The organism is Cupriavidus metallidurans CH34, from assembly GCF_000196015.1.
GTDB lineage: Bacteria > Pseudomonadota > Gammaproteobacteria > Burkholderiales > Burkholderiaceae > Cupriavidus > Cupriavidus metallidurans.
The window spans coordinates 2,229,305-2,286,975 of the sequence record NC_007973.1; the positions used below are offsets into that span (position 1 = coordinate 2,229,305).

The window sequence follows — 57,671 nt, forward strand, 5'->3', positions numbered from 1 at the left end:
GTCGGCCATGCTTGTGCGTCAACTGAAGGCCTCCGATGGCACCACGATCAACTTCTGGGTTGAAGGGTCGGAGAACGATGCATCCAAGGTAAGTCCGGACATCGTTGCCCGCCTCGCAGACAGCTTCGCCTCGGAAGGAAAAATCTACGACATGCTGAAGTCGGTGGGCGGCCCGTTCTGGGGGCCACACGCCTACTTCGACGTGATCCCCGCCACCGGACAGCCGATCGATATCGTCATCCTGAACTTCGACCACAATGACCAGCCGTTTGGTGGGATCGGCTACTTCTATGGACGAAACGCCATCAAGAAGGCGGCGAAAACCAATCCATTCAGCAACGAATCCGTATCCCTGTATCTGGATGCCGAGACGCTCTATCTGGGTGGTGAAGATGGCATGAGGACAATGCTGCTGACCATGGCGCACGAGGCCGTGCACGCGCAGAACTTCTACCGTCGCGGGATGCTCATGGGGCCGAAGTACAGCTTCGACGAGTGGCTGGAAGAGGCTTCGGCCATGATGATGGAGGACCTCGCAAGCCTCTCGATCGACGCAAACTACAACGCAATCCGCGACGTTCGCTTCCGGGACTACATTGGCTACAAGGCCGGCTCTTACAACTGCAGCCTGACAACGTGGACACCGTTCGCCGCGTCATGCGACAGCTACTCGGTCTCCGGCTCGCTCGGCGGATTCCTGAACCGACAACTCGGACTCGATTTCTACAAGAACTTGCTGACGGATACCAGCAGCAACTCCGTGGCCGTACTCGACTCCGCCATTCGCTCGGTGCAGCCGGAATCGAGCCTCGGAGAACAACTACGTCGGTTCGGCGCGACTTCGGGCGCACTAATGAAGTCCCCCAGCCCTGCCGGTTTTGGGTTCCCGGAACGACAGGACGGCCCGTTCACGCTTCCGCTGATCGATCCGCAAGCGCTCCTGCCCGTCCGGACACTGACGCAATCGATACCTGCCACTCTCGAGGCATACGCCAACCTGCCGGTGGTCCGTTCCGCCGTGAGCGGCACATACAGCGAGACCGTGAAGGTTCCTGCCGGCTCCACGCTGTCTGTCGTGATTCAATAGTGAATGCAGGGGCTGCGCAGCGGCCCCGCATTTCCGGAGACACCGCATGAGAGCAAGCCTCGGCGCGCTACTTGCCGCAATCAGCATCGCGGCATGTGCGACAAACTCGCCGGCAGACGCCCGTCAGACATTGGTGGGTGAAATCTACGTCAAGGGGAACGACCCCTTTCCGACCGTCATGCTCGAAACCAGTGACATGACTTTCTGGGAGCTGAGCGGCGTTGCCATCGCGGACGCTCGCGCGCTGACGGGCAAACGCGTAACGGCGCGGGGGAGAATCGAGCGGCCGCCGGGTCCCGATGTCTGGCTCCCATCGCTGCGCGTCGACAGCGTGCCAGAGCCGGTTAGTCCCTGAGTGGAAACCATCAAATAAGAGAGGCCCCGCGAGCGCGAGGCCTCTCGATCCAGGTCCACAAACCTACGAGTCTGCGATCAGTCGAACCCAAGCTCCTGCAGCTTGCGAGTAATGGTGTTCCGACCGATGCCGAGCCGCGTCGCGGCCTCCACGCGACGTCCGCGCGTGACACCGAGCGCGGCTTCCAGCACCGCTTTCTCGAATCGCCGCGTCAGCGCATCCATGACTTCGGGCTGCCCCGATTCGAGCATCGACTTTGCCTCGCCAGCCAGCAGCGTTTCCCAGCTTGCCGAAACGGCGCTCGCCGCAAATGCCGACGCCGACGACGTAGCCGAAGAGGCCATGGGTGGTCTTGTGGCGACCATCGTGTCGCCCTCGCCCGTGGCATGCGTGCCGTAGTCAGAAACTTCCGCAGCCTCGTACTCTCCCGACGACCTCGACTCGCCCGGCGAACGCATCGGCGACACACTGCTTTCGCCGTACCCCACCTCGATCATTTCGCGCGGGAAATCCTTTACTTCGATGGTCTGCGCCGGCGCCATGACGGTCAGCCAGTTGCAGAGGTTCTCGAGCTGGCGCACATTGCCGGGGAACGGCAGCGTGCTGACGTAGGCCAGTGCGTCATCGGACATGCGCTTGGTTTCGACGCCAAGCTCCTTCGCGCTCTTCTGCAGGAAATGGCGGGCCAGCAGCGTGATGTCCTCCGGACGCTCGCGCAGCGGCGGCAGGCGCAGGCGAATCACGTTGAGACGGTGGAACAAATCCTCGCGGAACAGCCCTTCCTTGACGCGCGTCTCGAGGTTCTGGTGCGTGGCGGCGATGACGCGCACGTTCGCGCGCAACGGATTATGCCCCCCCACCCGATAGAAATTTCCATCCGAAAGTACACGCAGCAGGCGCGTCTGCAAATCAAATGGCATATCGCCGATTTCGTCGAGGAACAGCGTGCCACCTTCGGCCTGTTCGAAGCGACCGCGACGCATGGTCTGCGCGCCGGTGAACGCGCCACGCTCATGGCCGAACAGTTCCGATTCGAGCAGATCCTTGGGAATTGCCGCCGTATTCAGCGCAATGAACGGACCATTTGCGCGCGGGCTGTGCTTGTGCAACGCACGCGCCACCAGTTCCTTGCCGGTACCGGACTCGCCGGTGATCATTACGGTGACGTTCGATTGCGAGAGGCGACCGATCGCGCGGAACACGTCCTGCATCGCCGGAGCCTGGCCGAGGATTTCCGGCGCATCGACCAGGCGATCGTCCATTTCCTCCTCGCGCAGGCTTTCCTCGAGCGCCCGGCGAATCAACTCGACCGCCTTGTCGACATCGAACGGCTTGGCCAGGTACTCGAACGCGCCCCCCTGGAACGCGGCCACGGCGCTATCCAGGTCCGAGTAGGCCGTCATCACGATAACGGGCAGGCCCGGATGCCGCGCCTTGATGGCCTGCAGCAAATCCAGGCCGGAACCGCCGGGCATTCGGATATCCGAAATCAGGACCTGCGGCTCGTCCTCTTCCAGCGCCGCGAGCACGTCGCGCACGTTGGTAAAACTGCGGGAGAGCAGGCTTTCACGGGCAAGGGCCTTTTCCAGGACCCAGCGGATTGATTGATCGTCGTCGACTATCCAGATCGGCTTCATGTGCGTCGCTTGTCTGCTCGGTGTCATGTGGTCTCCCGTATTCCCTGCTGATGGCAGGGCCCCGCGCCGCTCGCACCGTCTCGCCGATCGGGCGGTTAGTGCAATGGCAACAGGATACGGAAGTCGGTACAGCCCGGCTTGCTCTCGCATTCGATCAAGCCCTCGTGTTGCTGCACGAAGGTTTGAGCGAGTGTGAGACCGAGCCCGCTACCGCCATCCCTGCCCGAAACCAACGGATAGAAGATGCGCTCGCGAATGTCCTCGGGGATTCCCGGGCCGTTGTCAATCACATGCAAATCCAATGCCAGCTTGAAGAGCCGCTTGGCGATCGTGACCTGCCGGGCCACCCGGGTCCGCAGGATGATCTGCGCATCGCCGCGCGCAACACGCTCGTGCAGCGCCTGGGCGGCGTTATGGACGATGTTCAGCACGGCCTGGATCAGTTGCTCCATATCGCCGCGCAATTCTGGCAAGCTGGCATCGTAGTCGCGCACGATTTCCAGCCCGTTGGGAAACTCGGCCAGCACCACCGAGCGCACACGCTCCAGCACCTCGTGGATATTGAGGTCCGAGACGATGTGCGGATGGCGATGCGGCTCCAGCAGGCGGTCCACCAGCGTTTGCAGGCGGTCCGACTCCTTGATGATGACCTGCGTGTACTCCCGGAGTGCACGCTCGGGCAGCTCGAATTCGAGCAACTGGGCCGCGCCGCGAATCCCGCCCAGCGGGTTCTTGATCTCGTGAGCCAGATTGCGGATCAGTTCCTTGTTCGCCGAGGTCAGGTCAAGAATGCGCTCCTCGCGGTCACTGCGCACCTTCTGCTCGTTGAGCAGCACCTCGACCACCGCTGTGTTCGCGTAGCCTTCCACGCCACCGATTACCACGTGCGCGTGCATCGGTTCCTGCAATGGCGGCCGCAGGACCAGATCCTGCCTGCGCACGTCCACCTGCCGGGCCATCACCGTCTCGAACATGCTGTCGAGTTCTTCCGACGCCCCGAACAGGTCCGGCAGGGACAGTTCCACCATGGCCTTGCGCGACACGGCAAAGCTGGCCTCCGCCGCCGGATTCGCGTAAATCACCCGCAGGCCCGGCTGGCGCACCAGCAGCACAGGGTTGGCCACTACATCCAGGCCCGGATGCAGGGCCGCGCCGCCCAGCGGCAGGATGTCCGCATCACGATCGGCCGGCTCGCCGGCGTCCGGCTTGCGGTCCGTTCCTGCTACCTTGCGGGACACTTCACGAATCAGGCGGCGCATTCAACTCAATCCTTCAAGCCGGAAAGCTCCCGGCGCAACGATGCCACATTGGCTTCGCTGCGGGTGATGTCGTCACGAAGCCGCGCGACGCGATCCAGGTACTTCTGATAATTGCGCTCGCCGCCCTGGCGCTCCGGCTCGCCGTTGTTGTACTCGGCGCGCAGGCCGGCCAACCTGGCCTCCTCGGTCTGCAGCTCGGTTTCCAGCACTGTGCGACGCTCGCTATCACGGCTCTTTTGCGTAGCGCTATCCACGCGCGGGAAGCTGGTCGGCGACGTAGCTGCCGCCGACTTGCCACCCGAAGGCGCGCCACCAGCGCGCGAGCCGGGTACGGTGACCACATCCGGCAGGTTCAGCCGCTTGCAGTCCTTGCTGTTGCCAGGATTGCCATTGCGGTACTCGGGCACGCCATCGGCGCCCTTACACATGTACACGTCGGACGACTGCGCGGCGGCAGGCCGGGCCCATGGCAACGCCATGGCCGCGACCATCACCAAAATGGGGAAGCCCACACGCATCTGGTGCGGCAACGCGCCGCTGGCATTGCTGAAGACCCTGCTCGAGATCGCTTCCATGAACATCGACATGTAGGTTAGGAAAAGAGCCCCATTCTAGCGATCAACGTGGCCGCAAAACAAAAAGGGACAGCCGAAGCCGCCCCTTCCTGGTGCAACTGTTGCCCGGCCACAACCCGGCAACTCACTCGGCTTACAGCGAGTAGTACATGTCGAACTCAATCGGGTGAGTCGTCATGCGGAAACGCGTGACTTCTTCCATCTTCAGTTCGATGTAGGCGTCGAGCATCGAGTTCGAGAACACACCACCGCGGGTCAGGAACTCACGGTCGTTGTCCAGGTACTCCAAGGCCTGATCCAGGCTCGAGCAGACGGTCGGGATCTTCGCGTCTTCTTCGGGCGGCAGATCGTACAGGTTCTTGTCGGCAGCTTCGCCCGGGTGGATCTTGTTCATCACGCCATCCAGACCGGCCATCATCAGTGCCGAGAAGCCCAGGTACGGGTTCATCAGCGGATCCGGGAAGCGCGTTTCGATACGGCGACCCTTCGGGTTGGACACGTACGGAATACGGATCGAAGCCGAACGGTTGCGAGCCGAGTAGGCCAGCTTCACCGGTGCCTCGAAGCCCGGCACCAGACGCTTGTACGAGTTCGTACCCGGATTGGTGATGGCGTTCAGCGCGCGAGCGTGCTTGATGATGCCGCCGATGTAGTACAGCGCGAATTCCGACAGGCCGGCGTAGCCGTTGCCCGCGAACAGGTTCTGACCGTCCTTCCAGATCGACTGGTGAACGTGCATGCCCGAACCGTTATCGCCCACGATCGGCTTCGGCATGAACGTGGCCGTCTTGCCGTAGGTGTGCGCGACGTTCTGAATCACGTACTTCTGCAGCTGGGTCCAGTCGGCGCGTTGCACCAGCGTGCTGAAGCGCGTGCCGATTTCGTTCTGGCCCTGGCCAGCCACTTCGTGGTGGTGCACTTCAACGGGGATGCCCAGCGATTCCAGAATCAGGCACATTTCCGAACGCATGTCCTGGAACGTGTCGATCGGGGCAACCGGGAAATAGCCGCCCTTCTTGCCCGGACGGTGACCGCTGTTGCCGTGCTCGAATTCCTTGCCCGACGACCACGGTGCTTCTTCCGACTGGATCTTCACCGAGCAGCCTTGCATGTCGATGTTCCAGGTCACGCCGTCGAAGATGAAGAACTCGGGTTCCGGACCGAAGAAGGCGGTGTCGCCCAGGCCGGTGCTCTTCAGGTAGGCTTCAGCGCGCTTGGCGATCGAGCGCGGATCGCGGTCGTAGCCCTTGCCGTCCGACGGCTCGATCACGTCGCAGCTCAGCACCAGCGTCGGCTCTTCGTAGAACGGGTCGATGTAGGCGGTACCCGAATCCGGCATGAGCAGCATGTCGGAGGCCTCGATACCCTTCCAGCCGGCGATGGACGAACCATCAAAGGCGTGGCCGCTCTCGAACTTGTCTTCGTCGAAGTGCGACACCGGCACCGAGACGTGCTGTTCTTTGCCCTTGGTATCCGTGAAACGGAAATCGACGAACTTCACGTCGTTTTCGTTCACGAGCTTCATCACATCTGCAACGCTCTGCGCCATGCCTATCTCCTGGAAATTCGGGCTGTAACTGGGAAAGTGGGTAAGCCAAAGTTGGTGCGGTCATCTGCCTGGACCGCCCCAAAAGGGACGTCGAATGTTAGCAGAAAGCGTGCCAGCCGAAGCCACCTTTCCGCCTGCCAGACTCCCGACTTCCCGAAAAACGTGCACTGGCTTGGATTGGCGCGCACCGGAGCGAAAACACCGGATTGCATGCAATCCAGCCAATCAACTTGATGCCTTGGCGAAGTGCACTGCCCGCGCACGCCGCTCACCCCAATCAAACACCATAACGGTGCGCAATCCAAGGATTTGCACTGTTTATGTGCTCACCACGAAATTAGGCACCATATAGGTGCAACCCCATGGCACCACCACCGCGCCTTGCGTGGACATTTTTCGGGCCTGCCACAATGGCCGCGCTAGAATAACGCCGATTCAGCCGGCTTCCCAGTGCCGCGTTGGCCTTGTTGCCCTTGCGCGGGCCAGCCCCCGCATTCCCTCCATTCTTATTGACTCCGTCACAGAAGATGACTACCCGAGACGAACTCCTCCAGGCCGCCCAGACGCGCAAGCAGCAAGACGAACTCGCCTATTACGGCGCCCTCACTCCGCAAGAGGCCTATGCGCTGCTGCAGGCCGAGCCGAAGGCCGTGCTGGTCGACGTGCGCACGCAGGCGGAACTGGATTGGGTGGGCGGCGTGGATCTGCCCGACGAGCAGTTCGCCCATATCGAATGGATGTCGTATCCCGGCGGCGCCCAGAACGCCAACTTCGTGGCTGAACTGAAGGCGCGGGTACCGGCCGACGCGCCGGTGCTGTTCCTGTGCCGCAGCGCCGCCCGCTCGAAACACGCGGCGCGCGTGGCGACGGAAAACGGTTACCTGCTGGCGATGGATGTGCTCGAAGGCTTCGAAGGCAACCGCGACGACCATCATCACCGCAAGACGGTGGAGGGCTGGTGCGTGCGCGGCCTGCCGTGGCATGGCGCCTGAGCAGCGCCACGAATCATCGATACGCCGCTTACTGCTCGACGATCTCGAAGCCCATCGCCCGGACCCCGTCGAGCAGCATCGCGTAAGCCGGCCCGACCATGTCGGCCGGCCCTTTTACGCCGAGGTCGATATGGCGCCGCACAAATTTGTCGCCACGCGCGGCATCCCCGACTGATGGCAGGCTGAATACGCGAATACCGGCGAACGACGCCTCCACCTGCTCCATCAACGGCGTCAGCGTCGATTCGGGTGCCTCGAACACGTAGAAGGCGCGCGACACCTCGGTATCCTGATGGAACAGGTGCGCGTACCGGTTGTCCAGCACCCACTCCATCATCGGCCACGCCATGACCGGGAAGCCCGGCATGAAATGGTGATCGGCCACCGAGAAACCCGGAATGCGGTTGTAGCTGTTCGGAATGATCCGGGCACCGACCGGAAACTCCCCCATCTTGAAACGATGCTGGTTCTCTGGCTGATTCAGATCCGCCTTGACCGGATCGCCATTGGCCGTTTCCGCAATACGCAATGCGATCAGTTCGCGCGCCTCGGGGTGCAAGGCCAGATCCACGCCCAGCGCCGCGGCCACGCATTGGCGCGTGTGGTCGTCAGGCGTGGCACCGATGCCACCCGTGCAGAAGACGATATCCGGGCCCGCCAGCGTGCGGCGTAGCGTGGCCGTGATGCGCTCGCGGTCGTCGCCGATGTACTCGGCCCAGTCCAGCGCCAGCCCGCGCGCGCCAAGTAGCTCGATGGCACGGCGCATGTGCTTGTCCTCGCGTCGACCGGAGAGAATCTCGTCGCCGATGACAATCAAACCAAAACCCATGATGCGCTCGCTCAGAATTGTTTTCAGGAAGGCTCGATGCGGCGCACGTCAGAGGGCGCCAACTCGATCACGTCGGTAGCCAAGGGCGGTGGCGGCGCGGCAGCCGCGCGCTCCGCACGCAGATCCGCCAGCGCGCGCAGGCAGAAGTGGCCGAACCACAGCGCCGAGAAAATGAAGATCAGCACGTAAAGCCACAGCGTGCCGGCCAGCACCAGCGGGAACAGGAAGATGATGACAGCGGACCAGACCCACAGCAACGTCGGCGCGGAGCCGAGCAAGCCAACCGCCACACCGATCATCAGCAGCGGCACCCGATGGCGCTTCATGAGCGTCTTGCGTTCTTCGGCCGTGGCATGTTCCGCCAGCGCGTCGTAGGTCATTACGCGGTACGTCAGCCAGCCCCACAGCACCGGCGGAATCAGCGCGAAGAACGGCGGAATCAGCCATAACGGCAGCGTGATGAGGATCAGCACCAGGAAGATCAGGGTGCTACCGAGCGTCTGGAAGACGCTGCCGACGATGCTGCCCCCGTGAGACTTGGCCAGGTCCGGATAGCTGCGTTCGAGCTGCCTGACCACCACCGGCACCGAGAACAGGCTAATGAAGATCAGCATCGACGCAATGACCAGCGGGATCGCCAGGGTCAGCACGAAGAGCGGCGCCACCACGCTGCGCAGCGACTGCAGGCCAAGCCAGTCGAGCATCGAGTAGATCCAGCTCGTGAACACCGAGCCTTCGAGGATGGCGCGGGCCGTCCCCATGATCGGTTCCCAGCCCCACCAGATCAGGCCGCCCCAGAGGACGGTAGCGAGAACGAATGGCACGATGGTCAGCATCAGCATCCGTGGATGCATCTGGCTGACCAGTGCGCGGCCAAACGAGCGGAAGATATCGTTCATGCGGCAAAGAGGTGAAAGAAGCCCTCGGAGCCTAGCACAGCCCGGCGATCGTGTTTCCGGAAACCCTCGGAAATGCGCGCGAAGTGGCGCTGGAGCCGACCAGAAAGGAACCTACCCCAGGCGCAGCAACCGCTTGATGCCAAGCCATTGCTGCGACAGGAAGCCATCGCCGTAGCTACGCGCACGCCCGGCAGGTGGCGGCATCTGGTCGCGGATGCCGGTTGGATGATAGACGTCGGTGAAGTCCGCGGTGCCAAAAAGCATGTCCCACCAAGGGAAGATCACGCCATAGTTGCACCCGCCGAGCCGCGCGGGCTTTTCCGCCGTGGCGCGTTTTTCATGACCAAGCCCCACCGCGTGGTGCGTGCGATGGAAGCGCGGAGAAATCAGCAGGCGCTCGCCCAGCCAGCCGAAGTGCAGCCGCAGATTGGCGTGCTGCAGGCTCTGCAGCAATTGCGACAGCGCTACAAGCAGGACGTACTGCGACGGCTCGACCCCTACCGCCAGCGCAACAGCCGCGAAAACGAAATCGCGCAGAATATCGTCGAGCAGATGATTGCGGTTGTCGCTCCAGAGCGTCATTTGGCGCTGGCTGTGGTGCACCGCGTGCAGGCTCCACCACCAGCGGTACGTATGCGACAGCCGGTGATACCAGTAGTCGAGCAGGTCGAACAGCGCCAGATAGAGGGAAAAGCTGATCAGCGGGATCGACGTCACGCCGGGCCACCAGTCCTCGACGTTGACACGCTGCCAGCCCAGCAATCGCAGATGGCCTTCGATGCCATCCATCAACGGTGCCAGCAGGAAGAACATCGCTAGCCGGAACAGCCCCAGTCGATGGATGAGCGTGTAGAGGATATCGGTGCGAATGGCCGCGCGGTCGGTCACGACCTCAACCGGCCGCAGTCTCTCGAGCGGTCCGAGGATCAGGACCATCACGGCGATCTGGACCAACCCGACCAGCAGCCACTCCGTGCCGGTGAACGCGTCTTCGGCATAGCCACCGAAGCCGAGGTTATAAACCACGGGCAACACCACGTTCTGAAAGACCGTGGCTTCGATCTGGCCCACCCACAGGTTAAGCCAGTTGGTGAGCGCGTCCCACATTACCGTTTGGCTCCCGATACTGACGATGTTTGAGGTTGTTCCCCCGCCTGCTCCACTCGCACCGGACCACGTTGCGCAATCCAGTGCTTGTACTGCGGATGCTCACGCAGCGTGGCGAAGCAGAAGCCCTTCTGCTCGAGCCCGCTGATCAGCGGCTCCAGCACGCCCGGCGCCCAGGGGTCCTTGCGCGACCAGATACCCAGGTGGGCCATCGTGATATCGCCATCGCGCAGATCGCGCAGCGCACGTTCGAGCAACATCTGGTTAGGGTAGCGTTCTGAGGACAGTTCGTCGCCGAGAAAACCGGCCGGCGCCCAGCCCACATGCTTGAAGCCGCATTGCTCGGCCCATGCCAGCGTCTTCGGCGACGTATGGCCACCCGGGGCGCGCCACAGCGGCACCATCGGCTGACCGGTCATCGACTGGAAGGCTTGCGCGCTCCGGCGCAGTTCCGTGCAGAACGATTCCTCGGTCATCGCCACGTCCTTGCCACCCTGCGCCCCGAACTGCGGCCGCATGACGACCTTGCCGCCCTCGCCACCCTTCGCGCTGCGAAGGTAGACATGGTCAAACGTGTGGGTGCCAAAGGCATGACCGTCGGCAGCCAGCGATTTCCAGTAAGCCGCCCAAGTTGGATCCAGCGAATTGTCGTGGTTGACCGTGGGCTCGTTGGCCAGGAAGAACGTGGCGCGGATATGGTGCTTGCGCAACGTGCGAGCGATCAGTTCCGCCTGGCTCATGCTGCCAGTATCAAACGTCAGATAGAGCGTGCCGGCTCGGCAGGCTCCGGGGCTGGCGTCGGACGCCAGAGCAAGCGAGGCGCTCGCCAGCAACCCCGCCGCAGCCACCCCGATCCGGATCATCCAGTTGCGCATGGCGCTGACCTTCTTAATAGAGCGGGGCGCGCGTGCGGAAGTAGATGCCATGCGGCGATTTGCCGACACGGATCGTCTTGATCATCTTGCGGCTGGCCACATCGATCAGGCCAACCGAGCGCGCCCAGCGGAACGTCACCCAGAGCGTCTTGCCATCGGCGGTCAGTTCCATGTCGTCCGGGCCCGGCAGCAGACCCGTGATCTCGCCGACCTTCGACAGCGTCTGCTGGTCGATGATGCTTATCGAGCCAGACACCCGGTTGCTCAGGAACAGGTGCCGCTTGTCGCCCACGGCGCGGAAGTTGTGCGCGCCCTTGCCAGTCTGGATCTGCTTGACCACTGTCCGGGTACGCCAGTCGATCACGGCGACGTAGTCAGCCCCCGTCATACCCACCAGCAAGTACTTCTGGTCAGGCGTGACCCAGATACCGGCCGGCGCGGAGCCAGCCTCCATGGTCCAGAGCACGGTCAGCGTGGTCAGATCGATTGCGGCGATCTGGTTCGAGTCCTGCAGCGTGATGAATGCAATCTTGCTGTCGGCCGTGAACGCGATGTGGCTCGGCGTCTTGGCCAGCGGGAACTGCTTGGCGATCTTGAGCTGGCGGCCGTCCCAACGATAGACGTCGACGCGGTCCAGCCGGTTGCCGGTGGCGATGAACCACTTCTGGTCGGGCGAGAAGCCGATCTGGTACGGGTCGTCGATGTTCGGCACGCGCTGCTGCACCTTGCCGGTCACCGGGTCGAGGAAAACGAGGTCGTTGCCAACCGCATTGGCGACGATCAGCGATTTGTCGTCGGGGGTGGCGATCAGGTGATGGGGTTCCTTCCCGATCGGGAAAGTCTCCAACACCTTCTGCGTGTCCTTGTCGATCAAAGTAACGCTTGCGTCACCTGAATTCAGGATTACTACAACTTCCGCGCGGGCGGGTGCGGACACCAATGCCAATGCCAGGGCGCCGACCGAAACAGCGCCAGCCACAACACGACGCAATGCGAGCATAAGACCGTTAAATCATGACGAATCGCGCATTCTAACGTTTCAATCGACCAGTACGATGACGTGAATCATCAAACTTGAGGGTCTATCACAATTAGATACAAATAACCTGGACAGCCCCCCTTGGACACCGGCCTATCGCTGCATGGACTCCCAGACTTTCTGAAGCCGCTTGACCGACATTGGCTGTGGCGTGCGCAGTTCCTGCGCGAACAAGGCCACCCGCAATTCCTCGAGCATCCAGCGGAACTCGTCGAGACGGGCATCGGCAGCGCCTCGGCCCTGCGACCGTAGCTGCTTCTCCGCACGCTGCCACTGTTGCACCAGCGGAGTCATTTCCTGGATGCGCTGGCTGTCACGGACCGGATCGCCCTTGAGCTTGTCCACCCGCATCGCCATGCCCTTCAGGTAACGCGGAAAGTGCGTCAACTGGACATATGGCGTATCGATCACGAACGACTTCATCATCAGGCGCGCCAGCTGGCCTTCCAGATCCTGATAGGCCGAGCCGAACGGCTTGGCCTGGAGCATCTTGCGCGGCAGCCCCGCAAACTCGGCGAGGATTGTGCCCACCAGCCGCGCGATTTCCTGGGCCAGCAGCGACAGCCGCGCCCGCCCTTCTTCCTTGCGGGTATTGAACTCGGCTTCGTTGCGCGGCAGGGGCGCCTGCAGGCAGGCGCGTTCCAGCGCCATCATGACGATCTGGTTGCGCAACTCCTCCTGCGTGCCCAGCGTCATGTACTGCATCGCCATCTGCTGCAGGTTCGGGATGTTCTTCTCGATGAACTTGACCTGCTCTCGCAGTTGCAGCGCGAACAACCGGCGCAGTCCGGCATGATGGATGCGCGCAGCCTCCTGCGGATCGTCGAAGACTTCCACGTCACAGTGATCGCCGTGGTCAACCAGCGCCGGATAGCCAAACAGCGTCTGATTGCCCTTGCGGATCTCAAGCAGTTCGGGCAACTCACCGAACGACCACGAGGTCAGGCTCTCGAATTGACCGGCTTCGGCCGCAGGCACATCGCGCGCGGCAATGTTCTGGAACGACTGCTGCGCCTGACCGCCGAACTCCGCACGCAACTGGGCCAGGTTGCGGCCCATGTCCAGTTGGCGACCGTGCTCGTCGATCACCTTGAAATTCATCGCGTGGTGGGCAGGCAGCGTCTCGAGCTTGAAGTCCGCACGCTTGATCATCGTGCCGGTCTGCTCGCGGATGTCGGCGATCAACACATCGAGCAGATCTCCCTCCCCGAACGGCTGGCGGTCGACAAACCCGGCTGCGTAGTCGGGCAGCGGCACGCAATGGCGGCGCAGCTTCTGTGGCAGCGATTTCAGCAGCAGATGCACTTTCTCCTTGATCATGCCAGGCACGAGCCACTCGGTGCGCTCGGGTCGCACCTGGTTGAGCGCATACAGCGGCACCGTCAGCGTCACGCCGTCGCGATGGCTGCCCGGTTCGAAGTGGTACGTCAGCGCCATATCGATCCCGGCGATCGGCAGGATCTTCGGGAACAGGTCCGTCGTGATACCCGCGGCTTCGTGCCGCATCAACTCGTCGCGATTCAGGTACAGGAGTTTGCGATCCTTCGCGGACTCCGCCTGATACCACTTTTCAAACGCCACCTGATTGTGGATGTCGGCGGGAATCGCGCGATCGTAGAACGCGAAAATGAGCGCGTCGTCCACCAGCACGTCCTGACGGCGCGACTTGTGCTCCAGGTTCTCGATCTCGCGTACCAGACGCTGGTTGTGGGCGAAGAACGGCAGCCGCGTGTCGAACTCGCCTTCCACCAGTGCGTGGCGGATGAACAGCTCGCGCGCCTCGGCCGGGTTCATCGGCCCAAAGTGCACCCGACGATGCTGGTACACGGGCAAGCCGTACAGCGTGCCGCGCTCGAGCGCCAGCACTTGCCCAGCCTTCTTCTCCCAGTGCGGCTCGCTCCAGCTCACCTTGAGCAGATGGCTGCCGACCTGCTCGACCCATTCCGGCTCGATACGGGCCAGCGTGCGCGCGTACAGGCGGCTGGTTTCCACCAATTCGGCCGCGATGATCCAGCGCCCCACCTTGCGCGCGATGAGCGAGCCCGGCCAGAGGTGGAACTTGATGCCCCGCGCGCCCAGGTACTCGCGCCCCTTGCCGTCGGATTCATCCAGCTTCAGGCCAACGTTGCCGAGCAGGCCGGTCAGCAGCGCCTTGTGCACCTGCTCGAAGGTCGGCTCGCTCTCGTTCAGGCGCCAGCCCTGCTCCGTCACCGTGGTCAGCAACTGCGAATGCACATCGCGCCATTCGCGCAGGCGAACATGCGACAGGAAGTTGGCACGGCACTGCTCCTGCAACTGCCGGTTGGTCTTCTTGTGCGCGACGGCGTCTTCGAACCATTTCCACAGCTTGACCCAGCCCAGGAACTCGGACTTCTCGTCCATGAACTTGCGATGCGCCTGGTCGGCGGCCTCCTGGGCCTCCTGCGGGCGGTCTCGCGGGTCCTGCACGGACAACGCGCTGGCGATGATCAGCACCTCGCGCAGACATTGCTGGTCGCGCGCGGCCAGGATCATCCGCGCCACGCGGGGGTCGAGCGGCAGCTTGGACAACTGGCGGCCAACGCCGGTGAGCTGGTTGGCCTCGTCGAACGCGCCCAGTTCCTGCAGCAACTGATAGCCGTCGGCGATGGCACGGCCCAGCGGCGGCTCGATAAACGGAAACGCCTCGATATTGGTCAGGCGCAGCGCCTTCATGCGCAGGATGACCGCTGCCAGCGACGAGCGCAGGATTTCCGGATCGGTGAAGCGCACGCGGCCCAGGAAATCACTTTCCTCGTACAGGCGGATGCAGACACCGTTCGCCACCCGGCCACATCGGCCGGCACGCTGGTTGGCCGCCGCCTGCGAGATCGATTCGATCTGGAGTTGCTCGACCTTGTTGCGGTACGAGTAGCGCTTGACGCGCGCCAGCCCCGTATCTACCACGTAGCGGATGCCAGGCACCGTCAGCGACGTCTCCGCCACGTTGGTGGCCAGCACGATGCGCCGCGCGTTCGACGGTTTGAACACACGCTCCTGCTCCTGCACGGACAGCCGCGCAAACAGTGGCAGGATTTCCGTATGCGGCGGATGATGCTTGCGCAGCGCCTCGGCAGCCTCGCGGATCTCCCGCTCGCCCGGCAGGAACACCAGCACGTCGCCGGGCCCGACCCGGCAGAGTTCGTCCACGGCGTCGACGATACCGTCGTACAGATCGCGCTCCCGGGCCTTCTCGGTGCGCGGGGCGCCGTCGGCCGGCGCATCCGCCTGTATCGGCCGGTAGCGCACCTCCACCGGATAGAGCCGGCCACTGACCTCGATCACGGGCGCCGGCTTGCCGTTGCGCGCGAAATGCTCGGCAAAGCGCTTGGCGTCGATGGTTGCCGACGTGATGATCACCTTCAGATCCGGCCGCTTCGGCAGGATCTGGCGCAGGTAGCCGATCAGGAAGTCGATGTTGAGGCTGCGCTCGTGCGCCTCGTCGATGATGATCGTGTCGTAGGCGCGCAGCAGCGGGTCATTCTGCGTCTCGGCCAGCAGGATGCCGTCGGTCATCAGCTTGACCGACGCCCCGGCCGACATCGTGTCGTTGAACCGGACCTGATACCCGACCGTCTCGCCCAGCGGCGTGCCCAGCTCCTGTGCGATCCGCTTGGCCGTGGAGGTGGCCGCAATCCGGCGGGGCTGGGTGTGGCCGATCAGCCCGCCGCCGGGCTTGCCCTCGCGTGCCGGGCCCCGCCCGATCGACAACGCGATCTTCGGCAACTGGGTGGTCTTGCCCGAGCCGGTTTCGCCGGAAACGATAATGACCTGGTTGGCCTGCAGTGCCCGGGCGATCTCTTCGCGCCGTGCCGAGACGGGCAAGGCCTCCGGAAACGTGATTTCCGGTATCGGATTGGCAAGCCGTGCCGGCTGCGGCGCACGGGGCTGGCGAGGCCCGCCGGGCGAGCGAGGCGCGCGTGCAGCGGCCTCCGCCGGCCGCTTGGCGGGATTCGGAGGGACCGGGGAAGTCTTGGCCTCGGCGGGCCGGGACGGAACAGGTTTGGCGGGGCGTTGTGCTGACATTGGCCGGGATTATAATCCGCCGCATGAACGCCAGAACCGACTCCCCGCAGCAGGACCCCGATCCTGCCTCCGCCCCGCTCCCGCTGCCCGTAAAGGCCGCGCCCGACACCCAGAATCCGCCCGTCGCCACGGAGCTTGCCGAGCCCGCCGGCCCGGACCAGCAGCAGTTCGTCGACTGGCTGCGATCGGTCGCGCCCTATATCCATGCCTTCCGCGGCAAGACGTTCGTAATCGCCTTCAGCGGCGAACTGGTCAAGGCCGGGGTGCTCAACGGACTGGTCAATGACGTGGCGCTGCTGCACGCGATGGGCATGCAGATCGTGCTGGTGTTCGGATCCCGACCGCAGGTGGAAGAACAGCTCGCGCTGCGCAATGTCCAGTCGCAGTACGCGGAAGGCATCCGAATCACCGACAATGCCGCGCTGGAATGCGCCAAGGAAGCCGCCGGCGAGTTGCGCCTCGACATTGAGGCCGCGTTCAGCCAGGGACTGCCGAACACGCCGATGGCTGGCGCCCAGCTTTCCGTGGTGTCGGGCAACTTCATCACCGCGCGCCCGGTGGGCATCGTCAATGGCGTGGACTATCAGCACACCGGTCTGGTCCGCAAGATCGACGGCGACTCGATGCGCATGTCGCTATCGCACGGCAAGGTGGTGCTGCTGTCGCCGCTCGGCTTCTCGCCGACCGGCCAGGCATTCAACCTGTCAATGGAGGACGTGGCCAGCGCCACGGCCAGCGCGCTCAAGGCGGACAAGCTGATCTTCATCACCGAGGTACCCGGCGTGCCCGACCAGGTGGGCAAGCTGATGAAGGAAATGTCGCTGCGCACCGCCGTGGAACGGCTGCAGAACAACCACCTGCCACCCGACGTCGCGTACTACCTCCAGCATCTGGTCAAAGCGCTCAAGGGCGGCGTGCCGCGCGCGCACCTGATCCCGTTCTCGCTGGACGGTTCGGTGCTGCTGGAGCTGTTCCTGCACGACGGCGTGGGCACCATGCTGTCCGACAGCGATCTGGAAAGCCTGCGTGAAGCCACGCTTGACGACGTTGGCGGCATTCTGCAGCTCATCGCCCCGCTTGAGGCCGATGGCACGCTGGTTCCCCGTGGCCGCCATCTGATCGAGCGCGACATCGACAAGTTCTCGGTGATCGAGCACGATGGCGTGCTGTTCGGCTGCGCCGCGCTCTACGAATTTCCACGCGAGAACATGGGCGAGATGGCCTGCCTGACCGTATCGCAGGAAGCCCAGGGCACCGGCGACGGCGAACGGCTGCTCAAGCGGATCGAGCGCCGCGCCCGCGCGCTGGGCCTGGAACGCCTGTTCGTGCTCACCACGCGTACCGAACACTGGTTCCTCAAGCGTGGGTTCGTCCACGCCACGGTCGACGATCTGCCCGAAGACAAGCGCAAGCTCTACAACTGGCAGCGCAAGTCGATGGTCCTGATGAAGAAGCTCTGACGCGGCAGTAACAACAAGGTCGGCAGGGGCATGGGCGGATACTCCCGCCCGGCCGGCCAGCTTGGCTACAATAGCGGCCAAACGAACAAGGAGTCCCTCATGGCCCGCATGGTCCATTGCATCAAGCTGAACAAGGAAGCCGAAGGCCTCGACTTCCCCCCGCTGCCGGGCGATCTCGGCAAGAAGATCTGGCAAAACGTGTCCAAGGAAGCCTGGGCCGGCTGGCTCAAGCATCAGACCATGCTGATCAACGAGAACCGCCTGAACATGGCCGACCCGCGGGCGCGCCAGTACCTGATCAAGCAGACCGAGAAGTACTTCTTCGGCGACGGCGCCGACCAGGCCGCGGGCTACGTGCCCCCGCCGGCGGCTTAAGCACTACTGCCGCTCGCTCCTTTCCCGCCCGCGGGAGAGGAGCCCGGGGGAAACGGCCGCCACATCGAATCCCGCCTTGCCGGGATTCGCCGACCGCACGGTCCGGAATTGGCCGACTCCCCCATTACTTCCCGCCGTCCATATGCCGATCGGACTAGTCCGTCCCGCATAGCCCCTCCCCCGCCTACCTCTACGCCCGGCGAATAGTCGGCCAATCGCCACAGGCCTAATCTGACGTCACTCCCCAAAGTGACTTCGGAACCCGGCCATGGCCACCCCAAACCTCCCCTCCAGCAAGCCAGAACCCGTCTCTTCCGGTGCTTGGACGACGCTCTGGTCCAGCACCTTTGCCTTCACGATCTGTTTCGCCGTCTGGATGCTGTTTGCCGTGCTCGGCATTCCGCTCAAGAAGGAACTCGGCCTGAATGACACCGAGTTCGGCCTGCTGGCAGCCACGCCGGTGCTGAGCGGCTCCCTGATCCGCGTGCCGCTCGGCATCTGGACGGACCGTTACGGCGGCCGCATCGTGTTCTTTGTGCTGATGCTGCTGACGGTGATCCCCATCTGGCTGATCTCGTACGCGCATACGCTGTGGCAATTGCTGGTGCTCGGGCTGTTCGTCGGCCTGGCGGGCGGCTCGTTCTCGGTGGGCACGCCATACGTGGCCCGCTGGTTCCCGCGCTCGCGCCAGGGCCTGGCCATGGGCATCTTCGGTGCCGGCAACTCGGGCGCCGCCTTGACCAAGTTCGTCGCGCCCGCTCTGATCCTGGCCGCCGGCACCTGGGAAATCGTGCCGAGGGTGTACTCGGTGGCGATGCTGATCACCGCCATCGTGTTCTGGCTGTTCTCGCGCAGCAATCCCGCGCACCGCGTTTCGTCGGCCACCAGCTGGCGTGCGCAACTTGCCGTCATGCGTGATCCGCGTGTCTGGCGCTATTCGCAGTACTACTCGGTCGTGTTCGGCGGCTACGTTGGCCTCTCGCTGTGGATGACCAAGTACTACATCGGTGAGTACGGCTTCGACATGAAGACGGCCGCGTTCCTCGCTGCCTGCTTCTCGCTGCCGGGTGGCGTGCTCCGGGCGATCGGCGGCTGGATCTCGGACCGCTACGGCGCGCACCGCACCACGTGGTGGGTCATGTGGGTCAGCTGGGTCACGTTCTTCCTGCTCAGCTACCCGAGGAGCGACTTCACGATCCACACCGCCAACGGCCCGGAGAGCTTCCATATCGCGCTCTCGCCAACGGTGTTCACCATCCTGATGTTCGTGGTCGGTATCGCGTTCGCGGTCGGCAAGGCCTCGGTCTTCAAATTCATCTCGAACGATTTCACACACAACATCGGCGCGGTCTCCGGCGTGGTCGGTCTGGCCGGCGGCCTCGGTGGATTCATCCTCCCGATCCTGTTCGGCGCACTGGCTGACCTGACCGGCATCCGCACCAGCTGTTTCATGCTGATGTACGGCGCGGTCTGCGTGAGTCTGGTGTGGATGCACTACAGCCAGCGCGCGGCAAACGCCAGGCCGACGCCCGAAACCCTGCAAGCCGCCTGAGTTCCGTCTCCTCCCAAACCAACCTAACTGCATATCATGTCAAGTTCCATACTGACCCGCTGGGAGCCCGAGAACGTGGCCTTCTGGCGCGACCAGGGCGAGCGAATCGCCTATCGCAACCTCTGGATTTCGATCCCCGCGCTGATGCTGGCGTTCGTGATCTGGATGCTCTGGAGCGTGGTGGCGGTCAACCTCGACCGCGCCGGCTTTCAGTTCACCAAGAACCAGCTCTTCTGGCTGACCGCGCTGCCCGCGCTGTCCGGTGCCACACTGCGTATCTTCTACTCGTTCCTGGTGCCGATCTTTGGCGGCCGCCGCTTCACGGCCATCTCCACGGCGCTGCTGCTGATTCCGGCGGTGGGCATGGGCTTCGCGCTACGCGACCCGTCGACCAGCTACCCCACGCTGCTGATCTTGGCGCTGCTGTGCGGCCTGGGCGGCGCGAACTTCAGTTCGTCGATGGCCAACATCAGCTTCTTCTTCCCGAAAGAAAAGAAGGGCCTGGCCACTGGCCTGAACGCCGGTATCGGCAACCTGGGCGTCTCCGTGGTGCAGTTCGTCACGCCACTGGTGGTTTCGGTGGCCGTGTTCGGCGCGCTCGGCGGTGAACCGCAGACCTACAAGGCGGCCGACGCCACGCAACAACTCTGGCTGCAGAACGCCGGTTTCATCTGGGTGCCGTTTATCATCGTCGCCTCGCTGGCGGCATGGTTCGGCATGCACGACATCGCCGACGCGCGCGCATCGTTCGCCGAACAGGCCGTGATCTTCACACGCAAGCACAACTGGCTGATGTGCTGGCTCTATATCGGCACGTTCGGCTCGTTCATCGGCTTCTCGGCCGGCCTGGCGCTGCTGACCAAGTCGCAGTTCCCCGGCGTCAACCCGACGGCCTACGCCTTCCTCGGACCGCTCGTTGGCGCACTGACCCGCCCGGTTGGTGGCTGGATCTCGGACAGACTCGGCGGTGCCCGCGTCACGCTCTGGACCTTCATCGGCATGATCCTCGCGGTCTTCGCCGTGCTGGCCGCCCTGCCCGCCGATGGCGGCGCGGGCAGCTTCCCCGCCTTCCTCGGCGCCTTCATCGTGCTGTTCGCCCTGACCGGCATCGGCAACGGCTCGACGTTCCGCATGATCCCCGTGATCTTCCTGACAGAGCGCCAGCGCGCGGCCGGCAAGGACGCCGCCTCGCAGCGGCAGGCCGTGCAGGACGCCGGCAAGGAATCGGCCGCCGTGCTCGGCTTCTCGGGTGCGATCGGCGCCTACGGCGGCTTCTTCATCCCCAAGAGCTTCGGCACCTCGCTGGACCTGACTGGTTCGCCCCTCGCCGCGCTCTACTGCTTCATCGTCTTCTACGTGACCTGTGTGCTCGTGACGTGGTGGTTCTACGCCCGCCGCAACGCCGCAATGCCGTGCTGACAGAACGAACCCCACAGGAGAACCCTACAAAATGAGTCACTTTCTCGATCGACTGAAGTTCCTGTCGCGCGTGAAGTCCACCTACTCGGACGGACACGGCGCTGTGGTCAACGAGGACCGCAAGTGGGAGAACACGTACCGCAGCCGCTGGCAGCACGACAAGATCGTGCGCTCGACGCACGGCGTCAACTGCACCGGCTCCTGCTCGTGGAAGGTCTACGTCAAGAACGGCCTGATTACCTGGGAAACCCAGCAGACCGACTATCCGCGCACGCGCCCCGATCTGCCCAACCATGAACCGCGCGGCTGCCCGCGTGGCGCGTCGTACAGCTGGTACGTCTACTCCGCGCAGCGGGTGAAGTACCCCATGATTCGCGGCCGCCTGATGGAAATGTGGCGCGAGGCCCGCAAGACGATGGATCCGATTTCCGCCTGGGAATCGATCAGCCAGAACCCGGAGAAGGCCCGCCGCTACAAGAGCGTGCGCGGCCAGGGCGGCTTCGTCCGCGCGGACTGGCAGACTGCCACCGAGATCATCGCGGCGGCCAATGCCTACACGATCAAGCAGTACGGCCCCGACCGCGTGATCGGCTTCTCGCCGATTCCAGCCATGTCGATGGTGTCGTACGCCGCTGGCGCGCGCTACCTGAGCCTGATCGGCGGCGCCTGCCTGTCCTTCTACGACTGGTACTGCGATCTGCCGCCGGCCAGCCCGCAGATCTGGGGCGAGCAGACGGACGTGCCGGAATCGGCCGACTGGTACAACAGCACCTACCTGATGGTGTGGGGCTCGAACGTGCCGCAGACGCGCACGCCTGACGCCCACTTCTACACCGAGGTGCGGTACAAGGGCACCAAGACCGTGGCCGTGTCTTCGGACTTCGGCGAAATGGTCAAGTTTGGTGACATCTGGCTCGCGCCGAAGCAAGGTACCGATGCCGCCCTGGCAATGGCCATGGGCCACGTGGTGCTCAAGGAGTTCCACGCCACCGGCAAGTCGGCCTACTTCCGCGACTATGTGAAGCAGTACACCGACATGCCGCTGCTGGTGCTGCTGCGCGAGCAGGACGGCACGCTGGTGCCCGATCACTTCCTCCGCGCTTCGCATCTGGACGGCAATCTCGACCAGGCGAACCATCCCGAATGGAAAACGCTGGCCATTGACGACGCCACGGGCGAAATCGTCGCGCCGAATGGCTCGATCGGCTTCCGCTGGGGCGAAGCCGCCCACGACAACGGCGCGAAGGTCGGCCGCTGGAACCTCGAGATGAAGGATGGCGGCAGCGGCCGCGAGATCGACCAGCGTCTGTCACTGATCGGTCATGAGGATGAAGTGGTCGAAGTCGGCTTCCCGTACTTCGGCGGCGAGCACGATGCCCTGCTCAAGCGCCGCGTGCCCACGCGCCGCCTGACGCTGGCCGACGGCACCACGGTCCACGTGGCCACCGTCTATGACCTGCAGATGGCCAACTACGGCGTCGACCAGGGCCTTGGTGGCCCGAACGTCGCCACGTCGTACGACGACGATGTGCCCTACACCCCTGCCTGGCAGGAAAAGCACACGTCCGTGCCGCGTAACCTCGTCATCCAGGTCGCCCGCGAGTTCGCCGACAACGCCGACCGCACGCAGGGCAAGAGCATGGTCATCGTTGGCGCCGCGCTGAATCACTGGTACCACAACGACATGATTTACCGCGGCATCATCAACCTGTTGATGATGTGCGGCTGCATCGGCAAGAGCGGTGGCGGCTGGGCGCACTACGTCGGCCAGGAAAAGCTGCGGCCGCAGTTCGGCTGGGCGCCGCTGGCGTTCGGGCTGGACTGGTCGCGCCCGCCGCGCCATATGAACGGCACGTCGTTCTTCTACAACCACACCAGCCAGTGGCGTCACGAGAAGCTCGGTGTCGACGAAATCCTCGCGCCGACCGCCGACCGCGCGCGCTACGACAAGCTGTCGCTGCTCGACCTCAACGCCAAGTCCGAACGGATGGGCTGGTTACCATCCGCGCCGCAACTGGGCCGGAACCCGCTCGACGTGGTGGCCGAGGCCCGCGCCGCCGGCAAGGACCCGATCGCGGATACCGTGGAGCAACTAAAGTCCGGCAAGCTGCAGTTCGCCTGCGACGACCCCGACAATCCCGCCAACTTCCCGCGCAACATGTTCGTGTGGCGCTCGAACATTCTCGGCAGCTCCGGCAAGGGCCACGAGTACTTCCTCAAGTACCTGCTCGGCACGCAGAACGCCGTGTTCGGCGATGAGAACGATGCGATCAAGCCCAGCGAAGTCACGGTTCGGCCAGCCGCCGAAGGCAAGCTCGACCTGCTGACCGTGCTCGACTTCCGCATGAGCACCACCTGCCTCTACGGCGACATCGTGCTGCCGACGGCCACGTGGTACGAAAAGGACGATCTGAACACGTCCGACATGCACCCGTTCATCCACCCGCTCTCGGAAGCCGTGCAGCCGCTCTGGGAAAGCAAGACGGACTGGGAAATCTACAAGGCGATCGCGAAGACGTTCAGCGAGATTGCCGGCCCGTACCTTGGCACACGCGAGGACCTGGTCTGCACCCCGCTGCTGCACGACACCCCGGGTGAACTGGGCCAGCCGTTCGAGCCGAAGGACTGGAAGCACGGCGAGTGCGACCTGATCCCGGGCAAGACCGCGCCGTCGATGACCGTGGTGGAACGCAACTATCACGACATCTACAAGAAGTTCACGTCGATCGGCCCGCTGCTCGACAAGCTTGGCAACGGCGGCAAGGGCATCAACTGGAACACCGAGCACGAAGTGCACGAGATCGGCCACCTGAGCAAGACGGTGACCGAGCCTGGCGTCAGCCAGGGCCGTCCGCGCCTGGAAACCGCGATCGACGCCGCGGAGATGATCCTGACGTTCGCGCCCGAAACCAACGGCCACGTGGCCGTCAAGGCCTGGGACGCGCTGTCGAAGATCACCGGCCGCGACCACACGCATCTGGCCGTCGGCCGCGAGCACGACAAGATCCGCTTCCGCGACGTGCAGGCCCAGCCGCGCAAGATCATCTCGGCGCCGACGTGGTCAGGACTCGAGTCCGAGGAAGTCAGCTACAACGCCGGCTACACCAACGTGCACGAGCTGATTCCATGGCGCACGCTGACGGGCCGTCAGCAGTTCTACCAGGATCACCGCTGGATGCTCGACTTCGGCGAAGGCGCGTGCGTGTACAAACCGGCGATCGACACCAAGACGATCAGCCCGATGCTCGGCAAGAAGCCGAACGGCAACCCCGAACTGGTGCTGAACTGGATCACCCCGCACCAGAAGTGGGGCATCCACTCCACGTACTCCGACAACCTGCGGATGCTGACGCTGTCCCGCGGCGGCCCGCACGTATGGATCTCGGAAGTGGAAGCCAAGGCCAACGGCATTCGCGACAACGACTGGGTCGAGGTCTTCAACGTCAACGGCACGCTGACGGCGCGGGTGGTCGTATCGCAGCGCGTTCCGCAAGGGATGTGCCTGATGTACCACGCCCAGGAAAAGATTGTGAACGTGCCTGGGGCCGAGACCAGCGGTATGCGCGGCGGCATCCATAACTCGGTCACCCGCGCGGTGACCAAGCCCACGCACATGATCGGCGGCTATGCGCAACTGGCCTACGGCTTCAACTACTACGGCACCGTCGGTAGCAACCGCGACGAGTTCGTGATCCTGCGCAAGATGAACAAGGTGGACTGGCTCGACCAGCCGCTACGAGAAGAACGTACCCCTGCAAACGAAGCAGAAAAGATCGAAGGAGCAAGGTAATGAAGATTCGTGCCCAGGTAGCCATGGTGCTGAACCTCGACAAGTGCATCGGCTGCCATACCTGCTCCGTGACGTGCAAGAACGTATGGACCAGCCGTGAAGGTGTCGAGTACGCATGGTTCAACAACGTCGAGACCAAGCCCGGTGTCGGCTTCCCGAAGGAATGGGAGAACCAGGACAAATGGCAAGGCGGCTGGAAGCGCAATGCCGACGGTAGCCTCACGCCCCGTCAGGGCGGCAAGACAAAGATCCTGGCGAACATCTTCGCCAACCCGAACCTGCCGCAGATCGACGACTACTACGAGCCGTTCACCTTCGACTACGAGCATCTCCAGAATGCCCCGCTGATGCAGACGCCGCCCACGGCGCGTCCCGTATCGGCAATCACCGGCAAGAAGATGGAGAAGATCGAATGGGGTCCGAACTGGGAAGACGACCTCGGGGGCGAGTTCGACCAGCGCAGCCGCGACAAGCTTTTTGAGGACATTCAGAAGGACATGTACTCGACCTTCGAGAACACCTTCATGATGTATTTGCCGCGCCTGTGCGAGCACTGCCTGAACCCTACCTGCGTGGCGTCCTGCCCCTCCGGCTCGGTCTACAAGCGCGAGGAAGACGGCATCGTCCTGGTCGACCAGGACAAGTGCCGCGGCTGGCGCATGTGCGTGTCGGGCTGCCCGTACAAGAAGATCTACTTCAACTGGCAGACCGGCAAGGCCGAAAAGTGCGTGTTCTGCTATCCGCGTATCGAGGCCGGGCAACCGACGGTCTGTTCGGAAACCTGCGTGGGCCGCATCCGCTATCTCGGCGTGATGCTCTATGACGCCGACCGCATCGAACAAGCCGCGTCCGTGGCCGACGAGCGCGATCTGTACCAGTCGCAACTCGACGTCTTCCTCGATCCGCACGATCCTAAGATCCAGGCCGAGGCGCTGCGTCAGGGCATCCCGCAAAGCTGGCTGGACGCCGCGGTCAAGTCGCCGGTCTACAAGATGGCCTGCGAGTGGAAGGTGGCCTTCCCGCTGCACCCGGAATACCGCACGCTGCCGATGGTCTGGTACATCCCGCCGCTCTCGCCGATCCAGTCGGCCGCGGAATCGGGCTTCATGGGCATGAACGGCGTGATCCCGGACGTGAAGAGCCTGCGCATTCCGGTCAAGTACCTCGCAAACCTGCTGACCGCAGGCGATGTGAATCCGGTGCTGTCCGCGCTGGAACGCATGCTGGCGATGCGCGCATACAAGCGCTCTGAATCGGTGGACGGCCTGCAGGACCTGGCCGTGCTCGAACAGGTGGGGCTGACGCCCGCGCAGGTCGAGGACATGTACCAGATCATGGCCATCGCCAACTACGAGGACCGCTTCGTCGTGCCGTCGTCCCACAAGGAAATGGCGGAAGACAGCTTCGACGAGAAGGGAAGCTGCGGTTTCAGCTTCGGCAACGGCTGCTCGGGTGGCACGTCGGACGGCTCGCTGTTCGGCACGAAGAAGCCCAAGCCAGAAGTGTCGTACGCCGACTTGCCGCGCTCGCGCCGCAAGGCCATCACCGGTTAAAGGAAGGAGTTCGAATCATGCCCATTCATCAGGTGCTCAGCACCCTGCTCTGCTACCCCGAACAGGAATGGCTCGACAGCCTCGAGGAAGCCAACCTCGCGCTGGTCGAATGGCCGCAGGCGCGGGACATGCTGGCGCCGCTGCTCGACGAGCTGCGCAGCCGGCCGCTGATCGAGCTGCAGGAAAACTACGTCGCCACGTTCGATCGCAGCCCGTCCCACTCGCTGCATCTGTTCGAGCATGTGCATGGCGAAAGCCGCGACCGCGGCCAGGCCATGGTCGACCTGATCGACGAGTACCGTCGTGACGGCTTCGAGCCGCTGGAGACCGAACTTCCCGACTACGTGCCGCTGTTCCTGGAGTATCTCGGCGCGTTGTCGCTCGATGGCAAGGAGGAGCGCGCGGAGCAGTTGCTCGGTGACGCGATCCACGTGCTGGCCGCCATCGGCGACCGCCTGGCCCGCAAGGAAAGTCCATATGCCGCCGTCTTCAGGGTGCTGCGCACGCTGACCGATGTGCAGCCCGTCGCGCAGCAGGATCCTCCGGTGCGTGACATGGATGAAGCCATGGAAACGTTCGGCCCCGGCGCCGATGGCGTGGAACCGCTGCTTGGCGTGAAACCAGCCGTCGACGTGATCACGTTCCACAAGCGCGCCGCGCCGTCCCCTCGCCCGTGAGCCCGTCCATTACAAGGAACCAACCAGAGCCACTACCATGAACCTGGTCCATCAATTTATCTTCGGGATCTATCCCTACATCGCAGCCGCCATCTTCCTGTTCGGCAGCCTGGCGCGCTTCGAGCGCGAGCAGTACACCTGGAAGTCGGACAGTTCGCAGATGCTCTATCGCGGTAACCTGCGCACCGGCAACATCCTGTTCCACGTGGGCATCCTTGGCCTGTTCTTCGGCCATCTCGTCGGCCTGCTGACGCCGGTCGTGGTGTGGGACACGCTTGGCGTGTCGCATGGCCTCAAGCAGGCCATCGCCATGAGCGCCGGCGGCGTCATGGGCACGATGTGCCTGGCCGGCCTGCTGATCCTGCTGCATCGTCGCCTGACCAACGCACGCGTGTCCGCCGTCACGCGCTTCGGTGACAAGGTCCTGCTGCTGTGGCTGCTGGTCACGCTGCTACTGGGTCTGTCGACGATCTTCGAGTCGGCCAGCCATATGGACGGCCACATGATGGTGCAACTGATGACCTGGGCGCAGCACGTCGTCACGCTGCGCGCGGATGCCGCCAGCTATGTGGCCGAGGCCCCGCTGCTCTTCAAGGCGCACCTGTTCATGGGCATCTCGCTGTTCGCGATCTTCCCGTTCACGCGACTGGTGCACGTCTGGAGCGGCTTTGCCTCGGTGACCTACCTGGGACGCGCCTGGCAACTCGTCCGGGGCCGGTAAGGCCGTGTCCCCATGCACGAGATCGAACGTCTGCTCAAGGGCTTCGAACGGTTCCAGCGGCGCTACTTCGAGGCCAGGCCGGAACTCTTCGATGCCCTGCGCACGGGCCAGAAGCCTCAGACGCTGCTGATCGGCTGTAGCGATTCGCGCGTGGACCCGGGCCTGCTGCTCGACTGCGACCCGGGAGAGCTGTTCACGGTGCGCAACGTCGCCAACCTCGTACCGCCGTGCGGGGATGGCGCCAGCGGGCGGCTCCACGGTGTCTCGGCGGCGATCCAGTTCGCCGTGGAGCAACTGCATGTGGTCCGCATCATCGTGATGGGCCACGCTGGATGTGGCGGCATCCGTGCTTTGCTGGCCCATCCGCAAAACGACGATACGAACGCGCCGCAGGACTTTATCGGGCCCTGGGTCCGCATTGCAGGCCCTGCCCGGCGCATGGTCGAGCAGACGCTGCCCAACGCCAGTCCCGCGGAACGGCAGCGCGCATGCGAACAAGCGGCGATCCTGGTGTCGCTGCGCAATCTCGAGAGTTTTCCGTTCGTCCGCGAGGCCTGCGAGCGCGGTGCGCTCACGCTGCATGGCTGGTACTTCGACCTCCAGGCGGGCGCGCTGCTGGCCTACTCGGAACGTGCAGACGACTTCCTGCCGCTGGTCTGCCCTCTGACACCTGAGGCGCGCCCGCATCGTCAACCGTCGAATCGCCCCAGCATTGACAGCGGTCAAGCCGAAATGCTGGGTTCTTAATAATGATGTCGGCATTTGCCCCACTCGCTGGCGAACCCATGCCAACCCTGCGCTGGATCTGCATTCCCATCCTTTCGTGTATTGCCGCCACGGCTATCGCCGCCGAGCCACCGGCAGCCGCCCCGACGCCTGCCAGACAAGCCGAGCTCTTCCGCCTGCTACGCGATGACTGCGGCGCCTGTCATGGCATGACGCTGCAGGGAGGGCTCGGATCACCGCTGACGGCTGCGGCGCTAGCCGACAAACCGCGCGACGGACTCGTCGCCACGGTGCTTCAGGGCAGGCCGGGAACCGCGATGCCGCCGTGGCGGCCATTCATGACACAGGACGAAGCACGATGGTTGATCGATCGACTCCAATCCGGGCAAGTGCCCGCCGTACCGAAACCATGATGCGCCGCACCGCACTTCCCGTCGTGCTGGCACTGAGCGCGCTGCTCGCCGGCTGCGCCACCGCGGTACGTGGCACCGGCGATATGGGCGTCGTGGTCGAGCGCGCAGCCGGCCGCATCCAGGTCGTGGAAACCTCGGGCATGACCCGACTGGCCACGATCGATGGCTTCGGTGACCTGTCGCACGCCAGCGTGGTCTTCGCGCGCGACGGCCGGTACGCCTACGTCTTCGGCCGTGACGGTGGCCTGACCCGCGTGGACCTGCTGAATGCCAAGGTGACCCACCGTACCATCCAGGCAGGCAACAGCATCGGCGGCGCCATTACCCAGGATGGCCGCGTGGTGGCCGCGCAGAATTACGAGCCCGGTGGCATCAGGTTGTTCGATGCCGCCACGCTCGAACCGCTCGCCGACATCCCCGCCATCGGCCCAGACGGGCGACGCTCGAAGGTTGTCGGTCTGGCCGACCTGCCCGGCAAGCGGCTGGCGGCGAGCCTGTTCGAGGCAGGCGAGATCTGGATCATCGACGTAGCCGACCCTCGCCACCCCAAAGTCACCAAGCTGCCAGCAGGCAAGCAGCCTTATGACGGGCTGGTGACGCCCGACGGCCGTTGGTATCTGGCGGGACTGTTCGGGGAGGACGGCCTGGCGCTGGTGGACCTGTGGCAATCCCCGCCTGCCGCGCGGCATGTCCTGTCCGGCTATGGACGTGGCTCCGCACCGCTGCCCGTCTACAAGATGCCGCACCTGCGCGGCTGGGCCATGGCGCAGGGCAAGGCATGGCTGCCCGCCATCGGGCGTCATGAAGTGCTCATCGCCGATACCGCCAACGGCTGGCAGGAAGCCGGACGCGTGGAAGTTGCGGGCCAGCCGGTGTTCGTGATGGCGCAGCCTGACGGACGACAGGTCTGGGTGAACTTCGCGTTCCCGAACAACGAAACCGTCCAGGTCATCGACACAGCCACCCGGAAGGTCGTGCGCACGCTCAAGCCTTGCCGTGGCGTGCTGCACATGGAGTTCACGCCCAAGGGCGAGGCAGTCTGGCTGTCGTGCCGCGACGACAATCGCGTGGTGGTCTACGACACGACCAGTTACGAGCCGTTGGCCACGCTGCCGGCGGACCATCCAAGCGGCATCTTCTTCACCTCGCGCGCGCAGCGCTTCGGGATGTGACCATGACGCCGGACGACCTGGACCGCCGCATCATCAACGCCTTGCAACTCGGACTGCCCGTTACGCCTCGGCCCTACGCCGACGCGGCGCGGTCGCTCGGCATCAACGAGGGCACGTTGCTTGCCCGGCTGCAGGCGCTGCTGGATGCGGGAATCCTGACGCGTTTCGGGCCGATGTACCAGGTCGAACGCGTTGGGGGGCGCTTCATGCTCTGCGCATGCCATGCCCCTGCCGATCGCCTGGACGCCGTGATCGAAGCCATCAATGCCTTTCCCGAAGTCGCCCACAACTACGAGCGCACACATCACCTGAACCTGTGGTTCGTGCTGGCCGTCGCGCGCGCGGAGGATGTCACCCCCACCCTGGAACGCATCGAGGTGGCCGCGGGCGTGAAGGTCCTGCCGTTTCCGAAGGAACGCGAGTACTTCGTGCACCTCCATCTCCCGACATGACCCACGATTCGCTCGACCTCGCACTGATTCGCGCCACGCAACAAGGGCTGCCACTCGTGCCTGAACCCTTTGCCGCCATCGGCGCGTCGCTCGGCATCGACGAAAGCGAGGTCATTGCGCGGCTGCAAGCCATGCAGACACTTGGCACCTTGCGCCGGATCGGCGCGGTGCCCAATCACTACTTGCTGGGTTGGCGGGCCAACGGCATGACCGTTTGGGACGTTGACGACGCATATACCGACACGCTCGGCGAACGCGTTGGCGCGTTGCCGTTCGTGAGTCACTGCTACCGCCGCACGCGCCACGCCCCGGATTGGCCGTACAACCTGTTCGCGATGGTCCACGCGCATACGCGGGAGGAAGCACAGGAACTCGTCGCCCGGATCGCAGCGTTGCTGGGTGATGCCTGCCGGGCCCACGACGTACTCTGGTCGACCCGGATCCTCAAGAAAACCGGTCTTCGGCTGCCAGCCACAGGAAACGTCTGATCATGCTCCGCGTGTCCCGATTCATGGAAGCGCTGTGCGACGGCGCGCCAACCTCCGCCCTGCCCCGCGATCGCCGCAATGACGAAAGCCCCGTTGTCATCTGGCATCCGTGCGCGCACGACCCGTCCACGGCCGGCACCGGCACCGGCACCGGCACCGAACTCGATACCACCGAGTCCCTGGCGTTGCTCGAGCAACTCCATCTCGCCCGGGTTCGCTCGCTGATCCTCTCTGGCAGCGATCCGATGGCACGCTCCGACTTCTTCAAGATCATCGCCCGGGCCCGCGAGCTGGACCTCAATGTGCTGCTGTCCACGGACGGTAGCCGCCTGACAGGCATGAACGCCGTCAAGCTGGCTGCCTATGGTCTCGACTACGTCGGTATCCAGATCGACGGGCTGCAGTACACGCACAACCATGTGCAACGCTCCCGCCACGCCTACCAACGCGCCTTGCGCGGCCTGCGTGCTGCCCGCAACGCCCACCTGAGAGTCGGGATGCGCATGACACTGAGCCCGATGAACGCTGCGGAGTTGCCCGCGGTGGTGGCCCTGGCGGACAGCGAGCGCATCGACAGGTTTCATCTCTCTCAGCCCTGCCCTGCGGACTGCGCGCACGACTCCGCCCAGAACACATCACTTCGTGACATGACGCGTGCTTCGCTCGAGTGGCTGTTCGATTATGTGTGGATGCGAGCGCAGAAAGGCAATGCAGGCGACTTCGTCACCAGCCAGCACGCGGCCAGCAGCGCCTATCTGCTGCATTGGGTCTCAACACGCGCGCCACACCATCTGGCGGCCATTCGCGAGCGTATCGCGTGCGCCAGCAAGGCCAAGGGCGCTGGCATCCTTCTGATCGATGCGCTCGGCCGCGTCCATCGGGGCTCGGCTCGGCTCGATGAAACTTGCGGCAATGTACGCGAACGACCGTTCAGCGACATCGCCGAGCAACGCTTGATCCACGCGTAGTTCGCCAGAGCTACGCCGATAGTACGCGCCAGCATCTACTTTGATATTCGACAAGAGTGGGACACGGAGCCTGTGCCACGCTTGCCCGTCACTACTACGCATACAAGGTGAATTCAACATGACAGAGCATTGGCTGACGCTGGCCGGCCGGCGATTGCTGCCGATCGTGCAGGGCGGCATGGGCATCGGCATTTCGGCGCACAGGCTGGCGGGAACCGTTGCCAGTCAGAACGGCGTTGGCACCATTGCCAGTATCGACTTGCGCCACCATCATCCCGACCTGATGGCGCAAACCGCCGGTACGCGTGACAAGGCACGCATCGAGGCCGCCAACCTGGTGGCGCTGGACCGCGAAATCCGCGCCGCGCGCGAACTCTCGGAAGGACGTGGCCTGATCGCCGTGAACGTGATGAAGGCCGTCGGCTCGCACGCGCAACTGGTTCGTCAGGCTTGCGAGAGCGGCGCCGACGCGATCGTCATGGGTGCCGGCCTACCGCTGGACCTGCCCGATCTCGCCGCCGACCACCCGAAAGTGGCGTTGATTCCGATCCTCTCGGAATCGCGTGGCATCGGACTGGTAATCCGCCGCTGGATGAAGAAAGGCCGACTGCCGGACGCCATCGTGGTCGAGCATCCCGCCCATGCGGGTGGCCACCTCGGTGCGTCAGCCATCGAGGATATTGGCGACGACCGCTTTTCGTTCGACCGTGTGCTGGACGAGTGCCGCGAGTTGTTCAAGACGCTGGGCCTGACGTGGGGCAGCATCCCGCTGATTCTTGCCGGCGGCATGAACAGCCACACCAAGATCCGGCATTGGCTCGACAAAGGCGCCGCTGCGGTGCAAGTCGGCACCGCCTTCGCCGTCACAGAGGAATCCGACGCGCATCCAGCCTTCAAGCACGTACTGGCCACGGCGCGCCCGGAAACGTTGCGCGAATTCACGAGCGTAGCCGGTCTGCCCGCCCGTGCCGTGCTGACGCCCTGGCTGGCGAAGTACCTATCTACAGAGAGCCGCTTGCAGCGCCGTGCGAAAACGCGCGATTGTCTGGAAGGATTCGATTGCCTGCAGGCCTGTGGCCTGCGAGATGGTATCGCCCGTATCGGCCAGTTCTGCATCGACCTCAAACTGGCACAGGCAGTGCGTGGCGATGTGGAGCGTGGCCTGTTCTTCCGTGGCAAGGGCACGCTACCCTTCGGCGAGGCGATCCGTCCGGTTGCGGACCTGATGCACTATCTGCTGACAGGCGAGAAGCCGGCGGATCTGACCGAAGATACCGCCCGCGCCGTCAGCATGGCTTGATGCTCAGTTCGGCGGAACACCATGTTCCGCCACGGCTGCCGCCACCCGTGGTGGCAGCCCCCCCTGTTTGCGCATGACGCGCATACAGCGCAAGGCACGCAGCAATTGCACGCCCAGCCATCCGTTCGTGATGGCGAACAGTACACCGCCAACCTTCGCCAGCAACCCCGGCGCCAGCGGCACGGCCAGCAGCACCAGGAATGCCGCCAGCACCATCCACCCCTGCCTCTTCTGACTGTCCGGCGAGATGATCACCTGCATCGCCGGGACGCGCGCGCGTGGCGGCAACAGCCGGCGTAGATGCAACCAGACGAGAAATGGCACGATCTTGCCCAGCATCGCGTTCACGGGCAGCACCCCACCCCCAATCAGCGCCAGCACGCCGATGCACCACTGCGCCGCAGCCGGCATCTGATCCGGCATCAGAGCGCTGGCGGTCACCAGCAACGCAGCCAGCAGTAGGCTCAGGGCGGACACTGGCCATAGCACCCACTGCGGGTCATGTCGCCGCCTCGCTCGCCATACGGCTTTCAATGCGCAGGCGCCAAGCACCATGGCGAACAGGAGCCAGGGCACGAGCGCGAAGCGCTCGACCGCCCCGCCCGGCCGCGCAATCACGACAATGCTAAAGATCAGCAGCAGTAGCCAATGTCCGTAAGGCAAACAGCGTTCGAGCCAGGACGGCAGACGCTCCGTCTGCCAGAACATCGGTAGTACGGTGGTAGCTACGCCGCTCACCAGCGCCGCCAGCCAGCCGCCGAGCCCCCAGGCGACATGCAGCGCCAGCACCTGTTCGGGCGCCACCGTCCACATGCCGCCGAACAGGCCAGCCAGCGCTGCACCGCCCAGTGCCGTAACGATCAACGGGGCGCCGATCCATGCCAACGTCCGCGTGGTTGCATCGACTGCGGCGACCCTGAGGCCCGCCGCCAGCAATAAGAGGCCTGCGAGCGTCAGGAACGTCCCACCGGTCGCGACGGCCCAGCGAAATGCCGTGGCGCCGCTACCAAGGAATCCAGCCGCGAGCGCGGCGGCGGTCCCGGCTCCCGCTGCGGCGACGAATGGTGACACCAAGCCCGCGAACGGAACGGATACCCCGGCAACGACCGGCATCATCTGGAACAAGGCGCCGAGCATGACCGGCAACAACATCCCTAGCGCCAGTGCGTGGACAGCCGCCAATGCCAATGGCGCAAAACGATCCGGCAGCGCGTCGACCGGGCCAAGTACCAGCAGCAAGCCAGCTACCACGCCAAGCCAGGGCGCAGGCATCAGGCATCCAAACACCAGGCCGGGACGCGGTGCACTCGCGTAGTCGAGGTTGACGGCTTTCACCATGGCGCGATTCGAGGTCTCAAGGGTGAGCGGCTGGTCCCGACGCGAAATCCGCCAACAGCGTGTCCAGCCCCTTCACCTGGGCCTGACACATCGGAAACAGTACATTTTCTTCCTTAACGTTGTGCTGCTGCAGAAGAACAACCAGGGTATCGAGTTCGGCCGCCAGCGCGGCAACATCCTTCAGTTCCAGCCATTCCCGCGCATTGTCCAGCAGGCCACGCACCTCATCATGTTCATGGCGCATCACCGCGGTGGGGCCATTGCTAAACCCCACAGCTTGTTCGAACGCCGGAAACAAGCGCTGTTCTTCGGTACTGAAATTGCCCTGCAGGGCGAATTCCAAGCGCGCAAACGCACCGGCTGCGGCATCCCAGTCTTTCGCGCGCACGCAGGCTTCAACCTGCTCGATGGCTTCGTCGCAATCACGGTGTTGCCGCACCAGCGTGGTGATGGTCGTGGACATGTCGTTTCTCTCGATCTCATGGTTTGATATGGCAACGATGCTAGGGGCACGTTAACAGCATGGATTTGATCGGGACCAAAACTCGCTGACATACCACGTGCCCCGTTGAGCCTATTGAAACCAAAGACTCCCTTGATCTAGCGCAGTAGAGCCACCATCACACGCTGGCACAATTTGCGGCAGGGCCGCCCGTCCCCACTCATACTGCAGTATCACCCTGCAATATCACCCGCCGGGTCGCACCTTCCCAATGCTAGCCCCTACGAATCCAGATACCACTGCCCCCCAGCCTGACAACGCCCACGTGCCGGAAGCGGTCCGGCTGACGCCACTGCGCCACCGGCTTTCCACCCGGATCATTCTGTTGTCGTTTGCGTCACTGATGGTGGTGCTGGGCATGATCTCAGGCACGCTGTATCTCTCCTGGAAGCTGGAAGGAGCCGGCGCCGCCATCAACGACGCCGGGAGCCTGCGGATGCGCGCGAACCGGGTCGCCATTGAACTGACCCGTGCCCAAAGCGGCAGTCCCAACGATCTGGCAGGGCAAGTCGCGGCGCTGGACACCACGCTCGCGCAGTTGCGCCGTGGCAATCCGGCCCGGCCGCTATTCTTGCCCGACGAACCCGCGATCCAGGCCAAGCTCGACCTCGTCGTCACGGACTGGCAGCAGCGCCTGAAGCCGCTTGCGGTGGCCACCGCAAGCACCACGCCTGCAACGGCCTACATCGATGCCCTGCCAGTATTCGTCAATGAGGCCGACAGCCTGGTAAAACTGATCGAACGCGATAACGCGAGCAAAACCGATCTGCTGCGACTCTCTCAGGCAAGCCTTGCGATCATCGCGTGCGTTGGCACGGTCGCTGTGATCTATCTGCTCTATCTCTGGATCATTCTGCCCGTGCTGCGTCTGCAGGATGGCCTGCAGCGCATGGCTGCCCGCGAGTTCTCGCTGCGCTTGCCCATCGCCACACGTGATGAATTCGGCACGCTGAACGCCGGCTTCAACCGCATGGCCGACGAACTTCAAGAGCTCTATCAGGACCTGGCGGCACGCGTGGACAGCAAGACTGCTGAGTTGGCGCGGCAGAATCGGGATTTGGAGGCCCTCTACGACATGACCGCCTTCCTGAATCGGGCCAGCGATGCCGAGGCGATGGCACGCGGATTCCTGGAGCGCGTGATGCGCCAGTTCGAAGCCGACGGCGGGACCGTTCGTGTGATCGATGCCGCGCACGGAAAGCTCCACCGACTTGCCTCGGTGGGACTTTCGGACGCACTGGCGGAGAACAGCCGCTGTAGCGCGATTCATGACTGCCACTGCGGGGCCGCAGCTGAAGCGGGCATGATCACTGTAGCGGACCTGCGCCAGTTCGTGCGTCAGGGCTCCGAAACACAAGAATCTCCCTGTGGCCGCGAAGGTTTCAGGGGCATGGCGGCGTTCCGGCTCGACTCTCCACGCGGCACGCTCGGCACATTCACCCTGCATTTCCGCAATCCGCGCGAACTGCCACCTTCCGATCGTCAACTGCTCCAAACCCTCGCCCGCCACCTTGGCACGGCGCTGGAGCACCTGCGGCTTGCCGCCAGCGCGCGCCAGCTTGCGGTCGTCGAAGAGCGCAATCTCGTGGCGCAAGGATTGCACGACAGCATCGCGCAAGGCCTGAACTTCCTGAACCTTCAGGTACAACTGCTCGGCGATGCGGTGGAACGGAACGACAATGCGGAAACGCGCGAGATCGTGCCGCTGCTGCGACACGGCGTGGAAGAAAGCTACCAGGACGTGCGCGAACTGCTGCACAACTTCCGTTCCCGGCTGACGACGGGCGACATGCGCCCAGCGGTGGAGGACACCGTCGCGCGCTTCCGCCGCCAATGCCGTACGGACGCCAGGTTGACCATCGAAGGAAGCGGGCCGCCGCTGCAGCCGGAGCAGCAGCTACAGGTGCTGTTCATCCTGCAGGAGGCGTTGTCGAACGTGCGCAAACATGCGATGGCCGAGCATGTCACGATCTCGCTCACGCAGGGGCGCGACTTCCAACTCGTCGTCCAGGACGATGGCGAAGGATTCGATCCTTCCGAATTCGACGGCCAGGACAGCGCGCACGTCGGTCTGCACATCATGCAGGAACGGGCATCGCGGCTTGGCGCGACCCTGACGATCGACGCCCGCCCAGGGGCTGGCGTCCGCGTCGCACTATCATTGCCGCGCGGCGAAACCATGCCGCATCCAGACGAGTTGCTGGCGGCGCAGGAGTCTTCCCAATGACCATCCGTATCCTACTGATCGACGATCACACATTGTTCCGCTCGGGTGTCCGTGCGCTGCTGCAGCGGCAGAGCGATTTCGAAGTGGTCGACGAAGCCGCCGATGGCGTGGAAGGCATCAAGCGGGCCAAACAGCATCGACCGGACGTGATCCTGCTCGATCTGAATATGCCGGGCCTGTCAGGACTCGAAGCCCTGCAACTGCTGACGGAGGATCTGCCGGAATGCGCGGTGATTGTGCTGACGGTATCCGAGGAAGGAGAAGAACTGGCCAGCGCCCTGCGCAGCGGTGCACGGGGTTACCTGATCAAGAACATAGAGACCGAAGCGCTGACGAGCGCGATCCGGCGGGCTGCCGCAGGGGAACCGGTGATCTCCGACACGATGACCGCCAAGCTGGTGCAGCAGTTCAAGGCTCCGGCGGCCGCACCTGCCCTGCTAGAGCGTGGCGACGCGGCCCCTCTGACGGCGCGTGAGCGGGACATTGTGCGCGGACTGGTACGCGGCGAAAGCAACAAGATGATCGCGCGCGCGCTGGGCGTGGCGGAGAGCACAGTCAAGATTCACGTGCAGAACATTCTGAAGAAGCTCAATCTGGCCAGCCGCGTGCAAGTGGCCGTCTACGCAGTGGAGCATGGGCTCACCGCGTGAGGCATTCGAAGCCGGGGGGCCATCACCGCCCGGCCTCTCACTCATACGACGCTTATGCGATTCAGTAATCCGAGCGCTGCACGCCCTGTTCGGTACCCAGCAACAGCACATTTGCTCCGCGCAGAGCGAACAGACCAACGGTCACCACGCCGGGTAGCTGGTTGATTTGCTGCTCCAGCGCCTTCGGGTTCTCGATCTTCAGGCCCGAGACATCCAGAATGACGTTGCCGTTGTCGGTCTTGTAGATGCCGCCTTCCTTGGTCATGCGCAGACGCGGCTGACCGCCTAGTGCCGCCAGGCTACGGGCCACCGCTGCGCGTGCCATCGGGATCACCTCGACCGGCAGCGGAAACGCGCCCATCGTCGGCACCAGCTTGCTGCCGTCGGCAATGCAGACGAATCGGTCCGCCACCGAGGCAACGATCTTCTCGCGCGTCAGCGCACCGCCGCCGCCCTTGATCATCGCGCCCGAGTTGTCGATCTCGTCAGCACCGTCGACATAGACGGGAATGCTGTCGACCTCGTTCAGATCGAGCACATTGAAACCGTGCTGTTGCAAGCGGCGTGTGGAGGCCTCGGAACTCGACACCGCGCCCGAAAAGCGCTCCTTGAACGCCGCCACGGCGTCGATGAAGAGATTGGCGGTGGAGCCGGTGCCCACGCCGAGAACGGCGCCTTCGGGCACTTCCTGCTTCACATAGTCAGCGGCAGCTTGCGCGACCAGCGCCTTGAGTTCATCCTGAGTCATGACTACAGCCAGAAAAGCGTTGGGAAACGCGTAGTGTAGCGGATTGGTTCCCCATCTCCGACGTTTACGCCACGCGCCACGCCGTTACAATGGCCCCTCCCTCCGACGGAACCCAATCATGAACGAGCTTGAACAACTGAGGCAGTTCACCACGGTAGTGGCCGACACCGGCGACTTCCAGTTGATGAAGCAATACAAGCCACAGGACGCGACTACCAATCCGTCGCTGATTTTCAAGGCGGTACAGAAGCCGGAATACCGCCCGCTGCTGGAACAGGCTGTGCGCGATCACCACGGCAATTCGGGGCTCGATGGCGTCATGGACCAGCTCCTGATCGCATTCGGCTGCGAGATCCTGGCCATCGTGCCCGGCCGCGTGTCGACCGAGGTCGACGCCCGTCTGTCGTTCGATACCGAGGCCACCGTTGCCAAGGCGCGCCACCTGATCGGCCTGTACGAGCAACGTGGCGTGGCACGCGAGCGCGTGCTGATCAAGATCGCCTCGACATGGGAAGGCATCCGCGCTGCCGAGGTCCTGCAACGCGAGAACATCCGCTGCAACATGACGCTGCTGTTCTCGCTGGCGCAGGCAGTGGCTTGTGCCGAGGCCGGCGCGCAGCTGATCTCCCCGTTCGTGGGCCGCATTCTCGATTGGTACAAGAAGCAGGCTGGCGAGAAATGGGACCCCGTGGCGAACGGCGGCGAAAACGATCCCGGCGTGCGTTCCGTGCGCCAGATCTATGACTATTACAAGAAGTTCGGCTACGCGACCGAGGTCATGGGTGCCAGTTTCCGCGGCACCGATCAGATCCTGTCGCTGGCAGGCTGCGACCTGCTGACGATCAGTCCGGAACTGCTCGAGCAGCTTGCAGGCGGACAGAGTGCCGTTGCGCTCAAGCTGTCCGTGGAACAGGCACAGGCCGGCAACGTCGCGCGAATCGCCGCAGATGAACCCGCCTTCCGCTGGCAACTCAACGAAGATGCGATGGCAACGGAGAAGCTCTCCGAAGGTATCCGCCTGTTTGCAGCCGATGCGGTGAAATTGGAAAAACTCGTCGGCGAACTGGCCAGTTGAGTCGGGATCGCGGCTCTATCCAACACCTTGGAGGGAGCCGCGGATCCGCAGTCGAACAGTCGTTCAGACTGCCTGCGGCCAGAGCAACGGCAGGCATTCACCCGCCGGCGCGGGCAGGACGATATCCGCCGTCTCGTCCAGTGCTGACGGCTTCGGATTCACCACAATCACACGCGCGCCGTTTTCCTTCGCCACACCCGGCAGCGCCGCCGCCGGATACACCAGCCCCGACGTGCCCACAACCAGGCAGAGGTCACAGGACTCGGCCGCATGGTCGGCGCGGAAACGGGCCACTCGCGGCAGGTCCTCGCCGAACCACACCACGCCAGGACGCATCATCGCACCGCATATCGCGCATCGCGGGGGATCGCCCGGAATCGGCGGCACGGTATCGCAACGACCACAGCCATCAAGCCATTTGTTGGCGAAGAGGTTGCCGTGCAGCTCCACCACCTGCTCGCTACCCGCCTTCTGATGCAGGCCATCGATATTCTGCGTCACTAGCGTCATCGACTTCAGCCGGGCCAGCACCGCAAGCGCATGGTGGGCTGGATTCGGCCGGGCCGCCGCCACCAGCTCGCGCCGGTGCTGATACCACTGCCACACCAGCGCAGGTTGACGCCGGTACGCTTCTTCCGTCGCCAGTTCCTCGGGATCGAAGCGCTCCCATAGGCCGGTCAGCGCATCGCGGAACGTCGGCACACCGGACTCCGCGGAAATCCCGGCACCCGTCAGCACAAAGATCTGACGGGCCTCGGCAACCCAGCCACGCGCCTGCTCAAGGGCGAGGCTATCCATGATCAGCGCGGCAGACGGCGCTGACGCACCGCTTCGTACAGGCACACGCCGCTGGCCACCGACACGTTCAGGCTCTCGACGCCCCCCGCCATCGGAATTGCCACCAGTTCATCGCAAGTCTCGCGCGTCAGGCGGCGCATACCCTCGCCTTCCGCGCCCATGACGATGGCGGTCGGTCCCTTCAGGTCGACGTCGTACAGCGCCTTCTCGGTGCCGTCAGCCGTGCCGATCACCCAGATGCCACGCTCCTGCAGTTCGCGCAGCGTGCGCGCAAGGTTCGTCACCGTGATGTACGGCACGGTTTCGGCCGCGCCGCTGGCAACCTTCGCCACCGTGGCGTTCAGACCCACGCTACGGTCCTTCGGCGCGATCACCGCGTGAGCGCCAGCGCCATCGGCCACGCGCAGGCATGCGCCGAGGTTGTGCGGATCGGTGACGCCGTCGAGCAGGAGCAATAGCGGCGTGCCTTCGATGCCATCCAGGAGTTCGTCGAGGTTGAGCGCAAGCGAGACATCATCGGCCCGCGCCACCACGCCCTGGTGGCGATCCGTGCCGGCCATGCCGCGCAGGCGCTCGGCATCAACCGGATGCAGCGTCACGCCAAGACTCTCCGCCAGGCGGATAAAGTCCTGCATGCGCCGGTCACGGCGATTCGCTTCGATGTAGATATCGGACACGCTCTGCGCGTTCTGGCGCAGGCGTGCGTTGACGGCATGAAAGCCGATCAGGAGTTTGTGTTTGGCCATGGCGCGCATTGTACCCGCCATGGCCAACTTCAAACGCGCCAGATTAGCGCTTGCGGGCCGGCCGCGTGCTCTTGCCGGCGGGCTTGGGCGCGCGCTTGGTCGTCGGCTGCCGTTCGGTCTTCAGATGCGCCGGCTTTGGCTTGGCCGCTCGCTTTGCGGGCTTGCCTGACTGCGCCTTCTTCGCCGACCCGCGGCCATGCGGCGCATGCCCGACATGGGCGTCGCGCGGCTTGAGCGGCGTGATGACCGCCTCGAACACCGGTTGCTCTTCGATCACACGGTCGAGCGTTTCGTCGAACGATTCTTCCGGCTTCGAAGTGCCACCGAGCAACGCGGCAAGCTGGCGTCCCTTCTTGCGCGCCGGCACCGCGTGGGCAGCCGGCACCCGCGGCTGCTCGGGCACGCCGGCCCGGGCGCGCAGCGTCTTGGCGGACGGCTCCTGCACCAGACGGAAGTCGATCTTGCGGGCATCGAGGTCGACGCGCGACACCTGCACGCGCACGCGATCGGTGAGCCGATAGCGGATACCAGTCCGCTCGCCACGCAGTTCGTTGCGCGCCTCGTCGTACTGGAAATAGTCACTACCCAGTTCCGTCACGTGCACAAGGCCTTCCACATACAGCTCGTCGAGCTGCACGAAGATGCCGAACGACGTCACCGCGCTGATCGTGCCAGCGAAATCGCTGCCCAGCTTGTCGCGCATGAAGTAGCACTTGAGCCAGGCCTCCACGTCGCGCGATGCCTCGTCGGCACGACGCTCGTTGGCCGAGCAGTGCAACCCCAGTTCGTCCCAGACGCCCTCGTCGCGCTTCGCGCGCGCGGCAACGTTCTCGGCACGCTTCTCGGCATCGGCGGCCTGCATCCGGCGCGCTTTCGGCGAGATCTGCGTATTGAGCTCCGTCCCCTGGATAAAGGCCGGCCGATACTTCGTGTGCGCGAGGATCGCCTTGATCGAACGATGCACGAGCAAGTCCGGATAGCGGCGGATCGGGCTGGTGAAGTGCGCGTACGCCTCGTAGGCCAAGCCGAAGTGGCCGATATTGTCCGGGCTGTAGACCGCCTGCTGCATCGAACGCAGCAGCATCGTCTGCAACATCGGCGCATCGGGACGCGACTTGATCTTGTCCATGACCTCGGCATAGTCCGAGGCCTGCGGCTTGTCGCCACCGCCAAGCGACAGCCCAGCGGTCTTCAGGAACTCGCGCAGATTCTTGAGCTTCTCTTCGCTCGGACCCGCGTGAATCCGGTACAGCGCCGGATGCTTGAATCGCTCGAGGAAGTCGGCCGCGCAGACGTTAGCCGTCAACATGCACTCTTCGATCAGACGGTGCGCGTCGTTGCGAGTGCGCGGCAAGATCTGCTCGATCTTGCCCTGCGCGTTGCAGACGATATAGGTTTCGGTGGTGTCGAAGTCGATCGCGCCACGGGCACGGCGAGCCTTGAGCAGAACCTGGAACAGCTCATACAGGTTCTGCAGATGCGGCACCAGCTCCGCGCGCTTGTGGGCCTCGGGCCCCTTGGTATTCGACAGAACCGACCAGACCTCGTTGTAGGTCAGGCGTGCCGCGGAGTGCATCACCGCCGGATAGAACTGGTAGCCCTTGAGTTCGCCCTTGGCCGTGATCACCGCGTCGCAAACCATGCACAGACGGTCGACGTTCGGGTTCAGCGAGCAGAGGCCATTCGACAGCTTCTCCGGCAGCATCGGAATCACGCGGCGCGGGAAGTAAACCGACGTGGCGCGATCCAGCGCATCGGCATCGAGCGGCGTACCCGGCCGCACGTAGTGCGACACGTCGGCGATCGCCACGATCAGACGCCAGCCCTTTGCACGGCCGATCTTGACCTGCTCGCAATAGACGGCATCGTCGAAGTCGCGCGCATCCTCGCCATCGATCGTGACCAGCGGAATGTCGCGCAGGTCGATGCGATGATCGAGGTCGGCCTGACGCACCTCATCGGGCAACCCCTGTGCTTCCTTGACGGCAGCGGGCGAGAACTGATGCGGCACGCCATACTTGCGCACGGCAATCTCGATCTCCATGCCGGGATCGTCGATATCGCCAATCACCTCGACCACGCGGCCCACCGGCTGCACGTAGCGATCAGGCCATTCCATCAGTTCGACGCTGACCACCTGCCCCACGCGCGCCTTGCCTTGGGCCTTGGGCGGAATCAGGATGTCCTGGCCAATGCGCTTGTCTTCCGGCGCCACCACAAGCACGCCATTTTCGGACAGCAGTCGGCCGATCACGAAGCGATTGGCACGCTCCACGATCTCAACGATCTGCCCTTCCGGACGGCCGCGTCGGTCATAGCCAACCACGCGCACCTGCGCGCGATCGTTGTGCATCGCCTTCTGCAGCTCGCGCTCGGGCAGGAAGATATCGTCCTCGCCGTCGTCGCGAATCAGGAAGCCGAAGCCGTCCCGATGGCCCTGCACGCGGCCAAGCACGAAATTGGGTTGATGGGCCAGCTCATAGCGGCCCTTGCGATTGAGTTCGATCTGGCCGTCGCGTTCCATCGCGGCGAGCCGTTTCTGAAAGCCGTCATGCTCTTTGCGCGTGACGGCCAGGGCCTTGGCGATATCGCCGGCCGACAGGGGCGACCCCGAAGTTCTCAGTACGCCAAGGATTTCTTCCCGGCTGGGGATCGGATAGTTGTTCTGATTCAATTTTTCTCGAAACTGTTTGACAAACGTTTTACGGTCGCTATAATGGCCGCTTCGGTTGTTTCGACACCTGCCCAGGTGGCGGAATTGGTAGACGCACTAGGTTCAGGTCCTAGCGGTGGCAACACTGTGGAGGTTCGAGTCCTCTCCTGGGCACCAAGATTTGGCGAGAAACCCGCAACACACGTTGCGGGTTTTTTGTTTTTGCGTCGCCGAATCCTTCAAATCTCGTTCCTCTCTTTTGTTCACTCTCTCTATGGCGCAAAGCCGTGGATGAGTGTATCAGCTTCAGTGCCGATTCCGGCATTATCTCGCCACTCTCGTAGCGTCCATCACGAAAAACACGCGGTATTGCCACGCCAACTCGTCGCTTGACGCGCCGGCGATATGTAACTACCATAGTTTCACATTGAGATTTCCGTATGAGCACCAGTAGCCGGTTTGCCGTCGCCGTTCACATCCTCACCCTGCTCGCGCAGGCCGAAGGACCGGTGCCGTCGTCGATGATCGCCGGCAGCGTGGGAACCAACCCCGCACTCATCCGGCGCATGATCGGCGCGCTCACGGAGGCGGGCTTCGTCACCACGACAATGGGCAGCACCGGCGGCGCAATGCTTACGCGACCCGCCAGCCAGATCACATTGCTCGAGGTGTTTCAGGCCACGGAGACCACTGCGCTGATCACGCTGCACCAAAGCGCGCCGAATCCTGCTTGCCTGGTGGGCCGCGAGATCACCGGCACCCTGCAGGTGGTCGCCGATCGGGCGCAAGCCGCCATGGATGCCACGCTCGCGGAGATCACGATTGCCAGCATGCTCGGAGAAGTCGAACATGCCGCCCGGCGCCGCAAGCGCTGATTTTTTTGCCCGGATATGTAACCACATTGGTTTCATATCAACCACTTCCGAGAGGATACGACCATGAAGATCGCCATCATCGGTGCTACCGGCAACGTAGGTACGCGCCTGACCGACGAAGCACTCCGCCGCGGCCATACCGTCACCGCAATCGCCCGCCAGGCATCGAAACTGCCAACACGTGACGGCGTCACCACCCGCGACGCCGATGTCGCCGACGCAAAGGCACTGGCTGATGCCGTGCGCGGCAACGACGTCGTCATCAGCACCGTCCGGTTTCTGCAAGCCACAGCGGCACAGATCACAGATGCGGCCAAGACGGCCGGTATCAAGCGCCTGCTGGTGGTGGGCGGCGCGGGCAGCCTCTACGTGGCGCCAGGCGTGCAACTCATCGATACACCGGAGTTTCCGGACCTGTACAAGGCAGAGGCATCCGCAGGCCGCGATTTCCTGAACGCCCTGCGCAGCGAATCTCAGCTCGAATGGACGTTCCTGTCGCCGTCGGCACTGTTCACGCCCGGCGAGCGCACGGGCAAGTTCCGCCTTGGCAAGGAAGATCTGCTTGTCGCCGCTGACGGCAAGAGCTGGATTTCGATGGAGGACTATGCCATCGCGATGCTCGATGAGATCGAGCAGCCAAAGCATGTGCGGGAGAGATTCACGGTTGGGTATTGAATTCACCCGCGACAATCACCCGCCCCCCATTCATGAGAGACAGGATGGGAGCACGGGTCGACCAGATCGAACCCCGACGCTCCCCGAGCCCCTACCCTCCCGCACTTGCGGGAGGAGGGACGGCGGCCTTCAGGCCGCCGAATCGTCTTCCTGCAGGCTGGCGCGCTTGCCGCGCTTGAGCCAGGCTGCAAGGTTATGCGGACGCAGCGTGTCGTACTCTTCGAACGGCTGGTGAATCCAGGGGTTCGAAGGCAGGAACGTCACGTGGTAATCGGGCGTCACCTTGGAACAAGCCTTGTACCAGAGCACGGCCGAACGCACATCCGTCACCTCGGGATAGCGCTCCTTCAGGTGGCGTCCCACGCGTTCCAGCGTGACACCCGAGTCGACGAGGTCGTCGACCAGCAGGATCCTGCCGGACAGATTGCCACGCGTCATCGTGATGTACTGCGCGATATCGAGTTCGCCCTGCTGCGTGCCCGCCGCCTCGCGGTACGAGCTCGTGGCCAGGATCGCCAGCGGCACATCGAAGATGCGCGACATCTGGTCACCCACGCGCAGGCCGCCGCGCGCCAGACACAGGATCTGGTCGAACTTCCAGCCCGACTCGTGCACGTTCAGCGCCAGACGCGCGATCAGGCGATGATAGTCGTCCCACGAGACCCACAGGTTCTCGTCATCATTGATTGGCAGGTTCATGGCGTCTTTTCTTGTATCGATGGCCAATGGATAAAGCATCGGCCCGCATATCGCGGGCCGAGGACTATCTGTGAGGCCGTGGCGCTCGTGGCGCCACGATCATGCTCACGGGGTAATGCAGGCGGGTCAGGCGACCTGGTACGGATGGCGCAGCAGAATCGTCTCGTCGCGGTCCGGACCGGTCGACACCATGTCGATCGGAATGCCGACCACTTCCTCGATTCGCTTCAGGTAAACGCGTGCCGCTTCGGGCAGCGCATCCCAGGTCTTCACGCCAAAGGTCGATTCGTTCCAGCCCGGAAACTCTTCGTACACCGGCACGCAAGCGGCCACGGCATCCGAGCCACGCGGCAGGATATCGACGCGCTTGCCGTCGAGCTCGTAGCCTACGCACAGCTTGATCGTTTCCAGACCATCGAGCACGTCCAGCTTGGTCATGCACAGACCGGACACACCGTTGATCTGCACCGAGCGCTTCAGCGCGGCGGCATCGAGCCAGCCAGTGCGGCGCGGACGGCCGGTCACGGAACCGAATTCCTTGCCGACGTTGGCCAGGCGCACGCCCACGGCATCCTGACGGGCAGGGTTGTCGTTGTCGTACAGTTCGCTCGGGAACGGACCAGCGCCAACGCGCGTGCAGTACGCCTTGGTGATGCCAAGGATGTAGTTCAGGCGACCCGGGCCCACGCCCGCACCAGCCGCTGCGGCGCCGGCCACGCAGTTGCTCGAGGTCACGAACGGATAGGTGCCGTGATCCACGTCGAGCAGCGTGCCTTGCGCGCCTTCGAACATCAGGTTATTGCCTGCCGCATTCACAGCGTACAACTCGGCCGACACATCGGCCACCATCGGCTTCAGGCGCGGCGCGAATGCCAGCGATTCGTCCAGGATCTGCTGATAGTCGACGGCTTCGGCGCCGAGGTACTGAGTCAGCATGAAGTTATGGAATTCGACGTTCTCGCGCAGACGCTCAGCGAAGTGCTTCGGATCGAACAGGTCCTGCACGCGCAGCGCGCGGCGAGCCACCTTGTCTTCGTATGCCGGGCCGATGCCGCGTCCCGTCGTGCCGATCTTGGCGGCGCCGCGGCGGGCTTCACGTGCCTTGTCGATGGCCACGTGGTACGGCAGGATCAGCGTAGCGGCTTCGGAAATGCGCAGGCGATTCTGCACCTGCAGGCCGGCAGACTCGAGCTCTTCGATTTCGCGGAACAGCGCCTCAGGCGACAGCACCACACCGTTGCCGATATAGCAGACGGTGCTTTCGCGCATGATCCCCGACGGGATCAGTCGCAGAATGGTCTTCTTGCCGCCGATGATGAGCGTATGGCCAGCGTTGTGGCCGCCCTGGAACCGCACCACACCTTTAGCATGATCGGTAAGCCAATCGACGATTTTCCCTTTGCCTTCGTCACCCCATTGGGTTCCGATCACGACGACATTGCGTCCCTGGCCTACTGCGGATGCGGACATGTTGAATTGGTCAGAAGGTTAAAAACGTATTCTACTCTCGTTGTTCTACGGTTCCCGGTTTTCGGGCACGCGTATGACAGACGATTGTTGTCCAATGCGGGCGATTACAGGCCGCCACGGGCATCAAACGTCATCTGAGAGCACCAAAAACGGCCGGATCGCACGTCCGGCCAGGAAATTCAGCGAGGCACCACCACCCAGTTTGCGCCCTGGCGCTGCAACTGCCGGTCGCAATTGAACTCGTCGAGTTCATGCGTGTGGCCCGGCAACGACTGGATCACGATCTCCCCATTGGCACGCAGCGTGGTAATGGCGAAACGCAGCGCCGGATCGGCATCCCACGGCGCGAAGATCGCCTGGGCTCGCACCTCGACAGGCGACAACGCCGCCACTTCACGCAGATCCAGCGAAAAGCCCGTGGCCGGACGAGCGCGACCAAAGGCCTCGCCCACCTTGTCATAGCGGCCGCCACGCGCCACATAGTTGGGCAAACCAGAAACATAGGCCGTGAACATCACGCCGCTGTGATAGTGGTAACCGCGCAAATCGGACAGATCGATGTTCACGCTCGCATTGCTCACCTGCGCGGCAAGCGCCGCGAGTTCGTCCAGCGCACGGCCGATGGCCGGGCTGGCAGGCAGCGTGGCGCGGGCACGCTCAATGACTTCGACACCGCCGTACAGCGTTGGCAGCGCCAGCAGCGCGTCCCGCTCGGTGTCGGGCAGCCCTTGGGTCAATTCGCGCAGGGCCGGTACATCCTTGGTTTCGAGCGCCGCAAACATCGCCTCTTCGATCTGGCGAATCGACGGCAACGCCGCCAGCAACGCCTCGAGAATACCGGCATGGCACAGGTCCAGACGAATGTCCGACAGACCAGCCACCTGCAACGCGGCCAGCATCAGTTCCTGGATCTCGACGTCGGCTTCCAACCCGGCGTGGCCATAGATCTCGGCACCGATCTGAATCGGCTCGCGCGTCGCATTGAAACCCGCCGGACGCGCGTGAAGCACATTGCCCGCATAGCACAGGCGCGTCACGCCCGGGCGGTTCAACAGGTGCGCATCGATGCGGGCCACTTGCGGCGTGATATCCGCGCGAAGGCCCAGCGTGCGGCCGGAAAGCTGATCCACCAGCTTCAGCGTGCGCAGATCCAGATCGTGCCCGGTACCAGTCAGCAACGACTCCAGGTACTCGAGCATTGGTGGCATAACCAACTCATAGCCATAGGTGCGGAACAGGTCCAGCATTCGGCGACGCAGTTCTTCGATCTTGCGCGCTTCCGACGGCAGGACATCGGCAATGTTTTCGGGCAGGAGCCAGCGGTTGGACATGGGGAATCTCTTCTATCAAAAACACAGGCGGGAAAGGTTCATGCCCTCCAGCCGGACAAAACCCCGGAAGATCCGGGGTTCTGTCGAATCACGCGATCAGGCGCCTGGTGCGCCATCCACGCTACTTCTTGCCACCTGACGGGGCCGGTGCGGTGTTGCCACCCGGCGAACGCATATAGCGGAAGAAGTCCGAATTGGGCTCCAGCACCATCACGTTGCCCTTGTCGCGGAACGTGTTGCGGTAGGCCTCCATGCTGCGCCAGAACTGGGCGAAGCTCGGATCCTTGCCGAATGCATCGGCATAGATCTGCGAAGCCTTGGCATCGCCCTCACCCTTGACCACCTGCGCATCACGATAAGCCTCGGCCAGCACCACCTCACGCTGGCGATCAGCATCGGCCCGGATTTTCTCACCTTCCGCGGCGCCAGTCGAACGCAGTTCGTTGGCCACGCGCTTGCGCTCGGCCTCCATGCGTCGATAGACCGACTCGCTGATGGCCGGCAGCAGATCCACACGCTTCAGGCGCACATCGATGATCTCGACACCCACCGACTGCGCGTACTCGGCCATACCAACCCGGATGTTCTGCATGACCTGCTCGCGCTGGCCCGCCACCACATCCGCCACGGTGCGCTTGCCGAACTCCTCACGCGCCACAGCATCGATACGCTGCGTCATGCGGTCCTGCGCGCCGCGCAGGTTGCCACCAAACGCCACGAAGAATTTGCGCGGATCGGTGATGCGCCACTTCACGAACCAGTCCACCACCATCGATTTCTTCTCGGCGGTCAGGAAACGCTCGTTGGCTGCGACATCGATCGTCTGCAGACGACGATCCATGAACACTACGTTCTGCAACGGCGGCGGCAGCTTGAAATGCAGACCGGGCTCACGCACGACCTGCTTGATTTCGCCGAAAGCGAAGACGACGGCGTACTGGCGCTGGTCGACCACGAACAGCATCGACGAAGCAACGGCCAGCAGGATAAACAGGCCAATGACAAAGGAAATCAGTCGATTCATGACGGGTCTCCTTAGCGAATGTCGCGGTCGCGGTTGCGCATCGACTCACGTGACCGGATATCCGGCGTGGTCGCATCCGGTACCGCCGGCGCATTCGTGCCCGGCGCTGCCGAGGACGGTGCGGCCGACGAGCCCGGCACCTGTGTCATCAGCTTGTCCAGCGGCAGATACAGCAGGTTATTGCCCGACTTGGCATCGACAAGAATCTTGCTCGAATTGGCGTAGATCTGCTGCATGGTCTCCAGATAAATACGGTCACGCGTGACCTGCGGTGCCTTGGCATACTCGGACTGCACCGAGCGGAAGCGCGCTGCGTCACCTTCGGCCTGTGCCACCACGCGGGAACGGTAGGCCTCCGATTCTTCCTTCAGGCGAGCCGCCGTGCCCTTCGCGCGCGGAATGATGTCGTTCGCATAGGCCTGGCCTTCGCTGATCGCGCGCTCGCGATCCTGGCTCGCCTTGTTGACGTCGTCGAATGCGGCCTGCACCTGCTCGGGCGGCTGCACGCTCTGAACGTTGACGGAAATCACACGAATACCCGTCTTGTAGGCCGTGAGGATCGATTGAATCGACTTGGCCAGCGATTGCGCAATCTGCTCGCGATTCTCGTAGAGCACCGCATCCATCTTGTTGCGGCCGACGATCTCACGCACTGACGTTTCCGCGGCCTGCGTCACGAGTTCTTCGTCGCCACCGCGGTCGGTCTTGTTGAAGAACAGGAATTCGCTGGCGTCCTGGATGTCGTATTGCACCGTGAACCGGACGTCGATGATGTTCTCGTCCTGCGTCAGCATCGACGAGTCCTTCAGGTTGCTGTCCTTGATCGACGTGGCACGACCGACCTCCACCGAACGCACAGCCGACAGGTTTACCACTTCGGCCGACTGGATCGGCCATGGCATACGCCAGTTGATACCGGGACCGGTGGAGTACTTGAACTTGCCGAACTGCAGGATCACAGCGGTCTGCCCTTCCTGCACCATGAAGAAACCGCTGGCCAGCCAGATACCGATCACGGCGGCGATGATCACGCCGATGCCGACATTAGAACCCTTGCCTGACGGGCGCGGGCCACTGCCGAAACCCTGGCCACCACCGCCGTTGTCCTTGCGGCCCAGCAGGCCGTTCAGGCGGCGATTGAAGTCGCGCCAGAGCTCATCGAGATCGGGCGGGCCATCCTGCGGGCGCTGGTTTTGCTGGCGGCTATTGTCCTTGTCTTCATCGTCCTGTCCGTTGCGGCCCCAGCGGGGGTCGTTCAGCGAGAAGATGGCGCGCAGGCGCGGCCAGCGCGCAAACCGCAGGGCGCGGCTGCCTGGCACGATGTGCGGGTCAGGATTCCGAGGGAACAGGGGCATGAAGAGCACGGGTCCGGGAAGTTTGGATCAGAGGGATTCTAGCAGCCATCTTGATCACTTTTGCCCAGAATCCCCAATCGGGCGGGGATTCTCGTTCAAAAACGATCAATTGGCACCTTGCTGGCGGGTATCTGGTTCGTCATCGACGTCCCACGGCTCCCCATCCTGGGCGGGCTGCAGCCCTTCCAGCCTTGGATCATAGGGGGCCGGGGCCTCCGGCCGCGACGACAGCCATTGGGCCATCGCGACGATGGCCTCGCGGAGGCCATCCAGCCCCAGGCCATCCCGGGCGGAGACAAACACTTTCGTTGGAACACCGTCTTCGTCTCGCTCGACACGGGGGCCGAGTTCGAGCAGCTCTGGTGCCGCATCGATCTTGTTCATGACCACGATCTGCGGAATGTCCGAGGCGTCGATCTCGGCGAGCACACGATTGACCTGTTCGATCTGCTCGTGGCGCACTGGACTCGATGCATCGACCACATGCAGGAGCAGGTCGGCATGCACGGTCTCGTCGAGCGTGGCGCGGAACGCCGCCACGAGTTGTGTCGGCAGATCCCGGATGAACCCGACGGTGTCGGACAGCACCACATTGCCGAATCCGTCGAGAAACAGGCGGCGCGAGGTCGTATCGAGCGTGGCAAAAAGCTGATCGGCCGCATAGGCCCGCGCCTTGGTCAGCGCATTGAACAGCGTCGACTTGCCGGCGTTCGTATATCCGACCAGCGAGATACTGAGCGTGTCATTACGGGCCCGGGCGCGGCGCTGCGTATGGTGCTGGCGCTGCAGGCGCGCCAGATCGGACTTGAGTCGTTTGGCTCGATCATCGAGCATCCGCCGATCCAGTTCGAGCTGTCGCTCGCCAGGGCCGCCGCGCATCCCGATACCACCCTTCTGCCGTTCCAGGTGGCTCCACGCGCGAACCAGGCGCGACGCCTGGTACTGCACCTGCGCCAGTTCCACCTGCACCTTGCCGACGTGGCTCTGTGCACGCTGACCAAAGATATCCAGGATCAGACCGGTTCGGTCGATCACATGACGCCCCAGGAATCGCTCCAGGTTGCGCTGCTGGGCAGGACTCAAGGCGTGGTTGAACACCACCACATCGGCATCCAGCGCGTCAGCGGCCTGCCGCAGTTCCTCGGCCTTGCCGGATCCGATGAAGAGTGCCGGATCGGGGCGCGAACGCTTGCCGGTCAGCGTGTGCACAGGCACCGAGCCGGCCGTGGTCGTCAACAGCGCCAGTTCGGAAAGGCTTTCCTGGAAGTCATGCTTGCCGAAGTCGACGCCAACCAGGATGGCACGGGTCGGTTCGGTCTGGGAGGTAGCTCTGGGTTGCAAGCGGATGGACGCAGTGCGCCGAAGGGATCGTTGTTAAGACAAAATCTGGCCGCGTTGGCGCAGCCTGCCGCCCCCGGACGCCGTAAGGCTCGGGACAGGTTCAGGTTGCAAGCGGGAAGCGACGGAAGGGTTCGCCCGTTCCGGGCGGAAAAGACGGCTGACAAGCCGAGGCACGCGATGCGACGGCCGCACGGAGATGCGGCCGCCCATGGGAGAGGAAAAATCAGCTCTCGGAAGAATCATCCACACGGAAATTGACGGCGCGCGCCGGCACGACAGTGGAAATCGCATGCTTGTAAACCATCTGCGTCACAGTGTTGCGCAGCAGGACGACGTACTGGTCGAACGACTCGATATTGCCTTGCAGCTTGATGCCATTGACGAGGTAGATGGAAACTGGCACGTGCTCTTTGCGCAGCGCATTCAGAAACGGGTCTTGTAGCAATTGCCCTTTGTTGCTCATGGCACACTCCAAATTTATAGATTTAGTGATGGATCATGGGGACGAAAATCCCCGGTTCAAGCCAGTTGGCGCAAGATGCGCCAAAAAAAGATCAAAAACGGTACCAGGCTGGCATCTACGAGCAGGGTTTCCCCGCTACCGTGAATTTAGCCGCAGTTCCAAACGAACGCAAACGAAACTTGGCGGCAAAACCTGTCCCTTTTCCTGGTCAATCCTTCGATTCGGCGTACGGGTTTTTGTTCGTACGAAATTCGATCCGAAGCGGTGTTCCCTTGAGTTTGAACGCCGTGCGGAAGCGGTTCTCGAGGTAGCGCCGGTACGCGTCGGTCACGCCGGACAGCGCGTTCCCGTGCACAACGATGATCGGCGGATTCGATCCACCCTGGTGCGCGTAGCGCAGTTTCGGGCGGGACACGCCCACGCGCTTCGGCTGCTGGAACTCCACCGCTTCCTGGAGCACCCGCGTGATCTGCGGCGTCGGAAGCTTGATCATCGCAGCGGCGTACGCGTCGTCCACCGAGCGCAAAAGCGCGCCAATGCCGGTGCGCTCGCGGGCGGATACGAAGTGGATGTTCGCGAAACTCAGGAACTGCAACTTGCGCTCCAGGTCGTGCTTGACCCGGTCGCGCTGATGGCCGTCCAGGCCGTCCCACTTGTTCACGCCTACCACCAACGCCCTGCCCGACTCCACGATGAACCCGGCGATATGCGCGTCCTGCTCGGAGATATCCTGCTGGGCATCGAGCAGCAGCACCACCACATTGGCGTCCGCGATCGACTGCAGCGTCTTGACCACCGAGAACTTCTCAATCGCTTCGAACACCTTGCCGCGCTTGCGCAGGCCAGCCGTGTCAATCAGCGTGTAAGGCTTGCCGCCACGCTCGAACTCCACATAGATAGCGTCGCGCGTGGTACCCGGCATGTCGAAGGCAATCACGCGCTCTTCGCCGATCAGGGTGTTCACGAGCGTGGACTTGCCGACGTTCGGGCGACCAACGATGGCGATCTTGACGCCGTGCTGGCCGGCATCTTCCTGATCTGCCAGTTCCGGACGCTCCTGAACGGCCAGGTCGAGGGCTTCATCGACCAGTTCGCGCACGCCGTCGCCATGCGTCGACGAGATCGCGTACGGATCACCCATGCCCAGTTCATAGAAATCCGCGGCCACCGAGGTGTACTTCATGCCCTCGGCCTTGTTGATCGCCAGCATCACGCGGCGACCTGTCTTGCGGAGGTAGTCCGCGATGACACGGTCCTGCGGCGCCAGCCCCAGGCGACCATCGACGAGAAAGATGACGACATCCGCTTCCACCACGGCCTGGCGCGTCTGCTTGGCCATTTCGGCCACGATGCCTTCCTTGGCCACCGGCTCGAAGCCCCCGGTATCGATCACGATGAAGGGGCGATCGCCGATACGGCCCTCGCCGTAATGGCGGTCCCGTGTCAGGCCCGGCAAATCGGCGACGAGCGCGTCGCGCGAGCGGGTCATGCGATTGAATAGCGTCGACTTCCCTACATTGGGACGGCCGACGAGTGCGATAACTGGTTTCATTCAATAAACGGAAACAGGGGGCGGCTCGCGCCGTCCCCCAGCTATTCCGGAGTCATGTTGATCCGACAACCATCGTGCCTATGCACGTCTGGCCGCTTTTCCTGTCGGCGGAACCGGAGCCTTGGGCCCGATTCCGCAGTTTTTGGCACGACCAGGGATCATGCTACCGGATTGGCGCCGCCCGTGCGACAGGGGCACGGGCGGCGTTGGGTGCGTTACGTGCGCTGGCGATCAGTCCGGCACGAAGCCGTAAATATCGCCATCGCGGGTCTGGACCACCAGGGTCTGACCGGCCATGACCGGCGCCGCGGTAACCGCGCTGCCGTCGGTCTTCATACGGGCCAGGATCTTGCCGTCTTCGCGCGACAGGAAGTGGACGAAGCCCTCGAAGTCGCCCACCACCACCGAGCGGCCCACGGCCACGGGCGCACCGAGACTACGGTACCGCAGTTCAGTGTTCTTCCAGCGTTCATTGCCGTTCTGGCGATCGAACGCGTACACCGCCGACGTCTCGTCGCTGGCATACAGCGAAGTATCGTCCTGTGCCAGCCCGCTTGGCGACGAGAAATCCTTGCCCCATTGCGGCTGGCCGTTGGCGAGCTCCAGGCACGACACGCGCCCCTGGAACGTCGTCGCGCACACCTGGCGGCCATTGACGGCCGGCACGCCGGTCACATCATTCAGACGCTCGATCTCCGAGACGCCCTTTGGGTACGACACGGTGCTTTCCCACCGCAGCGCGCCATTGCCCGGGGCGAGCACGCCGAGCTTGCCGCCCGGGAAGCCGGTGACGATGCCGTCGCCGGCAAACACCATGCCCATGGCCGCACGCAGGTTCAGCGGGGTCTGCGTGCGCTGATAGATCCAGCGTCGCTCGCCCGTCGTGGCATCCATGCCGATCAGGCGCGTATCGGTGGTACGAACGATCACGAGACCGTTGCCAACCAGCGGGGCCGACAGCACCTCACCATTGACCTGTTTCTTCCAGATCTGCTTGCCGCTGGTGTCGAACGCGTAGATCGCGCCCTTTTCACCCGCCACGGCCGTCACCGTACCGTCGGTGCCGGGGCCGGACGTCAAGTCCAGATCGGTCTTCGCCTTCCAGCGCGTCTGGCCGGTTGCGCCATCGAGCGCCAGCACGGTGCCGCCGTTCGACGACACATAAACCGTATTGCCCGACGCCACCGGCGACATCACGTACGGGCCACCCTTGCCCACGTCGGCCTTCCAGGCCTGCTTGACCGACAGCGTCGCCGCAATCGGCTTCAGCTCCGTGGGCGGATGCTTGTTTTCCTTGCTGAACAACGAGCAGCCTGCCAGCAGGCCGAGACAGGTGCCGGCAACGATCGTGCGGGTGGCGGCTACGCGAAGCAATGACGTCATACGGTGCAATCCTTAGTAAGGAACTGGGGCCGCTCAGGCCGCGCCCAGCGCATCGAGTTTGAACTGGATGATCTGGCGCATGGCCGCCTCACCGCTGCCGAGCTTGTCGAGCGCGCTGCGATAGGCGGTACGCGCTTCCTCGCGCTTGTCCTGGGCGGCCAGCAGATCGCCACGACGGTCTGCGAACAGCGCAGCGTAAGGTGCGGCCGGCTCGTCCTTGAGCAGCGCCAGACCCTGGTCATAGGCCTTCTCGTCCAGCAGCACGCCAGCCATGCGCACACGGGCCAGCGGCGCGTAGTCGTCACCGCCATGGTCGATTGCCCACTGGAGCTGGGTCTTGGCGCCAGCCAGATCACCGGCTTCGTACAGCACCTTGGCCGCGACCAACGCGCTCATCGGTCCATAGGCGGTACGACCAAACTTCTCTTCGAGGTCGGTAGCGGCGCGCTTCACGCGGTCGGCGTCGCGGCTTTCCGCAGCCTTGGTGACCTGCTCATACAGCAGCGACGCATCGCGCGCCTGCACGCGCTGCCAGTAACCCCAACCACTCCAGGCAGCCAACCCGAGCAAGATGACAATCAACGCCCAGGTGACAGCGTTGCCATACTGTTTCCACCAGGCCTTGAGACTCTCAAGCTGTTCCTGTTCTTCTAGATCGTAAGCCATGTCGAGGCAGTTATCTGCTTAGGTTGAATATAACCGGCCGCCGTCAGGGACAACGACCGGGTGCTGCGATAGGGAACGGCAGATTATTGCTCGTCGTCGCCTTCGATCTCATCGACCATCGCGTCGATGATGAATTCGACAACCTGCTCGGCCGGCACAGTGGTTTGCTGGCCACCTTCGGCCACATTGCCGCCGCGCAGTTGCTTGACCTGCACCGTGCCCGCGGCGATTTCGTCGTCGCCAATGATAACTGCAAAGGATGCGCCACTTGCATCGGCACGCTTCATCTGCGACTTGAAGCTCCCGCTCTTGCCGTCCGGCGTGGCATGGAGGACCACGTCCAGCCCGGCGTCACGCAGGCGTTCGGCAGCGATCATTGCCTGCTGGTTCGCCAATTCACCCTGGTGAACCATGTAGACGTCACAGCCCTGCGTATCCGGCACCAGGTTCTCTTCGCGGATCAGTTCGATGATCCGCTCGATGCCCATTGCCCAGCCGCAGGCCGGCGCAGGCTTGCCACCCATCTGCTGGATCAGCGGGTCATAACGGCCACCGCCGGCGATCGTGCCCTGGGCACCCAGCTTGTCCGTGATCCACTCGAACACGGTCAGGTTGTAGTAGTCCAGGCCGCGCACCAGACGCGGGTTGATCTTGAACGGAATATTGTTGGCCAGCAGGATCCTCTGAACGCCCTCGAAGTGAGCGAGCGACTCCTCCCCGAGGAAGTCGATCAGCTTCGGTGCATTGGCGGCCATCTCCTGCAGCGCCGGATTCTTCGTGTCCAGCA

The 57,671-nt window shown here is 63.6% G+C and carries 51 protein-coding genes and 1 tRNA gene (2 of these 52 running past the window's edge); 25 read left to right on the forward strand and 27 right to left on the reverse strand.

Going from position 1 to position 57,671, the window contains the following annotated elements:
* Together RMET_RS10290 and RMET_RS10295 are read left to right on the forward strand one after the other, a co-directional pair.
* Positions 1-1,087 carry the 3' portion of a M30 family zinc metallopeptidase gene (locus tag RMET_RS10290; RefSeq protein ID WP_322790409.1) on the forward strand. The gene continues 554 nt to the left of window position 1, outside the view, so the window shows 1,087 of its 1,641 coding nt (coding positions 555-1,641); its start codon lies beyond the left edge, outside the window; its stop codon occupies positions 1,085-1,087.
* Between the two features lie 46 nt (positions 1,088-1,133).
* Positions 1,134-1,442, forward strand: coding sequence for a hypothetical protein (locus tag RMET_RS10295; RefSeq protein WP_011516769.1), 309 nt, complete (start codon positions 1,134-1,136; stop codon positions 1,440-1,442).
* A gap of 77 nt (positions 1,443-1,519) precedes the next feature.
* On the opposite strand, the gene ntrC is transcribed toward RMET_RS10295, so the two are convergent.
* From ntrC to RMET_RS10310, 3 genes are all read right to left on the reverse strand, one after another.
* Positions 1,520-3,079 (reverse strand): nitrogen regulation protein NR(I), encoded by a 1,560-nt coding sequence (gene ntrC / locus RMET_RS10300; RefSeq protein ID WP_029307584.1) that lies wholly within the window; start codon positions 3,077-3,079, stop codon positions 1,520-1,522.
* 95 nt (positions 3,080-3,174) lie between these two features.
* Complete coding sequence (gene glnL, locus RMET_RS10305) at positions 3,175-4,338, reverse strand: nitrogen regulation protein NR(II) (protein ID WP_011516771.1); 1,164 nt, start codon at positions 4,336-4,338, stop codon at positions 3,175-3,177.
* A gap of 5 nt (positions 4,339-4,343) precedes the next feature.
* Positions 4,344-4,817: a hypothetical protein gene (locus tag RMET_RS10310; protein WP_011516772.1), complete on the reverse strand. Its 474-nt coding sequence runs from the start codon at positions 4,815-4,817 to the stop codon at positions 4,344-4,346.
* Here RMET_RS10310 and RMET_RS34150 point away from each other — a divergent pair.
* Positions 4,765-4,929: a hypothetical protein gene (locus RMET_RS34150; protein WP_231138522.1), complete on the forward strand. Its 165-nt coding sequence runs from the start codon at positions 4,765-4,767 to the stop codon at positions 4,927-4,929. The two genes, RMET_RS10310 and RMET_RS34150, sit on opposite strands and share 53 nt — an antisense overlap.
* A gap of 117 nt (positions 4,930-5,046) precedes the next feature.
* Here RMET_RS34150 and RMET_RS10315 read toward each other — a convergent pair whose 3' ends face one another.
* Positions 5,047-6,462, reverse strand: coding sequence for a 3-hydroxylaminophenol mutase (locus RMET_RS10315; protein WP_011516773.1), 1,416 nt, complete (start codon positions 6,460-6,462; stop codon positions 5,047-5,049).
* A 527-nt stretch (positions 6,463-6,989) separates the two neighbouring features.
* Here RMET_RS10315 and RMET_RS10320 point away from each other — a divergent pair.
* The gene (locus RMET_RS10320; protein WP_011516776.1) at positions 6,990-7,454 is read left to right on the forward strand and encodes a rhodanese-like domain-containing protein; all 465 of its coding nucleotides are present in this window, start codon (positions 6,990-6,992) and stop codon (positions 7,452-7,454) included.
* Between the two features lie 28 nt (positions 7,455-7,482).
* On the opposite strand, the gene RMET_RS10325 is transcribed toward RMET_RS10320, so the two are convergent.
* The 6 genes from RMET_RS10325 to hrpA all read right to left on the reverse strand — a co-directional run bounded on the left by RMET_RS10325 (position 7,483) and on the right by hrpA (position 16,247).
* The gene (locus tag RMET_RS10325; protein ID WP_011516777.1) at positions 7,483-8,283 is read right to left on the reverse strand and encodes a competence/damage-inducible protein A; all 801 of its coding nucleotides are present in this window, start codon (positions 8,281-8,283) and stop codon (positions 7,483-7,485) included.
* Positions 8,284-8,306: 23 nt separating this feature from the next.
* Positions 8,307-9,182, reverse strand: a complete 876-nt coding sequence (locus RMET_RS10330; RefSeq protein WP_011516778.1) for an EI24 domain-containing protein — start codon at positions 9,180-9,182, stop codon at positions 8,307-8,309.
* A gap of 111 nt (positions 9,183-9,293) precedes the next feature.
* Positions 9,294-10,289 carry a sterol desaturase family protein gene (locus RMET_RS10335; RefSeq protein WP_011516779.1) on the reverse strand — a complete coding sequence of 332 codons (996 nt, stop codon included), beginning with the start codon at positions 10,287-10,289 and terminating at the stop codon, positions 9,294-9,296.
* On the reverse strand, positions 10,289-11,164 hold the full coding sequence (locus RMET_RS10340) for a polysaccharide deacetylase family protein (protein WP_011516780.1): 876 nt from the start codon (positions 11,162-11,164) through the stop codon (positions 10,289-10,291). The genes RMET_RS10335 and RMET_RS10340 overlap by 1 nt, the downstream gene beginning before the upstream one ends.
* Positions 11,165-11,177: 13 nt before the next feature.
* Positions 11,178-12,164: a YVTN family beta-propeller repeat protein gene (locus tag RMET_RS10345; protein ID WP_011516781.1), complete on the reverse strand. Its 987-nt coding sequence runs from the start codon at positions 12,162-12,164 to the stop codon at positions 11,178-11,180.
* A 132-nt stretch (positions 12,165-12,296) separates the two neighbouring features.
* Positions 12,297-16,247: an ATP-dependent RNA helicase HrpA gene (gene hrpA / locus RMET_RS10350; protein WP_011516782.1), complete on the reverse strand. Its 3,951-nt coding sequence runs from the start codon at positions 16,245-16,247 to the stop codon at positions 12,297-12,299.
* Between the two features lie 23 nt (positions 16,248-16,270).
* On the opposite strand from hrpA, the gene argA reads away from it, so the two are divergent.
* The 15 genes from argA (at position 16,271) to RMET_RS10425 (ending at position 33,313) form a co-directional block, all read left to right on the forward strand.
* Positions 16,271-17,707 (forward strand): amino-acid N-acetyltransferase, encoded by a 1,437-nt coding sequence (gene argA, locus RMET_RS10355; protein WP_011516783.1) that lies wholly within the window; start codon positions 16,271-16,273, stop codon positions 17,705-17,707.
* Positions 17,708-17,806: 99 nt separating this feature from the next.
* Positions 17,807-18,082, forward strand: coding sequence for an oxidative damage protection protein (locus RMET_RS10360; protein WP_024570137.1), 276 nt, complete (start codon positions 17,807-17,809; stop codon positions 18,080-18,082).
* A 268-nt stretch (positions 18,083-18,350) separates the two neighbouring features.
* Positions 18,351-19,634, forward strand: coding sequence for an MFS transporter (locus RMET_RS10365; RefSeq protein ID WP_011516785.1), 1,284 nt, complete (start codon positions 18,351-18,353; stop codon positions 19,632-19,634).
* Between the two features lie 36 nt (positions 19,635-19,670).
* Positions 19,671-21,053, forward strand: a complete 1,383-nt coding sequence (locus RMET_RS10370; RefSeq protein WP_011516786.1) for a NarK family nitrate/nitrite MFS transporter — start codon at positions 19,671-19,673, stop codon at positions 21,051-21,053.
* Positions 21,054-21,084: 31 nt separating this feature from the next.
* On the forward strand, positions 21,085-24,843 hold the full coding sequence (locus tag RMET_RS10375; protein WP_011516787.1) for a nitrate reductase subunit alpha: 3,759 nt from the start codon (positions 21,085-21,087) through the stop codon (positions 24,841-24,843).
* A complete protein-coding gene (gene narH / locus RMET_RS10380) occupies positions 24,843-26,396 on the forward strand; it encodes a nitrate reductase subunit beta (RefSeq protein WP_011516788.1) in 1,554 nt (517 codons plus the stop codon). Before RMET_RS10375 ends, narH begins: the two co-directional genes overlap by 1 nt.
* Positions 26,397-26,413: 17 nt before the next feature.
* Positions 26,414-27,073: a nitrate reductase molybdenum cofactor assembly chaperone gene (gene narJ / locus RMET_RS10385; RefSeq protein WP_011516789.1), complete on the forward strand. Its 660-nt coding sequence runs from the start codon at positions 26,414-26,416 to the stop codon at positions 27,071-27,073.
* A gap of 37 nt (positions 27,074-27,110) precedes the next feature.
* Entirely contained in the window at positions 27,111-27,794 is a 684-nt protein-coding gene (gene narI, locus RMET_RS10390) for a respiratory nitrate reductase subunit gamma (protein WP_011516790.1), read from the forward strand.
* Between the two features lie 12 nt (positions 27,795-27,806).
* Entirely contained in the window at positions 27,807-28,541 is a 735-nt protein-coding gene (locus tag RMET_RS10395) for a carbonic anhydrase (protein WP_011516791.1), read from the forward strand.
* A 38-nt stretch (positions 28,542-28,579) separates the two neighbouring features.
* Complete coding sequence (locus tag RMET_RS10400) at positions 28,580-28,933, forward strand: c-type cytochrome (protein WP_035820820.1); 354 nt, start codon at positions 28,580-28,582, stop codon at positions 28,931-28,933.
* On the forward strand, positions 28,933-30,105 hold the full coding sequence (locus RMET_RS10405; RefSeq protein WP_011516793.1) for a cytochrome D1 domain-containing protein: 1,173 nt from the start codon (positions 28,933-28,935) through the stop codon (positions 30,103-30,105). The genes RMET_RS10400 and RMET_RS10405 overlap by 1 nt, the downstream gene beginning before the upstream one ends.
* Before the next feature lie 2 nt (positions 30,106-30,107).
* Entirely contained in the window at positions 30,108-30,557 is a 450-nt protein-coding gene (locus RMET_RS33950; protein WP_011516794.1) for an AsnC family transcriptional regulator, read from the forward strand.
* A complete protein-coding gene (gene ahbB / locus RMET_RS33955; RefSeq protein WP_011516795.1) occupies positions 30,554-31,045 on the forward strand; it encodes a siroheme decarboxylase subunit beta in 492 nt (163 codons plus the stop codon). Before RMET_RS33950 ends, ahbB begins: the two co-directional genes overlap by 4 nt.
* Positions 31,046-31,047: 2 nt before the next feature.
* On the forward strand, positions 31,048-32,013 hold the full coding sequence (locus RMET_RS10420) for a radical SAM protein (RefSeq protein WP_011516796.1): 966 nt from the start codon (positions 31,048-31,050) through the stop codon (positions 32,011-32,013).
* Between the two features lie 118 nt (positions 32,014-32,131).
* Positions 32,132-33,313: an NAD(P)H-dependent flavin oxidoreductase gene (locus RMET_RS10425; protein ID WP_011516797.1), complete on the forward strand. Its 1,182-nt coding sequence runs from the start codon at positions 32,132-32,134 to the stop codon at positions 33,311-33,313.
* Positions 33,314-33,316: 3 nt separating this feature from the next.
* On the opposite strand, the gene RMET_RS10430 is transcribed toward RMET_RS10425, so the two are convergent.
* Entirely contained in the window at positions 33,317-34,651 is a 1,335-nt protein-coding gene (locus tag RMET_RS10430; protein ID WP_011516798.1) for a hypothetical protein, read from the reverse strand.
* Between the two features lie 16 nt (positions 34,652-34,667).
* Complete coding sequence (locus RMET_RS10435) at positions 34,668-35,114, reverse strand: hemerythrin domain-containing protein (protein WP_011516799.1); 447 nt, start codon at positions 35,112-35,114, stop codon at positions 34,668-34,670.
* A 250-nt stretch (positions 35,115-35,364) separates the two neighbouring features.
* Here RMET_RS10435 and RMET_RS10440 point away from each other — a divergent pair, with 250 nt between their 5' ends.
* Entirely contained in the window at positions 35,365-37,380 is a 2,016-nt protein-coding gene (locus tag RMET_RS10440) for a type IV pili methyl-accepting chemotaxis transducer N-terminal domain-containing protein (protein ID WP_011516800.1), read from the forward strand.
* Positions 37,377-38,030 carry a response regulator gene (locus RMET_RS10445; RefSeq protein ID WP_008643789.1) on the forward strand — a complete coding sequence of 218 codons (654 nt, stop codon included), beginning with the start codon at positions 37,377-37,379 and terminating at the stop codon, positions 38,028-38,030. Before RMET_RS10440 ends, RMET_RS10445 begins: the two co-directional genes overlap by 4 nt.
* A 61-nt stretch (positions 38,031-38,091) precedes the next feature.
* Here RMET_RS10445 and rpiA read toward each other — a convergent pair whose 3' ends face one another.
* The gene (gene rpiA / locus RMET_RS10450; protein WP_011516801.1) at positions 38,092-38,778 is read right to left on the reverse strand and encodes a ribose-5-phosphate isomerase RpiA; all 687 of its coding nucleotides are present in this window, start codon (positions 38,776-38,778) and stop codon (positions 38,092-38,094) included.
* 118 nt (positions 38,779-38,896) lie between these two features.
* Here rpiA and tal point away from each other — a divergent pair, with 118 nt between their 5' ends.
* Complete coding sequence (gene tal / locus RMET_RS10455; RefSeq protein ID WP_011516802.1) at positions 38,897-39,853, forward strand: transaldolase; 957 nt, start codon at positions 38,897-38,899, stop codon at positions 39,851-39,853.
* Positions 39,854-39,916: 63 nt separating this feature from the next.
* Here the strand turns inward: tal and RMET_RS10460 are convergent, their stop codons facing one another.
* Genes RMET_RS10460 through rnr form a run of 3 tightly spaced genes read right to left on the reverse strand, consistent with a single transcriptional unit; the run spans position 39,917 to position 44,071 of the window.
* On the reverse strand, positions 39,917-40,651 hold the full coding sequence (locus RMET_RS10460; RefSeq protein ID WP_011516803.1) for an SIR2 family NAD-dependent protein deacylase: 735 nt from the start codon (positions 40,649-40,651) through the stop codon (positions 39,917-39,919).
* Between the two features lie 2 nt (positions 40,652-40,653).
* Entirely contained in the window at positions 40,654-41,397 is a 744-nt protein-coding gene (gene rlmB, locus RMET_RS10465) for a 23S rRNA (guanosine(2251)-2'-O)-methyltransferase RlmB (RefSeq protein WP_011516804.1), read from the reverse strand.
* A 43-nt stretch (positions 41,398-41,440) separates the two neighbouring features.
* Positions 41,441-44,071, reverse strand: a complete 2,631-nt coding sequence (gene rnr, locus RMET_RS10470; RefSeq protein ID WP_011516805.1) for a ribonuclease R — start codon at positions 44,069-44,071, stop codon at positions 41,441-41,443.
* A gap of 69 nt (positions 44,072-44,140) precedes the next feature.
* On the opposite strand from rnr, the gene RMET_RS10475 reads away from it, so the two are divergent.
* The 3 genes from RMET_RS10475 (at position 44,141) to RMET_RS10485 (ending at position 45,600) form a co-directional block, all read left to right on the forward strand.
* Positions 44,141-44,227: transfer RNA gene (locus RMET_RS10475), tRNA-Leu, on the forward strand.
* Positions 44,228-44,490: 263 nt separating this feature from the next.
* Positions 44,491-44,925, forward strand: a complete 435-nt coding sequence (locus RMET_RS10480) for an Rrf2 family transcriptional regulator (protein WP_011516806.1) — start codon at positions 44,491-44,493, stop codon at positions 44,923-44,925.
* 63 nt (positions 44,926-44,988) lie between these two features.
* On the forward strand, positions 44,989-45,600 hold the full coding sequence (locus RMET_RS10485; RefSeq protein WP_011516807.1) for an NAD(P)-dependent oxidoreductase: 612 nt from the start codon (positions 44,989-44,991) through the stop codon (positions 45,598-45,600).
* Between the two features lie 129 nt (positions 45,601-45,729).
* Here the strand turns inward: RMET_RS10485 and RMET_RS10490 are convergent, their stop codons facing one another.
* From RMET_RS10490 to hisS, 11 genes are all read right to left on the reverse strand, one after another.
* Positions 45,730-46,299, reverse strand: a complete 570-nt coding sequence (locus RMET_RS10490; RefSeq protein ID WP_029307566.1) for a phosphoribosyltransferase — start codon at positions 46,297-46,299, stop codon at positions 45,730-45,732.
* A 126-nt stretch (positions 46,300-46,425) separates the two neighbouring features.
* The gene (locus RMET_RS10495; protein WP_011516809.1) at positions 46,426-47,769 is read right to left on the reverse strand and encodes an adenylosuccinate synthase; all 1,344 of its coding nucleotides are present in this window, start codon (positions 47,767-47,769) and stop codon (positions 46,426-46,428) included.
* Between the two features lie 179 nt (positions 47,770-47,948).
* Complete coding sequence (locus RMET_RS10500; protein WP_011516810.1) at positions 47,949-49,100, reverse strand: ATP phosphoribosyltransferase regulatory subunit; 1,152 nt, start codon at positions 49,098-49,100, stop codon at positions 47,949-47,951.
* 121 nt (positions 49,101-49,221) lie between these two features.
* Positions 49,222-50,124, reverse strand: a complete 903-nt coding sequence (gene hflC / locus RMET_RS10505) for a protease modulator HflC (RefSeq protein WP_011516811.1) — start codon at positions 50,122-50,124, stop codon at positions 49,222-49,224.
* A gap of 11 nt (positions 50,125-50,135) precedes the next feature.
* Positions 50,136-51,479 (reverse strand): FtsH protease activity modulator HflK, encoded by a 1,344-nt coding sequence (hflK, locus tag RMET_RS10510; RefSeq protein ID WP_011516812.1) that lies wholly within the window; start codon positions 51,477-51,479, stop codon positions 50,136-50,138.
* A 105-nt stretch (positions 51,480-51,584) separates the two neighbouring features.
* On the reverse strand, positions 51,585-52,820 hold the full coding sequence (hflX, locus tag RMET_RS10515; RefSeq protein ID WP_011516813.1) for a GTPase HflX: 1,236 nt from the start codon (positions 52,818-52,820) through the stop codon (positions 51,585-51,587).
* 223 nt (positions 52,821-53,043) lie between these two features.
* The gene (gene hfq, locus RMET_RS10520; protein WP_011516814.1) at positions 53,044-53,283 is read right to left on the reverse strand and encodes an RNA chaperone Hfq; all 240 of its coding nucleotides are present in this window, start codon (positions 53,281-53,283) and stop codon (positions 53,044-53,046) included.
* Positions 53,284-53,491: 208 nt separating this feature from the next.
* Entirely contained in the window at positions 53,492-54,835 is a 1,344-nt protein-coding gene (gene der / locus RMET_RS10525) for a ribosome biogenesis GTPase Der (RefSeq protein ID WP_011516815.1), read from the reverse strand.
* A 231-nt stretch (positions 54,836-55,066) separates the two neighbouring features.
* Positions 55,067-56,218 carry an outer membrane protein assembly factor BamB gene (gene bamB / locus RMET_RS10530; protein ID WP_011516816.1) on the reverse strand — a complete coding sequence of 384 codons (1,152 nt, stop codon included), beginning with the start codon at positions 56,216-56,218 and terminating at the stop codon, positions 55,067-55,069.
* A gap of 33 nt (positions 56,219-56,251) precedes the next feature.
* Positions 56,252-56,884, reverse strand: a complete 633-nt coding sequence (locus RMET_RS10535) for a YfgM family protein (RefSeq protein WP_011516817.1) — start codon at positions 56,882-56,884, stop codon at positions 56,252-56,254.
* An 83-nt stretch (positions 56,885-56,967) separates the two neighbouring features.
* Positions 56,968-57,671, reverse strand: the 3' portion of a protein-coding gene (gene hisS / locus RMET_RS10540) for a histidine--tRNA ligase (protein ID WP_011516818.1). Its footprint extends 640 nt past the window's final position; only the last 704 of its 1,344 coding nucleotides appear in the window; its start codon lies beyond the right edge, outside the window; its stop codon occupies positions 56,968-56,970.

Excerpts from the sequence above, each read along its gene's own strand:
- RMET_RS10295 (WP_011516769.1), top strand. The coding sequence starts at position 1,134 with ATGAGAGCAAGCCTCGGCGCGCTACTTGCCGCAATCAGCATCGCGGCA.
- ntrC (WP_029307584.1), bottom strand. The coding sequence starts at position 3,079 with ATGAAGCCGATCTGGATAGTCGACGACGATCAATCAATCCGCTGGGTC.
- glnL (WP_011516771.1), bottom strand. The coding sequence starts at position 4,338 with ATGCGCCGCCTGATTCGTGAAGTGTCCCGCAAGGTAGCAGGAACGGAC.
- RMET_RS34150 (WP_231138522.1), top strand. The coding sequence starts at position 4,765 with ATGTACACGTCGGACGACTGCGCGGCGGCAGGCCGGGCCCATGGCAAC.
- RMET_RS10310 (WP_011516772.1), bottom strand. The coding sequence starts at position 4,817 with ATGGCGTTGCCATGGGCCCGGCCTGCCGCCGCGCAGTCGTCCGACGTG.
- RMET_RS10315 (WP_011516773.1), bottom strand. The coding sequence starts at position 6,462 with ATGGCGCAGAGCGTTGCAGATGTGATGAAGCTCGTGAACGAAAACGAC.
- RMET_RS10320 (WP_011516776.1), top strand. The coding sequence starts at position 6,990 with ATGACTACCCGAGACGAACTCCTCCAGGCCGCCCAGACGCGCAAGCAG.
- RMET_RS10325 (WP_011516777.1), bottom strand. The coding sequence starts at position 8,283 with ATGGGTTTTGGTTTGATTGTCATCGGCGACGAGATTCTCTCCGGTCGA.
- RMET_RS10330 (WP_011516778.1), bottom strand. The coding sequence starts at position 9,182 with ATGAACGATATCTTCCGCTCGTTTGGCCGCGCACTGGTCAGCCAGATG.
- RMET_RS10335 (WP_011516779.1), bottom strand. The coding sequence starts at position 10,289 with ATGTGGGACGCGCTCACCAACTGGCTTAACCTGTGGGTGGGCCAGATC.
- RMET_RS10340 (WP_011516780.1), bottom strand. The coding sequence starts at position 11,164 with ATGCGCAACTGGATGATCCGGATCGGGGTGGCTGCGGCGGGGTTGCTG.
- RMET_RS10345 (WP_011516781.1), bottom strand. The coding sequence starts at position 12,164 with ATGCTCGCATTGCGTCGTGTTGTGGCTGGCGCTGTTTCGGTCGGCGCC.
- hrpA (WP_011516782.1), bottom strand. The coding sequence starts at position 16,247 with ATGTCAGCACAACGCCCCGCCAAACCTGTTCCGTCCCGGCCCGCCGAG.
- argA (WP_011516783.1), top strand. The coding sequence starts at position 16,271 with ATGAACGCCAGAACCGACTCCCCGCAGCAGGACCCCGATCCTGCCTCC.
- RMET_RS10360 (WP_024570137.1), top strand. The coding sequence starts at position 17,807 with ATGGCCCGCATGGTCCATTGCATCAAGCTGAACAAGGAAGCCGAAGGC.
- RMET_RS10365 (WP_011516785.1), top strand. The coding sequence starts at position 18,351 with ATGGCCACCCCAAACCTCCCCTCCAGCAAGCCAGAACCCGTCTCTTCC.
- RMET_RS10370 (WP_011516786.1), top strand. The coding sequence starts at position 19,671 with ATGTCAAGTTCCATACTGACCCGCTGGGAGCCCGAGAACGTGGCCTTC.
- RMET_RS10375 (WP_011516787.1), top strand. The coding sequence starts at position 21,085 with ATGAGTCACTTTCTCGATCGACTGAAGTTCCTGTCGCGCGTGAAGTCC.
- narH (WP_011516788.1), top strand. The coding sequence starts at position 24,843 with ATGAAGATTCGTGCCCAGGTAGCCATGGTGCTGAACCTCGACAAGTGC.
- narJ (WP_011516789.1), top strand. The coding sequence starts at position 26,414 with ATGCCCATTCATCAGGTGCTCAGCACCCTGCTCTGCTACCCCGAACAG.
- narI (WP_011516790.1), top strand. The coding sequence starts at position 27,111 with ATGAACCTGGTCCATCAATTTATCTTCGGGATCTATCCCTACATCGCA.
- RMET_RS10395 (WP_011516791.1), top strand. The coding sequence starts at position 27,807 with ATGCACGAGATCGAACGTCTGCTCAAGGGCTTCGAACGGTTCCAGCGG.
- RMET_RS10400 (WP_035820820.1), top strand. The coding sequence starts at position 28,580 with ATGCCAACCCTGCGCTGGATCTGCATTCCCATCCTTTCGTGTATTGCC.
- RMET_RS10405 (WP_011516793.1), top strand. The coding sequence starts at position 28,933 with ATGCGCCGCACCGCACTTCCCGTCGTGCTGGCACTGAGCGCGCTGCTC.
- RMET_RS33950 (WP_011516794.1), top strand. The coding sequence starts at position 30,108 with ATGACGCCGGACGACCTGGACCGCCGCATCATCAACGCCTTGCAACTC.
- ahbB (WP_011516795.1), top strand. The coding sequence starts at position 30,554 with ATGACCCACGATTCGCTCGACCTCGCACTGATTCGCGCCACGCAACAA.
- RMET_RS10420 (WP_011516796.1), top strand. The coding sequence starts at position 31,048 with ATGCTCCGCGTGTCCCGATTCATGGAAGCGCTGTGCGACGGCGCGCCA.
- RMET_RS10425 (WP_011516797.1), top strand. The coding sequence starts at position 32,132 with ATGACAGAGCATTGGCTGACGCTGGCCGGCCGGCGATTGCTGCCGATC.
- RMET_RS10430 (WP_011516798.1), bottom strand. The coding sequence starts at position 34,651 with ATGGTGAAAGCCGTCAACCTCGACTACGCGAGTGCACCGCGTCCCGGC.
- RMET_RS10435 (WP_011516799.1), bottom strand. The coding sequence starts at position 35,114 with ATGTCCACGACCATCACCACGCTGGTGCGGCAACACCGTGATTGCGAC.
- RMET_RS10440 (WP_011516800.1), top strand. The coding sequence starts at position 35,365 with ATGCTAGCCCCTACGAATCCAGATACCACTGCCCCCCAGCCTGACAAC.
- RMET_RS10445 (WP_008643789.1), top strand. The coding sequence starts at position 37,377 with ATGACCATCCGTATCCTACTGATCGACGATCACACATTGTTCCGCTCG.
- rpiA (WP_011516801.1), bottom strand. The coding sequence starts at position 38,778 with ATGACTCAGGATGAACTCAAGGCGCTGGTCGCGCAAGCTGCCGCTGAC.
- tal (WP_011516802.1), top strand. The coding sequence starts at position 38,897 with ATGAACGAGCTTGAACAACTGAGGCAGTTCACCACGGTAGTGGCCGAC.
- RMET_RS10460 (WP_011516803.1), bottom strand. The coding sequence starts at position 40,651 with ATGGATAGCCTCGCCCTTGAGCAGGCGCGTGGCTGGGTTGCCGAGGCC.
- rlmB (WP_011516804.1), bottom strand. The coding sequence starts at position 41,397 with ATGGCCAAACACAAACTCCTGATCGGCTTTCATGCCGTCAACGCACGC.
- RMET_RS10480 (WP_011516806.1), top strand. The coding sequence starts at position 44,491 with ATGAGCACCAGTAGCCGGTTTGCCGTCGCCGTTCACATCCTCACCCTG.
- RMET_RS10485 (WP_011516807.1), top strand. The coding sequence starts at position 44,989 with ATGAAGATCGCCATCATCGGTGCTACCGGCAACGTAGGTACGCGCCTG.
- RMET_RS10490 (WP_029307566.1), bottom strand. The coding sequence starts at position 46,299 with ATGAACCTGCCAATCAATGATGACGAGAACCTGTGGGTCTCGTGGGAC.
- RMET_RS10495 (WP_011516809.1), bottom strand. The coding sequence starts at position 47,769 with ATGTCCGCATCCGCAGTAGGCCAGGGACGCAATGTCGTCGTGATCGGA.
- RMET_RS10500 (WP_011516810.1), bottom strand. The coding sequence starts at position 49,100 with ATGTCCAACCGCTGGCTCCTGCCCGAAAACATTGCCGATGTCCTGCCG.
- hflC (WP_011516811.1), bottom strand. The coding sequence starts at position 50,124 with ATGAATCGACTGATTTCCTTTGTCATTGGCCTGTTTATCCTGCTGGCC.
- hflK (WP_011516812.1), bottom strand. The coding sequence starts at position 51,479 with ATGCCCCTGTTCCCTCGGAATCCTGACCCGCACATCGTGCCAGGCAGC.
- hfq (WP_011516814.1), bottom strand. The coding sequence starts at position 53,283 with ATGAGCAACAAAGGGCAATTGCTACAAGACCCGTTTCTGAATGCGCTG.
- der (WP_011516815.1), bottom strand. The coding sequence starts at position 54,835 with ATGAAACCAGTTATCGCACTCGTCGGCCGTCCCAATGTAGGGAAGTCG.
- bamB (WP_011516816.1), bottom strand. The coding sequence starts at position 56,218 with ATGACGTCATTGCTTCGCGTAGCCGCCACCCGCACGATCGTTGCCGGC.
- RMET_RS10535 (WP_011516817.1), bottom strand. The coding sequence starts at position 56,884 with ATGGCTTACGATCTAGAAGAACAGGAACAGCTTGAGAGTCTCAAGGCC.